This is a genomic window from Sulfitobacter sediminis (genome assembly GCF_040811725.1).
Lineage (GTDB): Bacteria > Pseudomonadota > Alphaproteobacteria > Rhodobacterales > Rhodobacteraceae > Sulfitobacter > Sulfitobacter sediminis.
Genome location: NZ_JBFNXX010000011.1, coordinates 54,472 through 111,031, shown reverse-complemented (window position 1 = coordinate 111,031; position 56,560 = coordinate 54,472). Strand labels below are relative to the sequence as shown.

The following is a 56,560-nucleotide window of genomic DNA, read 5'->3' as shown; positions in this document are numbered from 1 at the left end:
CCGCGTTGATGTCGTTTGCGGCGGTCAGAAAGGTGATCTTGGCAGTGTTGTTGAGATAGGTGTTCAGACTCGACGCCGACCCTTGAAGGGTCATCGACGTGGTGCCCGAATTCGCAACCGTCACGCCTGCGGTCGTTCCGTTCCCGTCGATGGACGCAATCGTTCCGCGGTTGACGGCCAGTGTCAGGGTGATCGTGTCCCCATCGGCATCCGAGATGTTGTAGGCCGAAAGGTCGATGGCGGTGGCGACGTCTTCTGTGGCGGTGTCATTCGGCGGCGTGCCGCCAAGAACCGGCGCGCTGTTCGGCAGAATCGGCGGTGTGACCGAGATCACCACGACTGCACCGTCGTCTTGCGTCAGCGACCCGCTGAAGGATCGTGTCGATGGATTGGATGTATTAAAGATGCCGATCTGTTCGAGAAAGGACTCGACATGCTCCGCATTCACCACGCCCGGAAAATTCGGATTGCGCGTGAGCACGTCCCGTTGGATCGTGATCGTGATCGTGATCGTGATCGTGATCGTGATCGTGATCGTGATCGTGATCGTGATCGTGATCGTGCCGATACCCCTGACCTGGAACCCGAGATCGGTGCCGGAGGTGAAGACCGGAACGGAGTTTCCACCAGCATCGGTTGCAGTGGTCTTGAAATACTCGACACCATTGAAAATCCACCGGTTGGGAGAGCTCAGCGCCGGGGGCGGGTCAAAAATCTGGTCGTTTCCGTCACTGCTGACCAAGGTGACAGTCGCAAGGCCCGTGCCGTCAGAGTCGACAAGGTTCACATCGGAGAAGGGATTCGGAAGCGGGAAATTGCCAGCAGAAACAAGATTTTGTGTTGCGGAATATGTTGGTATGGTTTCTTTTGGTCTCCAATTAATTACTCTCAGGCCGTACTGCCCGGTTTATCTTCAATTGCCCCGCCCGAACTTCATTCCTCATTGGAATAACTCAGTCGATATCGCGACCCCGCACAGATGTACCAGTTGGAGACCGTTGGATATGTCCAGCGTCGAGGAGGAGGCATCCTGGTCCTAGGCGACAATGATGTTACCGTTGGGAAGGACGGCCGCTGCCGGGTCGCGCTAACGTTCGTCACCAGCGTTCTCGGTTGTAACTTTGGTCTCTGGCATATCTTCTCCAGCGCTGTCTTTTTCCCGCATTCAAAAACGCAGTATGAACATGCACTTCCAAGAATGCTGACGGATGAGATGTACCAAGGCACCCCGCGCAGGCCTGGAAAGCGACAGGTTTGTAAGGAAAGGCACCATTTAAGAAGGCGAAGTCTGGCCCGCCGATTTCAGACCACTCTCCGATCTCGCACAAGAACGCCCGACGCCAATGCGAATCCATTGAAAATCAATGACGAAAGACCCCAAATCCCAGCTTGTTACCTTTTGCGATTTTGGGAAGCATCATTTGGGCCTTTCCTGAATTCAACGCTGTCGGCGTGATCAGGATTTCTGAACCCCGGAGCATTCTTGGCTCAGTGAACCGTTCGAGAGCGAAGATGAGCCAGGAAACGCGTACTGCAGGACGCCGTTGATCTTTTTGTGACGGGATGCAGCGAAAGAGCCCTCAGAGTTGCCGGGCTGATGAGACAACAAGGATCGTCGCGGCTGGTTAGGGAAGGGAGGAGAATACCTCGTCCTTATTGCAAAGCTTCATAGAAATGTCGTGTTGGTGGTTCACGGCAATTTCGCCTGCAAGAGCCGTCAGCAGTTACATGTCTTTTGAACGAGCCGCTCGGTACCAGAGGCAACGAAAGACTAGCGAATCGAGTCGTTCCATATTATTAACTAACTGATGGTTATTAATGATGCACACAGCTCCACCCCCGCAAGCCTTCGCCGCGCGCATCGAGGGATGGCTCTTTCCATGATTGAAAGAGTACCGGGCACATCCCGATCCGACCTCGCCTCAGCACTCGGTTTTTCGGAGATGGCCGCAACGCGGATTGTGCGCGAGCTATTGGCGGCAGGCCTTGTCGAGGAGTTCGAAAGCCCCGGGAAGACGCGAAAAAAGAAGCGATCGGTCGGGCGCCCGAAGACCGGCCTCCGGATCGTTCCGGCGCGTATCTTTGCCGTCGGTATTACCGTTTCGGCCTATCACTCGGAGGTTTCCATTTGCGATGCAGCGGGGGAGATCAGGGCCAACCGGATGGTTCTCAACCCGCCGTTCGAAACACCTGAGAGTGCGGCACGCGTCTACGCAGAGGCGGTACGGCTGCTGATCGAGGAAGCCGACGTGGACCTTGAACGCATCATCGGCATCGGTATCGCGCTTTCCGCGCGGACGGACCCTGACCGGTGTGAAATCCTAAGGTCGGAGTACTTTGGCTGGGCCAATGACGGCGGCCGCTTCTGCAGCGAGATACGCAAGTTCATCGACCTGCCGATCGAGATCGAGAACATCGCGAATGCCCTGGCCATCGCCGAAATGCGCTTTGGCGCGGCGCGCGAGGCAAGCGCCTTCGCGCTGGTGCATGCCGCGACCTTCGTCGGCGCCAGCATCGTGTCGGAGAACAGGATCGTGCGCGGGGCGACGGGGGTTTCGGGCCTTATCGGTCATTTCCGGTCGACACCCACTGAGCTGACCTGCGTCTGCGGTCGGTCGGACTGTCTTAACCTCAATGCAACCGGATTTGGGGTGCTGGGGCGCCTTGGTCTGCTCGATGAACCGAGTTTCGATAATGCGCATCTTTCCTACTACGCCGGTACCCTTCTGGAGGTGCTCAGCAACCAGACGGCGACCGGGCTCGTTTCCGAGGCGGGCGCATGCCTTGCGCCAGCGATCGACAACATCGGAAAGCTGCTCGGTCCGGAAATGGTGATCGTCAGCGGCCAACTCGGGAGCGACGCCATCTATTTTGACGGAGTGAAGCGCGCCTTGGAAACGCACTACGATCTGGGGTCCGACGCAGCCTTCCGGCTTGTCCGAGGCACCATTCGCCCTGAAAGGTCAGCGGCACTGCTCGCGCTTCACACGTTCTGTTATTCGGACCGACTTGACTATGACCGGCTGGTTGACACGGCCGCACCGCGGAGTTCGGCACGTGGCTGAGGCCGGGATACGCCGCATCCTGAATGCGGTTCTGGCGATCACGGCGCTCGCTCTCATCGGATTGACGCTCTACAGTGCCTTCTTCGGGGTGTTTCCCGACGGCATCCAGCGGAGCGCGCATCTGTTGCTCATCATGATCCTCGTCGCCGGGTACACGCTTCAAGACAGCTACGACCCGGACCGTCTGCCGGGCCGCCACGCCAACCTGCGGCGGCTGATCATGCTCCTCGTGATGGCTGGCGGGTTGATTGCGACGGGTCATCAGCTCTTCAACTTCGAGGCCATCAACAACCGCTACGGGGCGATCACCGACTACGAAGTTATTCTGGGGTGCCTGCTGATCGTGGCACTCTTCGATGCCTGCCGCCGGACCATTGGCTGGCCGATCGTGCTGCTGGCCAGCGGATTCATCCTCTACGGGCTCTTCGGCAACTATCTTCCCTCGCCTTTCGGACATCGCGGCTATTCGGTCGAACGGGTGATGTCGCAGATCTATCTCGGGGGCGGCGGTGTCTTCGGCACGCCCCTCGGTGTCAGCGCGACCTTTGTGACAGGCGTGGTTGTGCTTGGCGCGCTTCTCGAAAAAACCGGTGCAGGCCAGGTCCTGATGGACTTTGCGACCGCCCTGACCGGGCGTCTGCGCGGTGGGCCCGCCAAGGCTGCCGTTGTCGGTTCAAGCCTGATGGGCATGATCTCGGGCACCGCAGTCGCCAACGTCCTGACCACGGGGCCGATCTCGATCCCGCTGATGCGAAAGAGCGGCTACCGCAAGGAAGCGGCAGGTGCCATCGAAGCCGTCGCATCGACTGGGGGTCAGTTGATGCCGCCCGTGATGGGCGCGGCTGCCTTCATCATGGCCGAGTTCACCGAGACCTCTTATCTGACGATCGCCAAGGCCGCGTTCCTGCCCGCGGTGATCTTCTATGCGGTGCTGCTGGCCATGGTGCATTTCGAGGCGGTCAAACGGAAGATCCCCGTGCTGCGCGATGCGGACTCGGTCACCGATTGGGCATCCATTCTGCGCCGTTCCTATCTGCTTGTCCCGCTTCCCGTGTTCGTCAGCATGTTGCTGAACGGCTATTCGATCATGCTGTCGTCTTTCTGGGCAATCGTTGCGTCGGTGCTCGTCAGCTACCTGTCACGGGAAACCGCGCTGACGCTGCCCCGCATGATCGAGACAGCAAAGGCCGCGGCAAGCGCTGTCATTCCCGTGGCCCTTGCCTGCGCGGCCGCCGGTGTGATCATCGGGATCATCACGCTGACCGGTATCGGCCTGAAGTTCTCCACGCTGGTGGTGTTGCTGTCCGGTGGCTCCCTGCCTGCCGCACTTGTCCTGACGATGTTGACCTGCCTTGTGCTGGGCATGGGCCTGCCCACGGCGGCAGCCTACATTCTCGTCGCGACGCTTGTCGCGCCTGCATTGGTCGATCTTGGTGTCGGGCTGCTGCCTGCGCACCTCTTCGTTCTCTACTCGGCCATGTTGTCCTCGATCACGCCGCCCGTGGCCCTTGCGGCCTATGCCGCCGCCTCCATCGCGCAGGGCAATCCGCTCAAGATCGCTGTGCTGGCCTGCCAGTTCGGCATGGCGGCCTTCGCGGTCCCCTATTTCTTTGTCTATGACCCGGCCATCCTGGGGATCGATGTCGGTGCGGGCCGGATCGTGTTGTCGTTCGTCACGGCGATTGCTGGGGGTATCTGCGCCAGCGCCGCGATGCTCGGGCAATTCTCGATTCGTCTGACCTTCATCGAGCGGCTTGGTTTTGCCGCGGCGGCGATCCTCTTCATGAGTTCCGACTGGCTCTTCGATCTTGCCGCCTTTGTCATCTTTGCAGCGCTCGCCGCCGTTCAGTCGCGGCTTTCCAAACGATCAACAACAGAATCCGGACTGCAACCGGAACAGCTCACACCCAAGGGAGACACCCAATGAAGATTGACCTGAAGATAGGCCTTTTGGCCGCCGTTCTCGCTCTGCCTGCCACTGCAAAGGCGCAGGAGTACATTTCGATCGGTTCCTGCCCGGTCACCTGCACCGCCTACACCTGGTCGGCGGGCATCGCCGACGTGATCAACAAGAACGTCGACGGCGTGGAAGCGACTGCGGAGGAGACGAAGGGCTATGTCGCCAACATCGCCCTCATGCAGAACGGAGAGCTGGAAGCATCCATGGCCACCTCGCTGTCGGCCTATGAGGCATGGGCCGGCACGGGCAACTACGCAGGGTCGGAGCCGGGCAGGATCCTTGCCTGGATGTCCATCGCACCTGTCGCCATGCATATCATCGCGCTTCAGGACGGTCCCGTGAACTCGGTCGCCGATCTCAAGGGCAAGCGTATCGGCATGGGGCAGCCCGGTGGTGTTTCGATGCTGGACGCCAACGTGCTGATGGCAAAGGTGGCCGGAGAGGATTTCGAACCCTTCCGCGTGCGTCTGGGTGACATGGTCGACATGCTGAGTGACGGGAACATCGATGCAGCACTGTGGAACGGGTCCTTTCCCCTCGCACCGGTCATCAAGCTTGCGGCCACCCGCGACCTCAAGCTGATCCCGGTTGAGGACAGCTTCTTCGAAGAGCTGCGCGCCGACTACCCGCCGTATTTCCGCCTCTCCATTCCGGGCGGGACCTACGAGGATGTCGCGGAAGACACGCCGACCTATGGTCTTGCCAACGGGCTCGTGATCTCGGCCGACGTTCCGGAGGAGCGGGTCTACGAGATGACCAAGGCCGTCTTTGAGAACCTCGAGGCGCTTGCGGGCGTTCACCCTGCCTTTGGAAAGATGTCCAAGGAAACCGTCCTGAACGGCTTCGGCTCGCCCCTGCATCCGGGCGCACTGCGCTACTACCGAGAGATCGGCGTGCCGGGCATCGAGGACTTCGTTGCGAGAACCGGTGGCTGACCTTTCTCCCGTCGCCATCGCCCGGACCGGTTTCCAGCCGGTCCGGGACACAGAACGCCAGTTAGCCTGAGGGATACCCATGACGCGCCCGAACATCCTTGTTATCCAGGCGGATCAGTTGACCGCGCTTTGTCTTGGTGCCTACGGCAAGCCCTACGCGATCACGCCCAACATCGACCGGATCGCCGAGCGCGGCACGACCTTCGCCAACAGCTACTGCAACAATCCCGTCTGCGGACCATCGCGGGCGTCGATGATGACGGGGCGTCTGCCCTCCGGCGTGGGCGTATTTGATAATGGCGCCGAGTTCCTCGCCTCCGAGCCGACCTTTGCCCATTACCTGCGGACACTGGGGTACAAGACGGTGCTGGCAGGCAAGATGCATTTCGTGGGACCCGACCAGTTGCACGGGTTCGAAGAGCGGCTGACAACAGATATCTACCCGTCGGATTTCGCCTGGACCGCGGACTGGGATCAGACGGACGAGCCCTATGCGCCTTCGGTGATGAGCCTTCTGAGCGTGGTGGAGGCCGGGCCTTGCGAACGCAACCTCCAGATCGACTATGACGAGGAGGTCTTTCACGCGGCAAAGCAGGAGCTCTACAACCACGCGCGGTCGACCGATGACCGGCCCTTCATGCTGCATGTCTCCTTCACGCAACCGCACAACCCGTTCGTTGCGGGGCGCAAGTACTGGGACATGTACGAGGGCGTCGATATCCCGGACCCGGAAGTACCGTATATCCCATACGAGGAAAGGGACCCCTGGGCGCAGCGGTACTACCTTACGATCCGGCAGGACGAATTCGACATCACACCCGAGCAACTGAGAAACGCGCGCCGTGGGTACATGGCGATGGTCACCCACATAGACGAGCTGATCGGCGGGCTGATCGAGACGCTGGAAAGCATCGGGCAGCTTGAGAACACCTATGTGATCATCACCTCCGACCATGGTGAGATGCTGGGCGAGCGGGGGATGTGGTACAAATTCAACCCGTTCGAGGCCTCGGTGCGGGTGCCGCTGATCATGCAGGGGCCCGGCGTGCGGGCCGGGCACCGCGAGCAGGCGCTGGCCTCCCTCGTGGATCTGCTGCCGACCTTCACCGACATCGCCAGCGAGGGGACGTTTGACGGCTATGCCGCGCCGGTCGATGGCCGCAGCCTTTTGCACCTGCCGGAACGGGACGGCCCTGAGGACAGGATATTCATCGAGTTCAATGGCGAGGGCCTTTATGCCCCCGCGCTCATCATGATCCGGGGCCGCTACAAGCTTGTCCACAGCCGGACCGATCCGAAGATGCTTTTTAATCTTCGTGCCGATCCGCTTGAGTTGAACAACCTGGCGGAAGACCCGGCCCATGCCGATCTGGTCGCCGAGATGTTCGCCGAAATGCAAACCCGTTGGGACGAGGACGATCTTGATCGCCGCATCCGGGCCTCGCAGAAAAAGCGGCTTTTTGTGCAGGATGCCATGAAGCACGGTCGTTTCCCCTATTGGGACTATGGACCGCCCTATGATCCGTCCAAGGTCTACGTACGGGGCGGCACCGACCCCAGCACGACGGCCACAAAGCAGCGCGGCCGCTTTCCTTACGTGCCGGTGACACCGCCGCAACACCCGCGTGGCACGCGCTGAGCCCCGGCTGAAGACGCTGGACCTCAGCGAAACTGCATGCACCATGGGCCGATCCGAAAGGCCGAGTGATCAGATGAAGACGTGCTGCACGCCCCCGCGCCCTGCGCCAGCGCCGCAGGGAACACAGAGACCGGCGCAAGGGGCGGCGACAGGAGCCTGCATTGCGAAAGATGCCGTACCCATTCCCGGCGGTCTGGCGCTGGTCGGAACGGCCCATTCCATCTTCGACGCTGACGGCGAAGGACCGCTTCGCCGCAAAAAGCTGTCGGAATTCCGGATGGCCTCAACGACTGTGACGAACACGCAGTTCCGGTCGTTCGTCAAGGCCACGGGATACCAGACGGATGCGGAGCGCATCGGGGACTCGCTCGTGTTCCAAGGCCTGCTGCCAGAGGGGACGCCGCCCACCCGTGCCGTCTCTGCGGCGCCCTGGTGGCGCGTCTTGCCCGGAGCAAGCTGGCGTCGCCCTACGGGGCCTGACGGTCCCGCGGCTCTGCCCGATCATCCCGTCGTGCATATCTCCTGGAGCGATGCCACTGCATTTGCCGCCTGGGCAGGGGGGCGGCTTCCTAGCGAAGCGGAATGGGAACACGCCGCCCGCGGTGGTCTTGGCGATGTCCGCTTTCCGTGGGGAGACGATGAACCCGACGACGCGGCCTTCCAGCCCTGCAATATCTGGCAGGGCCGGTTCCCCCATCAGGACCTCGGCCTCGACGGGTATCGCGGTACGGCGCCGGCGCGCTCCTTCGAACCGAATGGCTACGGGCTCTACAATATGGTCGGCAACGTCTGGGAATGGACATCCCAGCCGTTCAAGGTTCGGTCGCTGAAGAAATCCGTCAAGGCCGCACATGAAGGCAAGACGGGCTTCAAGCTCTGCAAGGGCGGATCGTTCCTCTGCCACAAGAGCTATTGCTTTCGCTACCGGATCGCGGCCCGCAACAGCAGCAGTCAGGACTCCTCGACCTCGCACATCGGATTTCGTCTGGTGTTCGATGGTGTCTCGGACATCCAGCGGCCGCAGTAGGAAATTAACTCCGGCACCTCGAAGATCAGCCTGGCCCTTCCGCCGGTCTGCATCCGTTCGCCATCCAGGGCTTGCGACCGCAATACCATCATCCGCCTCGACCGAAATGCGCCTCCATCCGGTCAAAGGCGAGGTTGATGACGTCGTCTTCCACACAGTAGGCCATACGGACATGGTTCTGGCCGGAAGGGCCGAAGGCGCTGCCCGGCGTGACGGTGACGCGCGCTTCTCGCAAAAGATCATGGGCGAATTTCACGTCGTCCGTTGTCCCGACGCGCAGCCTCGGGAACACGTAATAGGCGCCTTCGGGGCGCTGATAGTCAAAGACATGCTGCATCGCATCCAGACGGTCGCAAATCAGCCGCCGCCTGCGGTCGAGGATGGTTTCGAATTCTGTCAAATGCGACGGCTCCGTCCTCAGCGCCGCAAGTGCCGCGATCTGCGAGATCCGGGGCGTGCAGATCATTGTCAGATCATGCACCTTGACGATCTCTTTGCGGATTTGCTCGGGTGCGATCGTGTAGCCGACCCGCCAGCCGCTCATGGCATAGGCTTTGGAAAAGGTGAAAAGATAGACAAGGTTCTGGGAATACTCTGGAGCTGACGCAAGGTTGAAGAACTTGTCGAGGTTGTCATAGGTGAAATGGCTGTAGGGGTCGTCGATCACCAGCAGAACCCCGTGCCTGACCGCGATCTCCGCGACCCCACGCAGTGTGGTCTCGTCCATGATGCGGCCGGTGGGATTGGAGGGCGACACCAGCACGATGGCCTTTGTCCGGGGGCTGATCAGCCGCTCCAGCGCCGCGAGATCGAGTTGCCAGCCCTGATCCTCCTGCATGGGCCAGAAAACCGGACGCCCGCCACAGAACGTAATCTGGCTGATATGGGAAACAAAGCCCGGGTCCGTGACGATCACCTCGTCACCGGGGTCGACCAGCACCTGAAACAGGCTGTTCAGCCCCTCCATATTGCCCGCAGTGATCGTGACGTTCCGCTCGGGATCGACGGACATGCCGGTGCGGCGGGCGTGTTCTTCCGCCACGGCCTCGCAGAGGTCGGGCAGCCCTCCGGGCAGGGCGTACATGCCGATTTTCGGGTCAGCCTCCAACGCTGCCGACACCGCCTCCCGGATCGGCGCCGGTGTCCGGAACGAGGGCAGCCCCCAGGCAAGGGACGCCGCGCCGGGAACCTTGGCGCTGAGGATGGACATCTCCTTGATAGCCGACATCTGCAGCTGCCGCGATCTTGAAGCGATGTGTCCTTTTGGCTCCTGTTTCATCTGCATGAGCTTTCCTTCGGCTTCAGTCTTTTCCTTCCGGCTCTGGTGCCAGCGGGCAGGCGGATGACCCCGGCTTTTGCCACCTCCGCGGGTGCGGCTTGCACATGCGTTTGCTCCGTGCATCCCGGGTGCCAGCCTTTCGGTTACTTTGCGCCATGCCGTCCCTGGCTTCATGATCTCGATCAAGGGCCGTGGATTTGTGCCGGGCGGAAGCATGCGTGGCGCGGCCCCATGAAGCCGGCGCGCCCGATGGTGGCGGTTTGCCAATTGCTTGATGCAAGTCAATCTGCCGATGCCGGAAATGCGACATCCTGTTGTCGGGAGGCGAAACGATGGCAAAACCCGCTGTTTCCGAACGAACCAACCGACCTGTGCCCTGGGCCGATGCAGACGGAATAATCGACGCGCCAGAGGGCTCGGTCAACATCGCCTACGAGGCCGTGGACCGTCATGTCCTACACGGCAACGGTGCTGAGCGCGCGCTGCTCTGGCTGGGCAAGGAAGGGGAAAGGCGGGACTTCACCTATGCGGATCTCGCCGATGCCTCGGCGCGTTTCGCCAATGTGCTTACCGCGCATGGGCTGAAGCCCGGCGACGGTGTTTTCAGCCTGATGGGCCGGGTGCCGGAACTCTATTTCGCCGCCTTGGGCACACTGAAGGCCGGGCTGGTCTTCACGCCTTTGTTCTCGGCCTTTGGGCCCGAACCGATCCGCACGCGCATGGAAATCGGGGACGCAGCAGTGCTGGTGACCACCGCGCAGCTTTACAAGCGCAAAATCGCCGCCTGGCGTGATCAGATCCCGACACTCAGGCTGATCCTGATTGTCGGCGATGAAGCGCCTGAGGGATGCGTGGCGTTCGGTCCCGCGATGGCAGGCGCGTCGGCGGAATTCGAGACGCGGCGCACGGGGCCGGACGACCCGGCGCTGGTGCATTTCACCTCTGGCACGACGGGCAAACCAAAGGGGGTTGTCCACGTCCACAACGCGGTCCTCTATCATGCGTTTTCGGGGCGCGTGGCGCTCGATCTGACACCCGGCACGATCTACTGGTGCACCGCCGATCCCGGCTGGGTCACGGGCACCTGCTATGGTATCGTCTCACCTCTGGTGAACAGGGTCACGATGATCGTGGATGAGGCGGAGTTCGACCTTGATCGGTGGTACGCCACGGTCCAACGGGAGAAGGTCGAGGTCTGGTACTCCGCGCCGACGGCCATCCGGATGATGATGCGTGCCGGTGCGGCGGCTGCGGCGCCCTATGATTTCTCGTCTCTGCGCTTTCTCGCCAGTGTCGGTGAGCCACTGAACCCCGAGGCGGTGATCTGGAGCGCGCAGGTTTTCGGCCAGCCGTTTCACGACAACTGGTGGCAGACGGAGACCGGGGGCATCATGATCGCGAATTGCCCCGGTGATGAGGTCAAGCCCGGGTCGATGGGCAAGGCGATGCCGGGCATCGAGGCCGGGATCGTGGAAAGGTCCGGCGACACCTTGCGGCAGCTTGACGACGGCGAGGTGGGCGAGCTGGTACTGCGGCCCGGTTGGCCGTCGATGATGCGCGCCTACCTGCATGAACAGGCGCGCTACAACAAATGCTTCGTCGATGATTGGTACCTCTCTGGCGATCTGGCGATGCGGGATGCAGACGGGTATTTCTGGTTCGTGGGTCGGGCCGACGACCTCATCAAGACATCCGGTCATCTGGTGGGGCCCTTCGAGGTGGAAAGCGCACTGATCGAACACCCGGCGGTCGCCGAGGCCGGTGTGATCGGCATTCCGGACGAAACCGCAGGCGAGATCGTCAAAGCCTACGTTACGCTGAACCCTGATTTCACGCCGGATGAGGCGCTGGAACGCGACATCCGTGGCCACGCACGCAAGAAGCTGGGCCCAGCCGTCGCGCCGCGTGAGGTGGTCTTTCGCAATACCCTGCCCAAGACGCGGTCGGGCAAGATCATGCGGCGACTGCTCAAGGCGCGGGAACTCGGTCTGCCCGAAGGCGACATTTCCACACTGGAGACGGATGAGACATGAGCACCACTGACAAACCCAAGCTCGACCGCGCCCATGTCCGGTCGCTGCTGCGCGACATGATCCGCGTTCGGAAATTCGAAGACAAATGCGCCGAGCTTTACACCCAGGAGAAAATTCGCGGCTTCCTGCACCTCTACGACGGGGAAGAGGCGATTGCCTCCGGCGTGATCCCGGTGCTGGAAGCGCGTGACCGCATCGTGGCGACCTACCGCGAGCACGGGCACGCGCTGGTCCGGGGCGTGCCCATGACGACGATCATGGCCGAGATGTATGGCAAGGCTGAAGGATGTTCAGGCGGGCGCGGGGGCTCGATGCATCTGTTCGATGCCGAGAACCTCTTCTATGGCGGCAACGCGATTGTCGGTGGCGGGCTGCCGCTCGCGGCCGGGCTGGCCCTTGCCGACCGGATGCGCGGAGACGACACCGTGACCGCCTGTTTCTTCGGAGAAGGTGCGGTGGCCGAAGGCGAGTTCCACGAGGCGATGAACCTTGCCTCGCTTTGGGAACTCCCGGTTCTCTTCGTATGTGAGAACAACGGCTATGCCATGGGCAGCGCGCTTTCGCGTACCGAATCCGAGACTAACATCCACGCCAAGGCGGCCTCTTACGACATGGAAACACGCGAGGTCGACGGGATGGATGTTGTCGCCGTCGAGGCCGCCGCCAGACGGGCGATCCACAGCATCCGCGACACCGGCAAGCCCTATTTTCTTGAATGCAAGACCTACCGCTTCCGGGCCCACTCGATGTTCGACGCCCAACTCTATCGCGACAAGGCCGAGGTCGAAGAGTGGCGGCGGCGCGGGCCCATCGTCAGATTTCAGGGTTGGTTGCTGGAAAACGGCCTTATCCACAAAAAGGAAATCTCCGAGATCGAGGCGGCGATCGACACCGAGATTGCCGAAGCGGTAGCCTTTGCGGAGGCCGGCACATGGGAACCTATTGACCAGCTTTACGTCAACACGCTTGGTCCCCAGCCGGAGCCGCCCGATGCGCCGACCCCTTCGGGCGAAACGGTCGAGATTACCTATCGCGACGCCGTGCGTGAGGCGCTGCGCGATGCGATGACCCGGGATGATCGGGTCTTTCTGATGGGCGAGGACGTGGGCGCCTACGGCGGATGCTATGCAGTCTCCAAAGGGCTGATGCAGGAATTCGGCGAGGCCCGCATCCGGGACACGCCGCTGTCGGAAAGCGGGTTCACCGGGGCGGGCATCGGGGCCGCAGCGGCCGGGCTTCGCCCGATTGTCGAACTGATGACGGTGAACTTCTCTTTGCTGGCGCTCGACCAGATCATGAACACTGCGGCAACCGTGCGCCATATGTCCGGAGGGCAATTCGGCGTGCCGCTGGTGATCCGCATGGCGACCGGCGCGGGCAAGCAGCTTGCCGCGCAGCACTCGCACAGCCTTGAAGGCTGGTATGCCCATATCCCCGGCCTCAAGGTGCTTGCCCCGGCCACGCTGGAAGACGCGCGCGGAATGCTCTGGACGGCGCTGCAGGACCCCGATCCGGTTCTGATCTTCGAGAACGTGATGCTCTACAACCGCTCAGGTCACCTCGATACAAATGCGGGCGCAGTCGACATTGCCAAGGCAGCCATCCGAAGGGAGGGCAGGGATCTCAGCCTTATCACATACGGTGGATCGCTCTTCAAAACGCTGGATGCAGCAGAGGAACTCTCAAAGGAGGGCATCGAGGCCGAAGTTGTTGACCTGCGCACGCTCCGCCCGCTCGATGATACAACGATCATGGCCTCGGTGGGCAAGACACGCCGCGCGGTGATCGTCGACGAAGGCTGGCGAAGCGGTTCGCTCGCCGCCGAAATCTCGGCCAGGATCATGGAGCAGGTCTTCTGGACGCTCGATGCACCGGTCGGCCGGGTCTGTTCCGAGGAGGTGCCGATCCCTTACCCAAAACACCTTGAAGAAGCATCCATCCCGCAGGTCGGCAAGATCGTCGCGGCGGCGAAAGCCGTTCTGGGGAAGGGCTGATGGGCGTTTTCACCCTTCCTTCTCTTGGGTCGGACATGGAGGCCGGAACGCTGGTCGAATGGCTGATTGCCCCGGGCGATACCGTGCACCGGGGCGACATCGTGGCGGTGATCGAAACCCAGAAGGGCGCAATCGAGATCGAGTGTTTCGAGGAAGGAACGGTAGAGAACCTGCTGGCCGAAACCGGCGCGAAGCTTCCCGTTGGCGCGCCGCTGGCACAGATACGCGCGCCGGGCGAAGCCGCTTTTGAACCCGTTGCAGAAACGGAACCGGCAGCCCCCGCAGCGGTGCCTGTCCCACCCGAGCCTGCGAAGAAGCCTTCTGTGACCGTTCCGACTACCGGCGAGGTGCGGGCGTCACCCGCGGCACGCCGCAGGGCGCAGGAATTGAACGTCGATCTGGCCACGCTAGACGGCAGCTTTCCCGACAGTGGAATCGTGCTTGCGGATGTGGAAGCGGCCGCCGGGAAGGCAGCGGCGAAACCTGCCAAGACACCTTTGGTCATGGAGGAAATGCGCAGGGCCATCGGTGCGGCCATGTCCCGGTCCAAACGCACCATTCCACATTTCTATCTGTCCCAGACCATCGACATTGAGCCGGCCAAGGACTGGCTGGCAGCGCATAACGCAAAGGTACCACCGGCCGAACGCGTGCTGATGGGCGCGCTCCTTGTGCGTGCGGTCGTGCGCGCAGCCACAAAGGTCCGCGTGATGAACGGTCACTACACCGACGACGCATTTCATCCCTCGGAACGTGTCAATGCGGGCGTTGCCGTGGCCCTGCGCGGCGGGGGCCTCGTGGCACCCGCGCTGATCGACGCGGATCGGATGAGCCTTGCGGAAACGATGGTGGCCATGCGCGATCTGGTAAGCCGCGCCCGCGCAGGACGGCTGCGCAATTCGGAGATGACCGAGGGCACCATCACGATTTCAAGTCTCGGCGAGACCGGCGCCGAAGAAATGACCGGCGTGATTTTCCCACCGCAGGTCGCGCTGGTCTGCCTTGGCACGCCGCAGGTACGGCCCTGGGTGGTCAGGCAGGAGGTTGTCCCGCGCACGGTCGTGACACTCAGCCTGTCCGCGGATCATCGCGTCAGCGATGGCCGTCAGGGCGCGGAATTCATCGCGGCTTTCATGGCCGCAATTTCGGATCCGGAGAACCTATGACCCCAGACGAAATCCGCACTGTTTTCATCGAGGAATTGACCAATGTCGCGCCCGACATCGCGGCGGAGGACGTGAGAGAGAGCGATCATATCCAGGAGGATCTGGGCCTCGACTCCATGGATATCCTGAACCTGGTCACGGCGCTGCATCGTAGGCTTGGGGTTGATATTCCAGAACCGGACTACCCGCAGATCGCCACACTGGCACAGGCTGTCGATTACATCGGGTCGAAGCTTGAATGACGATCCAATCGTTATCTCGGAGAAGCGCGAATTCCTGATCGCTTCGTTCAGTTTGGAACTCTTTTTGCTGCGCTGCTGATTTGCTGCTTTGACTGGCGCCCAAAAGTCAGTCGGGAAATCTCCTTGCCGGCTGCGCTAAATCTGCGTTGAGCCGCACGATGAGGCGTGAGGCGAAGAACGCGCCTCCCAATGATTTCAGACCGATGCCGCGTCGTACCCTGCGGCCTTGATCGCATCGATCACTGCCGTGTCTGGCTGGCCTGTCTTGACCTCGACGATGCGTGCCACAAGGTCGGCCGCGACCTCAGCTGTTGGATCGAGGGATGCGATTTCCTTTGTGATTGCGGCGGTGCAATGGCCGCAGCTCATGTCCGGGACGTGGAATTTCATGTGCGATCCTCAGTGACTTGGGTTCAGGATAATGAATCCAGCAAGTGGAAGGTCAAGTGCAATACGGAGCCAGGACAAATCAAAAAAATCGTTCTCCCCTCTTGAGCTTCCAGTCACTGGAAGCCCTATATCACATCTGTATTAGGATGAGGGGAACCACCATGACCCAAAACACGCAAGCCACTCTTAATATCGAAGGCATGTCATGCGCCTCTTGCGTGGGCCGCGTTGAAAAGACGCTGGCAGCGCTGGAAGGCGTCTCCGACGTCTCGGTAAACCTCGCTTCGGAATCGGCGCGACTGTCGGTTGATGGTCCCACCCGTCTGCAGGACGCCGCCCAGGCGCTCGACAAGCTGGGGTATCCGGTACGCACAGCCCGGATCACGCTGAACATCGCTTCGATGTCCTGCGCGTCCTGCGTCGGACGTGTCGACAAGGCACTTGCGGACGTGCCCGGGGTCATGTCGGTCACCGTGAACCTTGCCGCGGAAACGGCCGTGGTCGAATATTTTGAAGGTGCCGTCACTCCCGCCGACCTTTTGGCTGCGACAGCGGCGATCGGCTATCCGGCCGAGGTCGCCGAAGCCAACGCCAGCCAGTCGCGCGTGGAGCGCAAGGCGGAGGAAGCGGACAATTTGCGCCGGAATGTCCTTCTTGCGGCGGCACTGGCGCTGCCGGTTTTCATTCTGGAAATGGGCGCCCATCTGGTGCCCGGTTTCCATCATCTGATCGCCAACACCATCGGGACGCAAACATCCTGGGTCATCCAGTTCGTCCTGGCGACCATCGTTCTCTTCGGCCCCGGCAGGCATTTCTTCATCAAGGGCATCCCGGCCCTGCTGCGCGCTGCACCCGACATGAACAGCCTTGTCGCTGTCGGAACAGGGGCCGCGTGGAGCTACTCGGTGATCGCCACCTTCGTGCCCGGCCTGCTGCCCGAAGGCGTGCGGGCGGTCTATTTCGAAGCTGCGGCGGTCATCGTGGTGCTCATTCTCATCGGACGCTGGCTCGAGGCGCGGGCCAAGGGTAGAACCGGTGCGGCCATTCAGGCGCTTCTGGGGCTTCAGGTGCGCACAGCGCGCGTGTTGAAAGGGGACCAGACTGTCGAAGTGGACGTAGATGCGCTTGGTGTCGGCGACACGATTCTTGTGCGCCCGGGCGAGCGCATCCCGGTCGATGGACAGGTCGTGGATGGCACCAGCAACGTCGACGAGAGCATGATCACGGGGGAGCCCGTGCCTGTCGCGAAAGCTACGGGTGCGACCGTCACCGGCGGCACGGTCAACGGCACCGGCAGTCTTACCTTCCGGGCGTCGCGCGTCGGCTCTGACACGACACTCGCGCAGATCATCCGCATGGTCGAAGAAGCGCAGGGCGCCAAGCTGCCGATCCAGGGGCTGGTAGACCGGGTAACGCTCTGGTTCGTGCCAGCCGTCATGGCCCTGGCCGCGCTGACAGTTGTCGTTTGGCTAGCGGTTGGGCCCGACCCAGCGCTGACCCTTGCACTGGTGGCTGGTGTTTCCGTGCTGATCATTGCCTGCCCTTGTGCCATGGGATTGGCCACGCCGACGTCAATCATGGTGGGGACAGGCCGGGCGGCTGAGATGGGGGTTCTCTTCCGCAAGGGGGACGCGCTGCAGGAGCTGTCAAACGTCGATGTCATCGCGCTCGACAAGACCGGGACAGTGACGGAGGGGAAGCCGACCCTAACGGATGTTGTTGTCACCGAAGGTTTTGACCGCGATACGGTTCTCGGTCTGATTGCCGCCGTCGAGGACCAGTCGGAGCACCCCATCGCCGAAGCCATCGTCCGGGGAGCGCGACGTGAAGGCATCGCGGTTCAGACTGCCGCCGGTTTCCGGTCTGTCACAGGATACGGGGTCGCGGCGATGGTCGAGGGCCAGGAGATCATGGTGGGCGCGGACCGATACATGATCCGCGAGAACGTCGACATCGCGCCCCTCATCGACACGGAACGGGATCTGGCAAGTCGCGGTCGCACCGCGCTTTATGCGGCGGTCGACGGCAGGCTGGCTGCGGTCATTGCCGTTGCCGACCCGGTGAAGCCCGCAAGCCGGGCTGCGATCTCCGCCTTGCATGAACGTGGCTTCAAGATCGCGATGATCACCGGCGACAAGCAGGAGACGGCGGAAGCCATCGCCCGCGAGACCGGGATCGACCATGTCATCGCCGGCGTGTTGCCGGACGGAAAGGTCGCGGCACTCGATGACCTCAGGACAGGGGGCCGCAAGGTGGCCTTTGTGGGCGACGGCATCAACGACGCGCCGGCGCTTGCACATGCGGACGTTGGCATCGCCATCGGTACGGGCACCGACGTCGCCATCGAGAGCGCTGACGTGGTTCTGATGTCGGGCGACCTGCGCGGCGTGGTCAACGCCGTCGAGGTGTCAAGGCGGACAATGTCGAATATCCGCCAGAACCTTGCCTGGGCTTTCGGCTACAACGTCGCGCTTATCCCAGTTGCCGCAGGCGTGCTTTACCCCGCCTTCGGACTGCTCTTGTCGCCGGTCTTTGCCGCGGGCGCGATGGCTCTGTCGTCGGTGTCGGTCCTGACGAACGCTCTGCGTCTGCGCCGCATTGCTCCTGCGATGCGCGAAGAGGCAAGGCCCAAGGCGCCTTTGTCACAGACCCGCATGCAACCGGCAGAATAGGAGACCGGATACGATGAACATTGGAGAAGTCGCAGAACGCTCCGGCCTGCCGCCCAAAACCATCCGCTACTATGAGGATATCGGCCTGGTGCGCCCGCAACGCAGCGAGAACGGTTACCGGGCATTCCGGGAAACCGATCTGCACAAGCTCGCTTTTCTGGGGCGTGCCCGCGCGCTGGGGTTCTCCATCGAGGACTGCCGGACCCTTCTTGGGCTCTATGAGGACGAGAGCCGGGAAAGCGCGCAGGTGAAAGCGGTTGCCGAGGAGCATTTGAAGGCAATCGACGACAAGATCGCGCAGCTTCAATCCATGCGTGAGACACTCTCGCACCTGGTCAAGTCGTGCCACGGCGACCATCGGCCGGACTGTCCGATCCTCAGCGATCTGGCTGGGGGGAGCCGATCTAAGCCGCTTTAACTCTGAAAACGCATGAAGGTACCCGCCAGAATCGTCAGGCAGACTGCTCCGGCGGCAAAGATGAGCAACGCGATTGTGATTGGCCCAACCCCTTTGGGAAGGTGCACAACAACCGGTCGGAAGCGCGACGAGCGTCTGATCGCTGAGACATACAAGGGGATAGCGCTGACCAAAGTCGCGTAAAGGTAGACGCCCGAGATGTTCTCAAAGAGCGCGGAACGCGCAAGTGTAGGCGCGACAACGCGCCAGGCCGTCGCACGGCTCCCTCCGAAAGATCCGAACCAGTCGGCGGAAACCACGTAAATCAGGACATGAATGCCGTAGAAGAGCCCAAGTCTGGCAACGAAATCCACGGCTATCAGGGCCGCCGGATCGCGCTCTTCATCAGGGCGCTGGCGCGAAAGCGCGTAGAGAAAGAAACCGACATAGTTGACAACGAAGACCACGGGCAGGCCATTGGACAGAACCTGTCTCAGGAAACGCTGCAGGGAAGGCCCCCCGCCCGCCAGGGCGGATGCAAAGCCGGGCGTAAGCAGAACGTAGAGTGCCAGGATCGGCAACATTCCCACCAGACTGAAGAGCAGGACGTTTCGCAGAAACAGCACCCCGCTCATATGGGTTGAAAAATACCGATCCAAACGACCACACCCAAATTCTTATTCAGATGTAGCTTAGGCTCAATCGAAGCTGGTTGGCCACGCAGTACTCAACAATCAGTTGGTTCAATCACGCCTCTGAACAATCGGGTTTGATGTCCTTCCTTCTTGTCACTCCGCCCGCACATTCAGGCGGCTTCGCCCGCAAGGTCGCGCCAGGCCAGTCAGGCAAGAGGCGGCACGACCGCCGCCTCCTCGGAGAGCACGTCACAAAACGCCAGCATTTCTGGGAGCATCACGCCGCGAGGGCCTCCACGGTGTCCGTCCAGACGAGCCCGGGGAGATATCGGGCATCGACCTTGCCGTCTTTCAACGTAAAGAGATGGAGCCAGCCGTTGTCGAAAAGATCGCGCACCCCCGGATGGCGTTCGAGAACGTCCGTGATCGCCTCGCGCGGGGCCTCGATCATCACCGACAGACGCAGCGGTTCGTGCATCAGCTTGTCGCCATCGTGAACGGCCTGCCATGGCAAGCCCGGCCTGAGACGACCGGAGTTGCCCTCGATCACACCGATGCCACCCACGACGTTATGGATAAGCTTGTTGCCGCCACCGAATACCTCGGGCATCACGGACGACCCGTAATACTGCATGCTGATCCAGCTTGCGACAACGACGGGTGCAGTAAGGATCAGCTCCAGCGTGCCAAAGCCGTCGTCGGCCTCCCAGTCGTAGCTGTGCAGGAAGGCGCGCCCGCCAAGGTCCTTGCCCGCGGTCGCAGAGCGCGGTGCCGCGATGAAGGCGGCGCAGCCTGCGAGGCCCCACTCCGGGCGCACCTCGGCCCAGTTGAGCGCACGGTCGGCGATGGTCCATGGGGTGGCCCCGGGCAAGGTTGAAACACGTTCAGCACGCGCGATCCGCCCGGCCTGCTTCAGCCAGCCCTTCGTCCGCCGGATGTCGTCCCCACGGTCAGAGGGCAATCCGTCGTCATAGATCATGATCTCGTCCGTCGTGGTATCGTGGAGCCCGGCGATGAACAATGTGTCCTCCGGAATGACGATGCCGCGCTCGACAAGACCCGCTCTGGTCTCGGGATCATTCAGGAGCGCCGCCAGAAGCCTTGCAGAGACCTCGCCGGTGTAGCCGCCGCAAGCGCCGCAGTGATAGGCGCTTTCGTGCGGATTGTTGGTCACCTGGCCGCCGTGTCCGAGCAGCAGAACGATTTCCCCATGGCCCTTGGTCAGGCTCATGGCTCCCAGCACGGCAGCTGCGGTATCCGCTTTTGCCTTCGCATCGAGACCGCCGACAACTTGCGGTGCCGGGGCAGGCTTCGCCGATTTGCGCTGCAGCCCCAAGGCATCCCGCACCAGCTTTCCGGCATAGAACGGTCCTGCCGCCTCGACAAAGGCGAAAGACGAGACGGCGGCCTGACGGAACCGGCCCCAGGCGCGGGCGCTGCGCGCCGCGATCCGGGTGTCCTTTTCCCCCTTCGCATCAACGTGGCTTGCGGTTTCCACGGCCGGGTTCAGAAGCACCGGCAGATGTGCCTCGACGACATCCGAACCATGCGCCTTGTGCGCCAGCGGCAGGCCGAAGAAGCCCGCAAAACCGATCGTCTCGATCGCCGGGTCGACGCTTTCCAGCGCCCGGCGAAACACCTCGGACCGGACGTCGATGCAGAAGGCCGCCTGAAGCGCGGGGCGATCCTTGGATCCGGTCTCTCCGTCCAACGCGGCGATGAGACTGCGTTGATGCGCCCGCTCGCACGCCTCTTGTGCAATCGCAAGGGCCACATCCTGCTCCGTGGGTTCCAGCGGTGCACCATGCGCCAGAACGGTTTCGGCCCATTTTGCCCCGACAGTCGGCACATGCCTGAGCAAGGCTTCCTCCCAGATCAGCCGGATCGCAAGCAGATCGGCCAGTGTCCTGTCCGTCCCTCCGGCCAGTTCCGCTTGCCACAGCAGCCAGCGCGCATGCTGGGACCAGCCCCCGAGGTCCATGTTGAGACGGTGAAAGGCAGTCTCGGCGGCGTGCACCTTGAGGCCCAGGGCATCCGCTGCCCTGAGGATTGCGCGGTCAGCGGTGTCGGGGGCTGCCGCGACATGGGCGCAGAAGCCGGAAAGGCCCGCGATTTCTGGCGTCAGGTCGTGGGTTGCCCAGGCCCGCCAAGAGGCGAAAGCGTCCGTGCCGGGCGTCGGCGACCAGAGTGCCTGGCCCCGGTCGAATTCTCCCGCCGCCCAGATGCCAACGGTCTTTTCGATGATCGACGGCCAGTCCACGCCCGTGACGTCGGCGGCGAGGTCGGCCACCGTCGGCAGGGCAGTCGGCGCCTGCAAGCCAGCCTTGCCAAGGATCGCCTTCAGCGCCCTGCCTCCCCTGGGCTTGAGCAACGACGTCGATGCCGCCACTGCCTCTTCCAGGTCCGCGTCCGTCAAATGACCCTCTTCCAACATCTCCGCATAGGCCGCAGCAGGCTGGGTTGCCCGGACACCGGCGACCCTTTGCAAACGTGCCGAGGCGGTTGCGAGGTCTTCACCGGTCTGCCCAAGGAAGGGGTTCACGGCAACCGTTGCTTCCAGAGGAAACGCGGGCGGGATTCGCCGGGCGGCGTCTTCGACGGCTTTGAGGATCGCCGATGTCAGCGAAGGGGCAATCTGGGGGTGTGTCTGAAACATGTCGCTCTCCACGATCTCAGTTCGATTTTGCGTTCTTGAAGCCGCCAATCGCGCGGTCAAGCAGGGCATTCAGGTAAAAGCCATTGGCGAGGTGAACCCTCAGCCCGGCAGTGGAAGGGTGGTGAGCCCAGAGCGGAAAGAGCGCCTGCGCGAAGGCGACAAGACCGAACGAGACCAGCGCAAGGACGATAAGCGCCCATTCCAGAGGGCCGGGCGTGGGCGCTGCCGGCAGGGCCGGTCCCCATGTGGCCTGCGCGGCGGCCTGGAAGGCGAAGTAGGCCACTGCCGCGCCCAGCGACGCCCGCGCCGTCCGCTTGGTCAGTTCGCTCGGCGCCAGATCGGCGAGCCCCTGTGCGACCAGGTAGGCCACGCCGAAAATCAGGATCGCCCCGAGAGCCAGCGCCTGCGCCGTCTTCGGTCCCAGCATCATCGTAAAGGCGGTGGCGATCACAGCGTATATCGCAAGCGCAAGGGCGAAGGACCTGAGGACAGCGCCAAGACTAGGGACCGCAATCGGCCCCGGGCGACGCAGGTTCGCCACGGCCTGCACGGCGCCGCCCGACGAGAGGAAGGCGTGCGCCTTGTAGAGCGAGTGCGCAACGATATGCAGAAGCGCGAGGGCCCAGAGACCGAGGCCGCATTGCAGCAACAGGAACCCCATCTGTGACACGGTGGACCAGGCCAGCGACGTCTTGACAGCACTCTGTGTCAGCATGACGGCCGCACCGAAGAGCGCGGTGAACCCGCCGATGATGACCAGCGTTGCCATGGCACCGGGGCTGAGTTGCACAAGCCCCGCGAGCGAAATCAGGATAACGCCGCCCGAGTTGATGATGCCCGCGTGCAGCAAGGCCGAGACCGGGGTCGGCGCTTCCATGACTTCGGTCAGCCATCCGTGCAGCGGAAAGGCCGCCGTTTTCAGCGCTGCCGCAAGAACGACCAGTGCGACACCAAGCGATGCGGCCCAGGTGAGGCCCGTTTCGGAAGCAGTTGTCGCGATCCCATTGAGGTCGCCGGTGCCGTAGCTTCCGACCAGCAACACCGCCGCAAGAACCAGGGCCGCGTCTGCGCCGTGCCAGACCAGCGCGAACTTCGTCGCCGCCCGGCGGGCTTCGGGGCGGTCTTCATAGAACAGAAGGAGGCGTTTCAACCCCAACCCGACCAGCGCTGAGAAAAGGATGAGCGCCGCCAGGCTGCCGGACTGAACAAAGAGCAGCACCGCCGCCAGTGTCGCGAGCATGAGCGCGTGGAACCGACTCTCTTGTGACTCACCGTCGAGATAGGTGCGGCTGTAGCGGATCACGACCCAGCCGATAAAGGCGACGAGCAGCACCAGAGTGGACGTCACGAGATTGGCTTTCAGCGAAAGGGACGCGGGGCCTTCGAGAAGAGAAAGCTTCGCAGGACCGGAGACCACGTACTGGACGAGACCGAACACGGCGAGTGCAAGGGTCGCAAGCGCTGCGAATTCCGCGCGTTGCGCCAAACCGGTCGGCCTGCGGCCGGGCTGGCGCCATGCAAGCATCGCAAGCACAATCAGAACGCAGGGCGCGAGGAACGAGGGCGAGAATTCCATGAGCATACTCCGTGGCAGGTTAGAGCGTCAGATAGGTCATGGCGTACTTGAAGAAAAATTCATATTCTGTCAGCAATCCTTCCATTTGATAGAACTATGTCGACACTCAACCTGCATCACCTGCGCTTGTTTCGGGCTGTCGCGAGGGACGGAACCCTTACCGGAGCCGCCCGCGCGCTCAACATTTCGCAATCGGCGGTATCCACGCAGATCAAGGCGCTGGAAGCCGCCCTTGGCCACGATCTGTTCGAACGGCGCGGGCGAAATCTCCATTTGTCAGAGGCTGGCCGGATCGCGCTCGACCACGCGGACGAGATTTTCCGAGCTGCCGAGAACCTGACCGCGACCCTGAAACGGGCCGAAGCGAAGCGCCGTGTTTTGCGGATCGGGGCGCTCGCCACCCTGTCGCGGAATTTCCAGATCGCGTTTCTCGATCCCCTGATCGGGCGCGATGACGTCGAGGTGGTCTTGAGATCGGGAACACAGGAGCTGCTCTTGCGCGCCCTCGAGGCGCAATCGCTCGACATCGTGTTGACCAATCTCATTCCGGCGCGGGACGGCTCCAGCCCTTACCTTGTACACACGCTGGCCGATCAACAGGTCAGCCTCGTCGGTTCGCCGGACAGGCTGCCAGCGGGGAAGGTCGATGTCGCCAGTATTCTGGCGTCGGAGCCGCTTGTTCTGCCAACCCCGGAGACCTCGATCCGCGCCGGGTTCGACGCCCTTCTCGAACGGGTCGGTATCGTCCCACGCATCGCGGCGGAAGCCGATGACATGGCGATGCTCCGCCTGCTTGCGCGCGCCGATGCCGGCATTGCCGTCATTCCCCCCATCGTGGTGCAAGACGAATTGACGGTTGGACGACTGAAGGAATACGCGCGTCTCGACGACGTCCGCGAGGTCTTTGCGGCCGTCACGATCAGCCGCAAGTTTCCGAACCCGCTCGTTCACGAGGTGCTGCACGCCAAGCGCATCCCGCCTGGATGGTCCGAGATCGGGAAAGCGAAAGGATAAGTTGAGAAGGTGGGGCTGAGGATCATGGTGGACGCGGACATGGTGCCGTTTTCTCAAGCATAGGGTGGGTTGACCAGAGCTGCTTGAAGGACTCGGCCGCCTTGACGCGCCGGCGCTTTGCTGGGTTGATCGACAGGGCGGACAGGTAGGCGGTCTGGGTGGAGGAGGCGGAGGATCGACGGCAGTCGCTGGTGGATATTGATTTCCAGGATCGGAGAAATCTTAACGGGCGGTTTGACGGCTGTATGAACCGGAGCGGCGGAAGTCTCCAGTGGACCGAAGACCGGGCCTTTGCCGCTCCCTGCCCATGCGCTAGATATTGATGCGGGGTTGACCTAGCCCCCGCTGGAACCCTTAGAGGGCGGCAGAGAGAGAACGCGGAGGATACCGGATTGCAGGACGACACAATCACTAGGCGCGGGATGCTGGCTTCGGCGGCGGCGCTGCTGGCAATACCATCGGGGCTGCATGCGGGCGCCGGGCCTGTCATTCACGTACTCAAAGACCCCAACTGCGGCTGCTGCAGCGCATGGATGGATATCCTGCAGCAGGCGGGGTTTTCCGTCACCAGTGAGCCAAGTGCCGGTGTCGCGCTCTACCGCGCGAAGGCCGCGCGGGGCATCCCACCCGATATGGCCTCGTGCCATACGGCGGATGTGGAAGGTTACGTGATCGAGGGCCACGTGCCGGTGGCCGACATCCGGCGCCTGCTGGCCGAGCGGCCCGACGCCATCGGTCTGGCCGTGCCGGGCATGCCCTACGGATCTCCGGGCATGGGGCCCGAGGAGAAGCGGGAGGCCTATGACGTGTTACTGATCCGGCGGGACGGGACGACAGAGGTGTTTACATCATATGCGGCGGCTTGAGATGGGTGGATGGATGCGCAAAGGCCTGGTTGTGGCGCTGGGACTGAGTTTCGCGGCCTCGGTGGCGCTGGCCCATACGGGTGTGAAGAACATGACGGTGATGAAGCGGATGGAGGCGATGCAGTCCATGGGTGACAGCACCAAGGTCCTGGGCCAGATGGCCAAGGGGGAGCGGACGTTTAACGCCGAGACCGCGCGCGCGGCAGCGCTGGCGATTGCCCGGCACGCGGCGGAGACACCTGTGCTTTTCGAGGAGCGGGCGGAGGACCCAAAAGACGAGGCAAAACCGGTGATCTGGGAGCAGTTCGAGGATTTCGCGACGAAGTCGGAGAAGCTGGAGAAGGTCGCGATGCGGCTGGCCGGGTCTGTCGAGAGTGTCGACGATGTGCGGGCCGGGCTGGGGGAGATTGGGGCGGCGTGCAAGGCGTGCCATGAGGTGTATCGGGAGTAGGGTTGGCTGGCGGGGCTGACCGCAAGTTTATTTTCGTGCGCCCTTGCCGCGCCATTGCGGAACCACCACGGCCTTACCAGATTCAATGTGCTGAAACATTGGAGGCCATCATGGTCCGCTTCGCCCTTCCCCTTGCATTCCTCACCGTCGCCGTTGTGCCCGCTCTCGCGGATGAAGTGACGGGCACCGTCCTTGCCTTCGACCGCGTGGACCGTGTCATCGTGCTGGACGACAAGTCCGTCTTCAACGTGGCCAACGTGGAGATCGTCCCCGAAGGCCTGAAGGCCGGGGATACCATCACAATCGACTATCAGAGCGATGGCGAAAACGGCGTGAAGGCGATCAGGAGTATCACCAAAAACTGATGAGGATGAGGCCTGCTCCCGATGGAAGCGGGCCTTGTGGATTTCGGGCCAGCGGATGGTCCGACGTTACCCCGATGAGCGCCGTTCGTGAGTTGCCCAAACGCTCGACAGGAGCGTTTGGCGGGCGAAGCCCGGAGCGATGCTCACCCCTGTAACGCCTTCACCCCGATCTCGTCCTCCGCCTGCGCCTTGATCGCCAGCGCTGCCGCATAGCTGCCCGCAGCGGTCGTGAAGTAGGGGATCTTGTCGTAGAGCGCGATGCTGCGGATCGACTTGCTGTCCTCGACCGCTTGCGCGCCTTCGGTGGTGTTCATCACCAGTTGCACGCCGCCGTCCTTCATCAGGTCGGTGACGTCGGGGCGGCCTTCGTAGACCTTGTTGACGATTTCCGCCGCGATGCCGTTTTCCACCAGCCAGGCGGCGGTGCCGCGGGTGGCGACGATGGTGAAGCCCTGACCGGTCAGGATGCGGGCGGCCTTGAGCATGTCGGCGGTCTTGTCCATGTCCTTGATGGACAGGAACGCGCAGCCTTCGGAGGGCAGCATCGTGCCCGCGCCCATCTGCGCCTTGAGGAAGGCGCGGGGGAAGTCGCGGTCCCAGCCCATGACCTCGCCGGTCGAGCGCATTTCGGGGCCGAGGAGCGTGTCGACGCCGGGGAAGCGGGCGAAGGGCATGACGGCCTCTTTGACCGAGAACCAGGGCATGTTGGGGTCGGCCAGCGTCATGGGATCGCCTAGGGGCAGGACGTCGGCGTAGGAGGTCTGCTCGGGGTAGGGTTCGCGCATGGGGAAGGCAGAGAGCTTTTCGCCGGCCATGATGCGGGCGGCGATGCTTGCGATGGCGGAGTCGGTGGCCTTGGCAACGAAGGGGACGGTGCGGGAGGCGCGGGGGTTGACCTCGATGAGGTAGACCTCGCCCTCCTTGATGGCGAACTGGATGTTCATGAGGCCGACGACGTTGAGGGCCTTTGCCAGCGCGTGGGTCTGGCGGGTGACTTCCTCGATGATATCTTCGGACAGGGAGTAGGGTGGCAGCGAGCAGGCGCTGTCGCCGGAGTGGACGCCGGCCTCTTCGATGTGCTGCATGATGCCTGCGACGTGGACGTCTGTCCCGTCGCAGAGCGCGTCGACGTCGAGTTCCACGGCGCCGGAGAGGTAGCTGTCGAGAAGCACCGGGCTGTCGCCCGAGACGACGACGGCGTCGCGGATGTAGCGTTCGAGGGAGGGGAGATCGCGGACGATTTCCATGGCGCGGCCGCCCAAGACGTAGGAGGGGCGGATCACGAGCGGGAAGCCGATGTCTTCGGCGATTTCCATGGCCTCGGCGTCGGAATGGGCGATGCCGTTCTTGGGTTGCTTGAGGCCCAGTTTCTGGACGAGTTGCTGGAAGCGTTCGCGGTCTTCGGCGAGGTCGATGGCATCAGGCGTGGTCCCGAGGATCGGGATGCCTGCGTCGTTGAGCGCATTGGCGAGTTTCAGCGGCGTCTGGCCGCCGAACTGGACGATGACGCCGTGGAGCGTGCCGTTTTCCTGCTCGACCCGCAGGATTTCCATGACGTGTTCGAAGGTCAGCGGCTCGAAATAGAGGCGGTCGGAGGTGTCGTAGTCGGTCGAGACGGTCTCGGGGTTGCAATTGACCATGATGGTCTCGTAGCCCGCGTCGGTGAGCGCGTAGCAGGCGTGGCAGCAGCAGTAGTCGAACTCGATGCCCTGGCCGATGCGGTTGGGTCCGCCGCCGAGGATGACGACCTTCTTGCGGTCCGAAGGACGCGCCTCGCATTCGACCTCGCCCATCATGGGGGCTTCGTAGGTGGAGTACATGTAGGGGGTCTGCGCCTCGAATTCGGCGGCGCAGGTGTCGATACGTTTGAAGACGGCGACAACACCGAGGTTGAGGCGGGCACGGCGGACATTGTCCTCGTCCCGGCCGGTCAGCTTGGCGAGGCGGGCGTCGGTGAAGCCCATCATCTTGAGTTGGCGGAGGCCTTTTTCGTCGAGGGGGAGGCCGTTCTTTTTCACCTCGGCCTCGGCCTCGACGATCTCGCGGATGCGGTCGAGGAACCAGGGGTCGAACATGGTGACGCCGTGGATATCGTCGTTGGACATCCCGTGACGCATCGCTTGCGCGATGGTGCGCAGACGGTCGGGGGTCTGCTTGGAGAGGGCGGCGATCAGGGCGGCCTTGTCCGGCGCGCCGGGGATGTCGATGTCGTCGAAACCCGTGAGGCCCGATTCCATGGAGGCCAGCGCCTTTTGCATGGACTCGTGGATGGTGCGGCCGATGGACATGGCCTCGCCCACGCTCTTCATGGCCGTGGTGAGGGTGGGTTCGGCGCCGGGGAATTTCTCGAAGGCGAATTTCGGGATCTTGGTGACGACATAGTCGATGGTGGGCTCGAAGCTGGCAGGCGTAACGCCGGTGATGTCGTTGTCGAGTTCGTCGAGGGTGAAGCCGACCGCCAGCTTGGCGGCGATCTTGGCGATGGGGAAGCCGGTGGCCTTGGACGCGAGTGCCGAAGAGCGGGACACGCGGGGGTTCATCTCGATCACCACCATACGGCCGTCGACGGGGTTCACCGCCCATTGCACGTTGGAGCCGCCGGTTTCCACGCCGATCTCGCGCAGCACGGCGATCGAGTGGTTGCGCATGATCTGGTATTCTTTGTCGGTCAGCGTCAGCGCCGGGGCGACGGTGATGGAATCGCCGGTATGCACGCCCATCGGGTCCACGTTTTCGATGGAACAGACGATGATGGCGTTATCGGCGGTGTCGCGCACCACCTCCATCTCGTATTCCTTCCAGCCCAGCAGCGACTCGTCGATCAGGATCTGGCCCATGGGCGAGGCGTCCATGCCGGAGCGGCAGATGCGTTCGTAGTCGTCGCGGTTATAGGCCACGCCGCCGCCTGTGCCGCCCATGGTAAAGGCGGGGCGGATGATGGCGGGCAGGCCGACTTCCTCCAGCGCCTCAAGCGCCAGTTTCACGCCTGCGGCAAGGTCCTTCTTGCCATCAGCGCGTTTGGGCGCGGTGCAGATCGTGGCGCGCGGGTTCTCGATGCCCAGCCGGTCCATCGCCTCGCGGAAGAGCTTGCGGTCCTCGGCCATTTCGATGGCGGCGCGCTTGGCGCCGATCATCTCGACGCCGAATTTGTCGAGCACGCCCATCTCTTCCAGCGCCAGCGAGGTGTTGAGACCGGTCTGCCCGCCCATGGTGGGCAAAAGCGCGTCGGGGCGTTCCTTTTCGATGATCTTGGCGACGATCTCGGGGGTGATCGGCTCGATATAGGTGGCGTCCGCGAGGCCGGGGTCTGTCATGATCGTCGCGGGGTTCGAGTTGACGAGGATGACGCGGTAGCCTTCCTCTTTCAGCGCCTTGCAGGCCTGTGCGCCGGAGTAGTCGAATTCGCAGGCCTGCCCGATGACGATGGGGCCCGCGCCGATGATCATGATCGACTGGATGTCGGTGCGCTTTGGCATGGGAGCCCCCCGGATGTCTGCAAATTGTCTGCGTTATAGGGATGGCGGCGCGGGGCGCAAGAGCCGGATTGGCGCTCTGGCGGGAAGGAGCGGGATTTATTGGGGCTCTGCCCCAAACCCCGGGACTTTATGTGGCCAGAAAGAGGGGCAAGTTGGCGCGCTGCCCTGAACGCGGCTCAGTTGCCGCCCTGCGCGTTGCCGGCGTAGAGGTAGTTCCGGGTCAGTGGCACGGTCTTGCGGTCGTGGGCCAGCTGGAAGTGGTAGACCGCCTGCATCTGGTGTTCGAAGGCGATGATGCAGACGGTGAAGTAGTACTGGAACATGCGGACGAAGCGTTCGTCGTACATCTGCTGGATGCGCTCGCGGTGGGTGTCGAAGCGGCTGCGCCAGTGGCGCAGGGTGCGGGCGTAATGCAGGCGCCAGACTTCGATGTCGGATTGCCAGAGGTTTGCCTGTTCAAGGGGGGCGGCGAGTTCGGAGAGGGAAGGCACGTAGCCGCCGGGGAAGATGTACTTGTTGATCCAGGGATCATGGGGCATGGGCGGGGCGGAGCGGCCGATGGTGTGGATGAGGGCGATGCCGTCGGGGGCGAGCAGGTCGGAGACGCGGGCGAAGTAGGTGCCGTAGTTCGGCACGCCCACGTGTTCGAGCATGCCGACGCTGACGATGCGGTCGAATTTCCCTTTTGTATGGCGGTAGTCCTGCAGCGCGAAGGTGACGCGGTCGGAGAGGCCCTCGGCCTCGGCGCGCTTTCGGGCGGTGGCGAGTTGGTTTTCCGACAGCGTGATGCCGGTCACCCGTGCGCCGAAATCGCGCGCCAGCGTGAGCGCCATACCGCCCCAGCCGCAGCCGATGTCGAGCACATGGCAGCCCGGCTCGATCCTGAGCTTGCGGCCGATATGGGCCTTCTTGGCCTCCTGCGCGGCCTCCAGCGACATGTCGGGGTCCGTGAAATAGGCGCAGGAGTACTGCATGTCGGTGTCGAGGAAGAGCCGGTAAAGGTCGTCCGAGATGTCGTAGTGATGCGCGACGTTCCGGCGCGATGTCATCGGGTTGTTGTGCTGGATGAAGTTCCGGGCGTGGTAGCGCAGCCTGTGCGCCGCGCGCAGCCAGCCGGGCAGCTGGCCGGCCTCGCGGTTCTTCAGCAGGATCACCAGCGTGTCCTCAAGCCCGCGCATGCGGAAGGTGACCGTGCCGTCCATGAAGCCTTCGCCCAGCCCCAGAGAGGGATTGAGGCAAAGCTTGCGCAGTGCGGCGTCGGTCGTGATCTCGAGCGAGGCGGTCTCGCCCGTGGTGGGGCCGTAGCTGCGCGTGTGGCCATCGGGGAAGCGGACCTGCAGCCGATCGCGTACCATCAGCTGGCTGAGGATCCTATCGAGCGGCTTGTCCCACATTGGTTTTGCGTCCGTGCTTGCACGGCGGTCGCGGAGGCGCAACCGGCGTGGCAGGTTGACGCATTAACAATCTGTTAACTACGTCTCTGCGTCAAGAAAGGCGCGCAGTGTCTCTTCGAATGGGCGGGGTTTTTCCGCGTGCAGCCAGTGGCCGGCGCCCGGAATTTTGGCAAAACGGGCGTTGGGGAAGAGGTTCTTGATCTTGTCGCGGTGTTCGGGGCGGACGTAGTCGGAGGCGCCGCCGGAGAGAAAGAGGGTGGGGCCGTCGAATGGGCCTGTGAGGTCTTCGGGCCAGCCGATGATCTTGTTCATCTCGGCTTCCAGCACGTCGAGGTTGAGCCGCCAGCGCTTGTTTGGCACGTCGAGGGATTGGGTGAAGAAGCTTTGCAGCGCCTTCTCGATGCCTGCGGCGGCGAGTTGTTCCTCGGCGTCCGAGCGGCGGGTGAGGGTGGCAAGGTCGACGGTGCGCATGGCGTCGATCATGCCTTGCTGGCTGTGGCCATAGGTGACAGGGGCTATGTCGGCGACGACGAGGCGGCGGACGAGGTCCGGCTGGGTGAGGGCGAGCGCCATTGCCGCCTTGCCGCCCATGGAATGGCCGCAGAGGTCGACGGGGGGGCCGATGTGGGCGATCAGTTCGGCGAGGTCGGCGGCCATGTCGGGGTAGCTTTGCGTCGCTTCGCGGGGGCTCTGGCCGTGGTTGCGCATGTCGGGGGTGATGACGTGGCGCGTGTCGGAGAGGCGTTTGGCGATCACGCCCCAGTTGCGGCCCGAGCCGTAAAGGCCGTGGACGATCACGAGGGGCGGGTAGGCGCGGTTGTCGGTGCCGTATTCGAGGATGTTCAGCATGGCACAGGCCTAGCGCCATTGCGGGGCGGGGGCCAGTGGGTTTAGAAGGTCGGCCATGGTTCAGATGCCCGACATAGAGAGCAAGGTGGCCGCCGTTCAGGACCTGCTGAGCGAGAAATTCGGCGTCCGAAAGCGGCCCCTGCCCAAGATGTTGCAGCGCACCGGGCGGCGCCTGCCGCGGCGGATGCACGCGCGGGCGCAGGTTCTGGTCGAGGCGCAGCGGCTTTCGGCGAACCCCAAGCTGGCGCAGATGGTGGATCAGGCGGGTGTTGCGCGGGCCTTTGACGATCTGACGGCGCATCTTGACGCGATCGACGTGGCGGACCGGCGCAAGGGGGCGATCCTGAGCGTCGCGGCGGCGGTGGCGTTCAACATCCTGGTGGTCGCGGGCGGGTTTATCTTCTGGCTTTGGTGGGCGGGCTACGTCTGAGGCTCAGCTTTCGCCCGAATATTGAGCATCGCTGACTGGTTCCAGCCAATCCGCCGTGATGCCGTCCTTTTCCTGTTGCAGCGCGATGTGGGTCATAGCGCAATCGGAGGCGGCGCCATGCCAGTGTTTTTCGCCCGGGGGGAAGGTGATGACGTCGCCGGGGAAGATTTTCTGGATGGGCTCGCCCTCTTTCTGGGCAAGGCCCGCGCCCGCGGTGACGATCAGGGTCTGACCAAGCGGATGGGTGTGCCAGTTGGTGCGCGCGCCGGGCTCGAAAGTGACGGCGATGCCGCGCAGGTCGGTGAACTCGGGCGCGCCGACAAGCGGGTCCATGCGGACGGTGCCGGTGAAATAATCAGGGCTGGGACGGGTCGAGGGGCGGGAACCTGCGCGGTGGATGATCATAATCTTGCCTTCTGCCAGTGGGTTGGGGAACGCGGGGTTGAAATGAGCGTTCAGCGTACAACACTTGAGACAAACAGAAAGAGGAAGATGAGATGAGCAATACGGCGTTGGTCACGGGTGCCTCGGCGGGGATCGGGCAGGAATTCGCGCGCTATCACGCGGAGAAGGGCGGCGATCTGATCATCACCGCGCGGCGCGAGGAGGCGCTGAATGCGCTGAAGGCGGAGTTGGAGAAGGAGCACGGGGTCAAGGTCCATGTCTTTGCGCAGAATCTTGCATCGGCGGAACATGCGCAGGCGCTTTATGACAGGATCAGGAAGGCCGGGCTGTCTGTGGACGTGCTGATCAACAACGCGGGCTTTGGGGGACAGGGCAAGCATATCGAGCGGCCGCTGGAGGATGAGCTGGCGATGATCGACCTCAATGTCTCGGCGCTGGTGACGCTGACGCATCTGGTGGCGCGGGACATGGTGGACGCGGGCGACGGGAAGATCCTGAACGTCGCCTCGACGGCGGGCTTCATGCCGGGGCCGAACCAGGCGGTCTATTTCGCAACGAAGGCTTTTGTGAAGTCCTATTCGGATGCTTTGGCGCAGGAGTTGGATGGAACGGGGGTGAGTGTCACGGTGCTGGCCCCCGGATATGTCGAGACGGAATTCGCGGACCGCAGCGGGCGGACGGGCACGAAACTGGTTTCTGGCGGTGGCAAGACGGCGCGGTCAGTGGCCAAGCACGGCTATGACGCGATGCGCCGAAAGGAACTGGTGACGGTGAATGAGCCGCTCTTGGGGTTCATGGTGAACTGGGTCGTTCCGCTCTTGCCGCGCAAGATGATGCTTAAGATGATCGAGCGGATGCAGGCGAAGTAAGGGTTGCGGCAGTGCCCGCACACTAAGATGCCCGGTTGCCTGAACGGGTCAGGGCAGTACCACCCCTTCCTTTTCGCCGTGGTTGGTCTTCTTGTCGTAGGCGTCCTGCTTGTCCTGGCTGGCTGAAAACAGGTCGTACATCTTGCCGCCTACGTCCTCTTTGGGAAACGGGTCTTCCTTGACCATGGATTTCTTGAAGGCCTTGGCATCATCCTCGAAGATCTTGTGGTGCTTGGCCTCGTGCTTGCGCAGGGCGGCCAGCATCGCGGTCCAGTGTTTCTTTTCATCCCCCTTGAGCTTGCTCGCACCGTTCCATGTCGGGATCGTGATGGTGGGTTTGGCGGTGACGATGATTTCGTAGGTGTTGCCGTCGTTGTCGTGTTTCTCGGTGTAGTCGGGGTTGGCCTTGTAGCAGGCGGCGAAGGGCTTGGAGAGCAGGAAATCGCGTGCCTCGTCGTAGGTCTTGCCCTTGACGGCGTAGGGGATTTCCCGGGGCGACGGAATTCTGAGCGTGACTTTCATGGGACCCTCCCGGCAGGGAATGTGCCAAGAGAGTAGCATGAAAGGGGCTTACGGACTACCGGGTCGGCGCTCAGGCGCGCATGCGTGGGACGTCGTTCGGATCCAGCAGCAGTTCGATCAGCGTGGGGCCTTTGCGGTCTTTGAGGGCGGCAACGGCGGATTCCAGTTCCTCCATGGAGCTTGCCACGTGACCCTGCCCACCGAGGGACGTCGCAATGTCGGCGAAGCTGGGCCATTGGAATTCGGAGAGCCCTGGGTCCATCTTGCGGTCGAGGAACTGGATGTGCTCGGCCCCGTAGGCTGAATCGTTGGCGATGATGACGATGAGGTCGAGGCCGAGGCGGACGGCGGTGTTGAATTCGTTGATGCCGCCCATCATGAAGCCACCGTCGCCGGAGAAGAGCACAACCGGCTGATCCGGGCGGGCGATGCCTGCGCCGATGGCTTCCTGAAGGCCGAGGCCGATAGAGCCAAAGCTGACCGTGGCGACGAAGCTTTGCGGGTCGGGAACCGAGAGGCGGCACCAGACCTCGGTCATGAAGCGGCCGCCGTCGGTGACGAGGATGCGGTCCTTGGGCAGCGCTGTTTCGAGATATTCCAGGGCGCGGACGTAGTTCACGCGGCCCTCGGCGGTCTTGTCGGCAGGCAGGGGGTGAGCGGTGAGCGCGGCGATGTCGAGATCGCGGGTGACGCCGCTGGGGGGCACCTCGGCCTCGTCCAGCCAGTAGAGGATCGTTTTTGCCGTCAGCCCCGCGTCGGCGATCAGCGCCGCATCGGGGTGCAGGCCGCCGCCGATGGCGGTGGGTTCGGTGTCGATCTGGATGATCCGCTTGCCCTTCATCAGCTTGCCGCGGTCAGTGGTGAAATCATGCAGGCGGGTGCCAAAGCAGAGGATGCAGTCGGATTTGTCGATCAGCTCATAGGCGGCAGGGGTCGAGAGGGTGCCGAAGATGTCGATGTTGTTGGGGTGATCGTTAAAGAGCCCCTTGGCCATGAGGGTAGTGGCAAGCGGGGCTTCCATCCGGTCAGCAAGTGCGATGATCTCGTCCCGCGCCCTGATCGCGCCGCCCCCGGCGAGGATCAGGGGCCGCCGGGCCGAGGCGATCATGCCGATGGCCTGATCGAGGCTGTCGCCCTCGGCCACGCCGCCGGGGGTGGAGAAGACGCTGAGCACCTTGGGCTCGAACGCCGCCTGCTGCCACATGTAATCGGCGGGCATGTTCAGGACGATGGGCCGCCGTTCGACCTGCGCGCGGTAGAAGGCGCGGGCGACGTCCATGGCGGCGGTGTCGGGGGTGCGCAGTTGTTCAAAGCCCGCGCCGGTGGTCTTGACCAGTTCGCGCTGGTCAATGCTTTGCAAATGGCGGGGGTTGTCGGCGGGGGTGTCGCCCGCGAGCAGAACGATGGGAAGCTTGGCGCGCGCGCCTTCGGTCAGCGCGGTGATGCAGTTGGTCAGTGCGGGGCCATGGGTGACGGTGGCCACGCCGACCTTGCCGCTGGTGCGGGTAAAGGCCAGCGCCATGAGCACCGCACCGCCCTCGTAGGCGGCGGGAATGAAGCGGCCCGCGCAGTCGCGCACGAAGCTGTCGACCATGAAGAGATTGGCGTCGCCCATGAGGCCAAACATCGTGTCGACGTTATGCGCCGCAACGGCACGGGCGAGGGATTGGTAGACGTAGGGGGTGTGGGGCATGGGGCGGCTCTTATCGCTGGATTCTGGCCGACATTATCCACCCGACGACGCGCAAGGGGCGCATCGTTTCTACGGGAATTGCGATTTTTTGCGTTCGGTACGCGTTGACAGGGAAAAACCTGCGGGAAAACCGCACGTCTTTGCGCTGCTGGCAAAGCATAAGGCCCCGCGCATCGCTGCCGGGGCCTCTGCGTGATCCTGTGGAGGGGATCAGAGGTTCGGGTAGATCGGGAATTTCTTGCACATGGCTTCGACCTCGGCCTTCACCTTGGCTTCGACCTCGGCATTGCCGTCCTCGCCATTGGCGGCAAGGCCGTCGACCACTTCGATGATCCAGTCGGCGATCTGGCGGAACTCGGGCTCGCCGAAGCCGCGCGTCGTGCCTGCGGGCGAGCCGAGGCGGATGCCGGAGGTGATCGTCGGCTTTTCGGGGTCGAAGGGCACGCCGTTCTTGTTGCAGGTGATATGGGCGCGGCCCAGGGCCTTTTCAGTGGCGTTGCCTTTCACGCCCTTGGGGCGCAGGTCGACGAGCACAACGTGGGTGTCGGTGCCGTGGGTCACCGTGTCGAGACCGCCCTTGATCAGCTGATCCGACAGCGCCTGCGCGTTCTTGACCACGTTCTGGATGTAGGTCTTGAACTCGGGCTGGAGCGCCTCGCGGAAGGCGACGGCCTTGGCCGCGATCACGTGCATCAGGGGGCCGCCCTGGATGCCGGGGAAAATGGCGGAGTTGAACTTCTTGGCCAGATCCTCGTCATTGGTGAGGATCATGCCGCCGCGCGGGCCGCGCAAGGTTTTGTGCGTCGTGGTCGTCGCCACATGGGCGTGCGGGAAGGGCGAGGGGTGTTCGCCCGCGGCCACGAGGCCTGCGAAATGGGCCATGTCCACGTGCAGGTAGGCGCCGACCATATCCGCGATCTCGCGCATGCGCTTGAAGTCGATCTGGCGCGGCACGGCGGAGCCGCCTGCGATGATCAGCTTGGGATTGTGTTCCTTGGCGAGAGCCTCGACCTGGTCGTAATCGAGCAGGTTGTCCTGCTTGCGCACGCCGTACTGGATGGCGTTGAACCACTTGCCCGACTGGTTGGGCTTGGCCCCGTGCGTGAGGTGGCCACCGGCGTCGAGCGACATGCCGAGGATCGTGTCGCCCGGTTGCAGGAGTGCGGTGAACACGCCCTGGTTGGCCTGTGAGCCGGAGTTCGGCTGCACGTTGGCAAAGCCGCAGTCGAAAAGCTTGCAGGCGCGTTCGATGGCGAGGTTCTCGGCCACGTCTACCCATTCGCAGCCACCGTAATAGCGGCGGCCCGGATAACCTTCGGCGTATTTGTTCGTCATCACCGAACCTTGCGCCTCGAGCACGGCGGCGGAGACGATGTTCTCGGAGGCGATCAGTTCGATCTCGTCGCGCTGGCGGCCCAGTTCGCCCTCGATGGCACCCATGATTTCGGGGTCGGTTTCGGCAAGCGCGGTGGTGAAAAAATCTCTCATGGTGCGATTCCTCTGTGGAAGCGGGGTTGTTGCTACCTAACGGAAAGGCGTCCACGCGGGAAGGCGCGAAAGCGACGCAGCCAAAGATATTGGCGGCAGCGCTGGCGGCATCGGAATTAATGTGCTTGTCTGGCGGCATATTGCGGCCCATCGGAAACTCATGCCCTCAAAGATGAAAATCGCCTTCGTGGCCAGCCGGGCCACCGTCGCGCAGACCGCGCGTGCCGCGCTGATCGGGCGCTACGGGAATGTGCCGGTGGAAGAGGCGGAGGTGATCGTCGCGCTGGGCGGTGACGGGTTCATGCTGCAGACGCTGCACGAGACGCAACATTTGCCTGCGCCGGTTTACGGGATGAACCGAGGGACCATCGGTTTTTTGATGAACACCTACAGCGAGAGCAACCTTCTGGAGCGGCTGGAGGCGGCGGAGCGCGAGGTGATCAATCCGCTCAGGATGCGGGCGACCCACGTGGACGGGAGCGTATCGGAGGCTTTGGCGATCAACGAGGTGTCGCTCTTGCGCGCAGGGCCGCAGGCGGCGAAGTTGCAGATCACCGTGGACGGGCGGCTGCGCATGCAGGAGCTTGTCTGCGACGGGGCGCTGGTGTCGACGCCTGCGGGGTCGACCGCCTACAACTATTCCGCCCACGGGCCGATCCTGCCCATCGGGGCGGATGTGCTGGCGCTGACCGCGATGGCGGCCTTCCGGCCCCGGCGCTGGCGCGGGGCGCTCTTGCCGAAGTCGGCCAAGGTGCGGTTCGACGTGCTGGAGCAGGACAAGCGGCCGGTGATGGCGGATGCGGATGGCACCAGCTATCGCGACGTGGTGACGGTGGAGATCATGTCGGAGCCGTCGATCGAACACGCGATCCTCTTCGATTCGGGGCACGGTTTGGAAGAGCGGCTGATCTCGGAGCAGTTTACCTGAGGCGTTTGCTCTTCCGGCCAAGGGCGCGAGGCCGCAGGTCAATTTCTTGCCCGATTCAAGGTGTATCCCACCCGCGATTGGATCGGCAGGAGCGCGTCGGAATGGATAAACCTGATCTCGAATGGGTCGGATGGGCGATGGTCGTCTCCGTCTGGGGCGGGATCGGTTGGCACCTCTGGAGCCGCCACGTGCGCGACAAGGCGCTGCAGAAGACGCGAACGCCGCGGGGGGTGCCGGTCTATACCTGGAAGACCCCCTTCGGTGTCGTCAAGACCGCGCGGGCGCATCCCGGTTTGCAGGATGGGCGCGGGGATGGCGGGTTTGCGGGTGGCGACTGGGGGGATTGCGGCGACGGCGGTGATTAGGGGGTAGGATGGGTGCTTGCACCCATCATTTCGGGGTTTTGTGGGTGATGGGTGCAAGCACCCATCCTACGAGGTGCCGATGTATTTCTTTGCGATTTTGGTGGCCTTCGCCGCATCCATCACCGGCGGGAAGAGCGTGAGCACGTCGCCTGCGCTGTCCAGCAGATAGATGAAGGAGCCGTGGCTGTAGACCGGGCCGTAGGCCGGGTCTTCGTATGCAAGGCTGTGGTCGACCGAGAAGGCCGCGTAGGCGGTGGCAAGCGCCTCCGGCGCGCCGGTGAGCCCCACGAAACGCGCATGGTGGTTGGCTAGGGGCGCACCTATAGTCTCGACGGTGTCGCGGGCGGGATCGACGGTGATCATCACCGGGCGCAGCGCGATGCCGTCGCGGGCGAGCATGTCAGTGACATCGGCCATGAGCGGCAGGGCGGCGGTGCAGATGCCGGGGCAATTGGCGTAGCCGAAGAACAGCAGTTGCGGATGGCCGTCCGGGTCGGCCTCGGTCCGGGTCTGACCGTGCTGGTCGGTCAGCGCAAAGGGGCCGCCGACGTCGAAGGGCAGCGGCGATTGCGCCATGGCCGGTGCCGCGACCAGCAGTGCGAGCAGTGCCTGCCGGATCATTCGAAGTAATATTCGATGAAGGCCTTGTCGATCTCCTGCCCGAGGCCGAGATAGCCGTGTTTCTCGATCTCGCCCAGCACGCGCGGGTCGCGGCGGAACCACGGGCCCTTGCCGCCCGCATCGGGGTTGTTTTTGGCCCAGACCTTGGTGAATTCGCTGGCCTTGACCCAGTCGCCATCGCCCACTTTCACCCGCTGGACGAGATAGATGTTGTTGATCGGGAAATCCTCGTCGTTGATCATCAGACCGTCGACGGTCACGTCCTGGCCGCAGTAGGGCAAGAGGTCCACCACCGCGCCGGTAAAGGCGGGCTGGTTGTTCTTGAGCACCATGGTCATCACCCCGTCAGCGGCGCGCAACAGGCCCAGCTGGCGGTCGCCATCGCCGCAGTTGGCGGGGCAGTCGCCGGTGATCTCGCACATGACGTCGACGACTTTCGCGTCAAAAAGCGCGGGCTGTTCGGCGTAGAGGTTCCACGTCTTGGCCTCCGAGCCTTCCGAGAAGTCCTGCGCGGCGAGGGGTGTCGCCAGCAGGGCGAGGGCGGCGGAAATCAGGCGCTTCATTCTTTCGGCTCCGGAATGGCGAAGGGGGGTACGACGTCGTAATCCTCGTGCGTGTGGTTCTCGATGCCCTTGTCCTCGAGAATGGTCTCGACGACGATGTAGTTGATACCGTCACGCTCGTAGGCCATGCCATCGGCGGTGATCGTATGGGAGGCGAGTGTCAGCGCGGTGTCGCCGCCCGTGGCGTTGTCCTGCGGCCCAAGCTTGAGCACCATGCAGACGGTTCCGTCCTCGGTCAGCAGGCCGATGGGAATGCCGTCCGCCGCGCACCAGAGCGCGCAGGTGTGGTGGGCCGAGCCGACGACGGCATCGGGGCCGCCCATGACGCCGGAGTAGTAGCACCAGGTGTCGATCATCTCTCCGGTGACGGTGATCCGCTCGCCCTCGGCGGCGAGAGCGGGGGCAGCGAGGAGCCCCGTAAATCCGGTTAAAAGTGCGCGAATTGATCCCCCATAGGTTGTTACGGTCACGGTAGGTCGCGGGTTTCGACTCAGGCAAGTCACAATTGCGCGAAACCGCGTGAGGGCGGTTTGCCGCCGGAAAAGTTGGAACAATCAGGCCCTCTCCTTTGTTGAGGAGCTAAGAAGGGCGGCCACCGGGCCGCATTACAGAGAACAAAGGAGCGCCACAATGAATTGGGACGAGATCAAAGGTAACTGGAAGCAGATGACCGGCCAGATCAAGGAAGAATGGGGCAAGCTGACCGATGACGAGGTGCAGCAGGCCGAAGGCAACCGTGACCAGCTGGTCGGCAAGATCCAGGAGAAATACGGCATCGCGAAGGATGAGGCTGAAAAGCAGGTCGACAACTTCCTTGCCAAGCACTGACGATTATCGCCAACACGACAGAAAAGCGGCCCCGCGCGGGGCCGCTTTTTGTTTCGGGAGATATGTCCTGCCGATCGGTGACTGGCGCTTTTTTGACAGCGTCCCGATGGCAATGACTTTGTCCTAGTCCAGGGTAAAGAGCTCCTGGCGGTCTTTCACGCCGCGCAGCCGGTAGGCACCGAGCGAGACGAGATCGGGACGGCTGTCGAGCAGGGGCCGTGCCACGGCGGAGGAGATCACGATGTCCTGCCCCACCGGCCCCGACATGCCGAGGATGCGGGCAGTGGTGTTCACGGCGGGGCCGATCACGGTAAAATCGAGCCGGGTTTTGCCCCCGATATTGCCGTAAAGCACGTCGCCCGCATGCAGCCCGAGGGTGAAGCCGGTGGTCGGATGACCCCCTTTCTCGCGGGTGCGGTTCATCTCGGCAAAGGCCTCGCGCAGGGCGCAGGCGGCCTCGATCGCTTTCAGGCGCGCTTCGGGGACGTCCTTGAGATCGAAGATCGCGAGCATCCCGTCGCCCATGAATTTCAGGACGTTGCCGCCGTATTCTTCGACAACGTCGACGGCGAGGGCGAAGTAGTCATTCAGAAGACCGATGATCGCCTCGGCGCCGAGCGTCTCGGAAAGCGAGGTGAAGCCGCGCAGGTCGAAGTACCAGATCACCGCCGATATCGTCTCGGACGAGCCTCGCATGATGTCGCCGGACAGGACGCGGCGGCTGGCGTCCGTTCCGAGATAGGCGGCGGTAATGTCCTCGGCCATCTTGCGGTTCGCGCCGCTTTTGAGCGTGAGGCTGATCGGGGCCAACAGCGCGCGCAGACCGTCAAGCTGTGCCTCGGTGAAACCGCCGGGGACGTCGGTCACCATGGAGATGGTCATGCCTTCCTCAAGCGCGAAGGGGTCGGAGGGCCGATCCTGGTTCTTGTGTAAAAAGAAGCGCTTGGCGGCGTAGTAGTCGGTTGCGCCGCGCTCTCGCAATTCCTCGAAAATGGGGAAGTCCAGCTCGGGATCGGGCACATCGAGCCGTTGACGAAGTTCCGAGGAATGCGACATCATCAGGTGATAGAGCGGGCTGCGCCTGTATTCTTCGACCACATCGTTGCTGTCGACGCTGCGCCTGTATTCGAATTGCTCGCTTTCCTGGTCGCGGTGCCAACGAAAGGCCACGGCACCGATTTCGGGATGGTGGGCGCGAGTGCTGAGATTGACGCGGGTGATCGGGATGCCGGCATCGTTGATGCGGTGGCACATCTGTTCAAGCCAGGCGTCGATGGGCGTGTTCTCAAGCCCCTGCTGGATCAGCCAGCCGGTGAGGTCCGACAGGGCCGCGGTCATCTCAAACTTGCCGAGTGTCGGCGCGGCCATGTCGGGCTCCTCTATCTCAGCGGCAGCTAGCCCTTAGCATAGCCGATTCCCTGCAGGGCTGTCTTGATTTCGTCGAGGATCGCCGGATCGTCGATGGTCGCGGGCATCTTGAAGGGCTCGTTATCGGCGATTTTCACCATGGTCGCGCGCAGGATCTTGCCCGACCGCGTCTTGGGCAGACGGTCCACCACAACGGCGTTCTTGAAGGCCGCCACGGGGCCGATCTGGTCGCGGATGCGCTGGACACATTCCTTTGTGATCTCGTCATGCGGGCGGTTGACGCCTTTCGAAAGGCACACGAAACCGATGGGCGACTGGCCCTTGAGCTGGTCCGAGACGCCGATCACCGCGCATTCGGCCACATCCGGGTGACCGGCAAGCACTTCTTCCATGGCCCCCGTGGACAGGCGGTGCCCCGCGACGTTGATGACGTCATCGGTGCGCGCCATGATATAAAGGTATCCGTCCTCGTCCATCATGCCCGCGTCGCCTGTCTCGTAGCAGCCGGGGAAGGTGGTGAGGTACGACTTGATAAACCGGTCCGTGGCGTTCCAGAGCGTCGGCAGCGTGCCGGGGGGCAGGGGCAGTTTGACCGCGATAGCACCCAGTTCGCCAGGTTTCTGCGGATGGCCTGCCTCGTCGAGGATTTGCACGTCATAGCCCGGCATCGCCACGGTGGGCGAGCCGATCTTCACGGGCAACGCCTCGAGCCCTGCGGGGTTGCCCGCGATGGTCCAGCCGGTTTCGGTCTGCCACCAGTGGTCGTAGACGGGTTTGCCCAGCTTTTCCTGCGCCCATTCGATGGTGTCGGGATCGGCGCGTTCGCCCGCAAGATAAAGCGCGCGCAGGCACGACAGGTCGTATTTCTTGATGAATTCGCCCTTGGGGTCCTCGCGTTTCACCGCCCGGATCGCGGTCGGCGCGGTGAAGAAGCTTCGTACGTTGTGCTCTTCGATCACGCGCCAGAAGGTGCCGGCGTCGGGCGTGCCGATGGGTTTGCCCTCGAAGACGATGGTGGTGTTGCCGTGTATGAGCGGCCCGTAGCAGATGTAGGAGTGCCCCACGACCCAGCCGACGTCGGACGCGGCCCAGAACACGTCGCCGGGGTCGACGTTGTAGATGTTCTTCATCGTCCAGTTCAGCGCCACCAGATGCCCCCCGGTGGGACGCACGACGCCCTTGGGTGCGCCGGTAGTGCCGGAGGTGTAGAGGATATAGGCGGGCCAGTTGCCTTCGACGGGCACGTAGGGCGCAGGCAGGGCAGCCTTGACAATGGCCTCCCAGTCCAGATCGCGCCCCTCGACCATGTCGCAACGGTGCTGCTCGCGCTGGAAGACAACGCAGAAATCGGGCTTGTGGCTGGCCTGTTCGATGGCCCCGTCGAGGAGCGGCTTGTATTCCACCGTCCGGCCCGGCTCCAGCCCGCAGGAGGCGGCGATGATGGCGCGCGGCTTGCAATCGTCGATGCGCACCGCAAGCTCGTTCGCGGCGAAGCCGCCAAAGACGACGGAATGGATGGCGCCAAGGCGTGCGCAGGCCAGCATGGCGACCAGCGCCTCGGGGATCATCGGCATGTAGATGATCACGGTGACACCCTTGCGGATGCCACGTTCGGCCAGCGCACCGGCAAGGAAGGCCACGCGCTGCTGAAGTTCGGCATAGGTGATCTTTTGCTGCGTGCCGGTGATCGGGCTGTCGTGGATGATCGCGACCTGATCACCCCGGCCCTGTTCAACGTGCCGGTCCACGGCGTTGTAGCAGGTGTTGACCATCCCATCCTCGAACCACTCATAAAGGTTGTCGCCATGGTCAGTCAGCGCCTTGGTGGGAGGCACCTGCCAGTCGATGGCCTTGGCCTGCTCAAGCCAGAAGGCTTCCGGATCCTGTTTCCAGCTCTCGTATACGTCGCGATATCCCATGAAATCCTCCCTCTACTTGTTCTTTTGTTAGGCAGCGGGCCGCGCCGGGGCAAGCCCGCATGCGGCCCCCAGGGCTGGCCCAGATACAAAGTTTGCAGGATTTACCGCCTGGCGGTGGAAAAGTTTACAAAAAGCATTTGGCGACTCATCTGTTCAAATCGCTCAAAGGTGCTATGTCGTGCCGCAACTGCCACACCAGCCGGAGTGTTTCTCGCCATGCGCACCCCGACCGTCCTTGCCCTTGCCTTCACGACCGCGCTGGCCGCGACACTTCCCGCCACGGCGCAGGAACGGTCCCTGAACTTCTCCCTGCGCGGCGGCGTGGCGGCGGTACCATCCTATCCGGGCGCGGACGATTACGAGGCTGCCCCCGATATCGGCTTTACCTTCGGCGCGCTCAAATGGGGCGGTCGCAGCTATGGCAACGGCATCGGCAATATCCCGGACAACGGTCTCGCATTCCGGGGCGCGTTCAAGTTCATCGGGGAACGGGACGACGACGATTATCCCGAACTTGCCGGTCTTGAGGATATCGACCCGGCGGTCGAACTGGGTTTTGGCCTGATCTACCGCGAAACCAACTGGCAGGCCTTCGGCGAGGTGCGCCGTGGCTTTGGCGGGCACGAGGGTGTCACCGGCACGCTGGGCGCGGACCTGATCTTTCGCCCGACCGACCGCTGGACGATCACTGCAGGCCCGCGTGTGAATCTTGGCAATACGGAATATGCCTCGACCTATTTCGGCGTGAGTGCGGCGGAGGCTGCTGCGTCGAGCTTTGGCGCATTTGAGGCCGATGGCGGCGTGCTGGGGGCGGGCTTCGAGGTCGAAGGCATCTACCGGCTGAACGATCTCTGGGCCGTGGAAAGCACGCTGAGCTACGAAAGGCTGCAAAACAGCGCGGCGGACAGCCCGATCACCCAGGCGGGATCGGAAGATCAGTGGCGGATTTCCATCGGTCTGAGCCGCGCTTTCACTCTGAATTTCTGAACGGGCGGCGCAAATCGGCACAATTCGTGTCGCAAATCTGCCGCCCCGTCGAATCTGTATCAGCGCCCCGGCCGGAACCCTGCGAAAAGTAGAACGAGGCCGGGCATTCCGCCCCGCCAGTCCTGACAAGGTTCACGACAATGGGTGACAAGCTCGCCAACAAGAAGAAAAAAGCAAAACGCTCCGCAAAGGTGTCGCTGAAGGCACCGATGGCGGTGGCCGAGATCCAGCCGACGCAACCGAGGGCGCCGCGCAAGTAAGCGTCCGGCAATTCGGGATCACGCCGCTCCGCAGGTCACGGGGCGGCGTTCTCGTTTCTAGCCGTAATGCGCCACGGGCGTGCCCGCGATGGCGCCGACGTTCAGCAGCCCGCGCGCGGTGATCGAGGGCGACACGATATGCGCGCGGTTGCCCATGCCCATGAGGATCGGTCCGACCTCGAGGCCGCCACCCTTCATCTTGAGAATGTTCCGCACGCCCGAGGCCGCGTCGGCATGGGCAAAGATCAGCACATTCGCGGCCCCCTGCATCCGGTTGCCGGGCAGCAGCCTTTCGCGCAGGTCGTGGTCGAGCGCGGTGTCAATGTTCATCTCGCCCTCGTAGCAGAAGTCGACCTCCTGGTCGTCCAGCAGCCGGATCGCGGCGCGCAACCGGCCGCCGGTGCCCTCGCCCTGGTTGCCGAACTGCGATTGCGAGCAGAAGGCGATCTTGGGCTCGATCCCGAAGCGGCGGACGTGCCGCGCGGCACCGCGCGCGATCTCGGCGATCTGCTCGGGGTTCGGGTGCAGATGCACCTGCGTGTCGGCGATGAAAAGCGGCCCGTCCTCGAGGATCATCAGCGACAGCGCGCCATGCGGGCGGAAGCCGTCGCGGCCCAGCACCTGCGTGACGTAATTCAGGTGCCAGCCAAACTCGCCGAAGGTGCCGCAGATCAGGCTGTCGGCCTCGCCCCGGTGGACCATGACGGCACCAATGGCGGTGGTATTCGTGCGCATGACCGCCTTGGCGATGTCCGGCGATACGCCGCGTCGGCACATCAGCTTGTGATAGGTTTCCCAGTAGTCGCGGTAACGGGGGTCGTTCTCGGGGTTCACCAGATCGACGTTGTCGCCCAGCCGCAGGTTCAGCCCCGCGCTTTCGATGCGGCGCTGGATCACCTCGGGACGGCCGATAAGGATCGGACTTTCGACCGTTTCCTCGATGATCGCCTGTGCCGCGCGCAGCACGCGCTCGTCCTCGCCCTCGGCAAAGACGAGGCGGCGGGGGGAGGCGCGGGCGGCTTCAAACACCGGGCGCATCAGAAGGGCGGATTTGAAGACCGAACCGTCGAGCTTGCGCTTGTAGGCGACAAGGTCATCGAGGGGGCGGGTGGCCACGCCGGTTTCCATCGCGGCCTTGGCCACGGCAGAGGAGACGACGCCGATGAGGCGTGGATCGAAGGGTTTGGGGATCAGGTAGTCGGGGCCGAAATTCATCTGCTCGCCCTGGTAGGCCGCGGCGGCCTCGGCGCTGGTGGTGGCGCGGGCCAGGGCGGCGATACCGTCGATGCAGGCCAGCTGCATCTCGTCGTTGATCGTCGTGGCACCGACGTCCAGCGCACCCCGGAAGATGAAGGGAAAGCACAGGACGTTGTTGACCTGGTTCGGGAAATCGCTGCGGCCGGTGGCGATGATCGCGTCGGGGGCCACGGCGCGGGCGAGGTCGGGCAGGATTTCGGGTGTCGGGTTGGCGAGCGCAAAGATGATCGGGCGCTTGGCCATCTTGCCCACCATCTCGGGCGTCAGCACGCCGGGGCCGGAGAGGCCGAGAAAGAGGTCGGCATCGGGGATCACATCGTCGAGTGTGCGCAGGTCGGTTTTTTGGGCGTATTCCGATTTGATCGGGTTCATGTCCACTTCGCGGCCCTCGTAGACGAGGCCATGGATGTCGCAAAGCCAGACGTTCTCGCGCTTCACCCCCAGCTTCAGCAGCATGTTGAGGCAGGCGATACCGGCGGCACCGCCCCCCGTGGAGACGATCTTGATGTCCTCGAAATTCTTGCCGCTCACGTGCAGCGCGTTCTTGACGGCGGCACCGACGACAATGGCGGTGCCATGCTGGTCGTCGTGGAAAACGGGTATGTTCATCCGCTCGCGGCAAAGTCGTTCAACGACAAAACAATCCGGCGCCTTGATGTCCTCAAGGTTGATCGCACCAAAGGTAGGACCCAGCGCGCAGACGATATCGGCCAGCTTTTCGGGGTCGGATTCGTCGACTTCAATGTCGAAACAGTCGATGTTGGCGAATTTCTTGAAAAGCACCGCCTTGCCTTCCATCACCGGTTTGGACGCCAGCGCGCCGATATTGCCAAGCCCCAGCACCGCCGTACCGTTGCTGACCACACCCACAAGGTTGCCTCGCGTGGTATAGGTGGCTGCGGTAGCGGGGTCGGCCTTAATCTCAAGGCAGGCCTCGGCCACACCGGGGGAATAGGCGCGGGCAAGGTCGCGGCCGTTCGCCATGGGCTTGGTTGCCCTGATCTCGAGCTTTCCGGGCTTTGGAAACGCGTGATAATCGAGCGCGGCCTGACGCAGATTAGGCGTGTCGGACATGGTGTGGCACCTCCCCTGAAAATGTAGTTTAGCGTTAAACTACTTCCTATTCCCGCGCCATGCCCCTTGTCGCATCGCCTCCCCGACTGCGACGGCGGGCGCGTTCGCGCAGGTTAGGGCCAAACGCGGCGAAGGGGAAGAAGGGGCGTTTTTGACCCTCGATTCCGTTCCGGCCATTTCCTATAGTCCGGCGAACCAAGGGGGTGTTTATGGGCAGCGATCTGAGAGACAAAGCATTGGCGGTGCGCCTGCGGGCCTACGCGCCCTATTCGCATTTCAAGGTGGGCGCGGCGGTGCGCGGGGAATCCGGCACCGTCTACGTGGGCTGCAACGTCGAGAACGCGGCATACCCCGAGGGCACCTGCGCCGAAGCGGGGGCTATAGCGGCGATGGTCGCGGCGGGCGAGACGCGGCTGATCGAGGCCTATGTCGTCGCCGAAAGCGGCGAGCCGGTCTCGCCCTGCGGTGGCTGCCGTCAGAAGCTGGCGGAATTCGGATGGGGCGATGTGCCGGTGACCATGGCCACTGTGGCAGGCAAGGAAAAGCACACCACGCTGGCAGAGCTGTTGCCCGGCGCCTTTGCCAGCCACGCGATGACATCCGGGGAAACATGAACGCCCGCGCGATCCTGGCAAAGCTGCGGCACCGGCAGACGCCCACGCGGGAGGAACTGGCGTGGATGGCGCAGGCGCTGGCCGATGGCGGCGTGAGTGACGCGCAGGCCGGGGCCTTTGCCATGGGCGTTTGCCTCAACGGGCTGTCCGATGTGGGGCGCGTGGCACTGACGCTGGCGATGCGGGATTCGGGGCGCGTGTTGTCCTGGAACCTGAATGGCCCGGTGCTGGACAAGCATTCCACGGGCGGCGTGGGCGACTGCGTGAGCCTCGTGCTGGCCCCGGCGCTGGCGGCCTGCGGGGCTTACGTGCCGATGATCTCTGGGCGCGGTCTGGGGCATACGGGGGGGACGCTCGACAAGCTGGAGGCGGTGCCGGGGCTGACCACGCAGCTTGACGAGGGGCGGCTCCGGGATGTGGTTGCCAAGGTGGGCTGCGCCATCGTGGGCGCGACCGCGGATATCGCGCCCGCCGACCGTCGGCTTTACGCGGTGCGCGACGTGTCCTCGACCGTCGACTCGCTCGACCTGATCACCGCCTCGATCCTGTCCAAGAAGCTGGCGGCGGGCCTTGATGGGCTGGTGCTGGATGTGAAGGTCGGCAGCGGCGCTTTCATGAAGACACGGGCCGAGGCGCAGGCGTTGGCCGAGGCGCTGACCAAGACCGCTAATGCCGCGAAATGCCGGACCACGGCGATCATCAGCGACATGAGCCAGCCTTTGGTGCCGTCGCTGGGCAACGCGCTGGAGGTGGCCGAGGTCATGCGCGTGCTGAACGGGCAGGCGACGGGGCCGATCGTGGATATCTGCGCGGCCCTGGGCGGGGTGCTTCTGACAAATGCAGGATTGGCGGGGGACGTGCAGGACGGGGCCGATGCCATCGTGCGCGCGATCCGGCAGGGCCATGCGGCCGAGCGTTTTGGCCGGATGCTGGCCGCACAGGGCGGGCCGGTGAGTTTCGTCGAAAACTGGCAGCGGTTCCTGCCCGAGGCCACGGTAATCCGCGAGGTGAAGGCGGAAGAGGACGGCTATGTCGCCCGGATCGACGGCGAGGCGCTGGGGCTGGCGGTCGTGGGCCTTGGCGGCGGCCGGGTGGTCGAGAGCGACCGGGTCGATCCTGCGGTGGGCCTGTCGGACGTCGCCCGTCTGGGCGCGCGGGTGGCGAAGGGGCAACCGCTGGCGGTGATCCACGCCAGCCGGTCGGACGAGGCGGAGGCCGCGCAGCGCGCGGTGCGCGATGCGATCACGCTGAGCGGATCATCCCCGCGCGTGCCGGACCTGATCCTTGAAAGGGTGGGCTGATGCCCCGCGCCTTTCTCGTGGTGATGGATTCGGTGGGCATCGGCGGGGCGCCGGATGCGGACCGGTTCTTTAACGGCACGGTGCCGGATACGGGGGCGAATACCTTCGGTCATATCGCGCAGGCCTGCGCGGCGGGGCGGGCCGAGGAAGGGCGCAGCGGGTCCTTGGACGTGCCGCATCTGGCAAAGCTTGGCATCGGCGGGGCCTTGCGGCTGGCGAGCGGAATGGAGGTCAATGGACTCGCGCCGGGATCAGAAGCCTGTTTCGCCGCCGCCACGGAGACCTCGAAAGGCAAGGACACGCCTTCGGGTCACTGGGAACTGGCCGGGTTGCCGGTACCCTGGGAATGGCATTTCTTTCCCGACACGCAGCCCGCCTTTCCGCCTGAGCTGACTGCCCATGTCGCCAAGATGGCCGGCACCGAAGGCATCCTTGGCGACCGCCATGCCCCCGGCACGGCGATCATCGAGGACCTGGGTGCCGAGCACATCCGGACCGGCTGGCCGATCTGCTATACCTCCGCCGACAGCGTTTTCCAGATCGCCGCGCATGAGGAACATTTCGGGCTGGAGCGGCTCTTGAAGCTGAGCAAGGACGTGGCCCCCTATCTGCATGGCATGAAAGTGGGCCGTGTGATCGCGCGGCCTTTCGTGGGATCGCCGGAGGAGGGGTTCACGCGCACCACGAACCGGCGCGACTTTGCCATCATGCCGCCCGCGCCGGTGCTGACCAACTGGGTGCAGGACGCGGGTCGTCGTGTCTACGCGGTGGGCAAGATCGGCGATATCTTTTCGATGCAGGGCATTGATGAGGTGCGCAAGGGCGATGACCGCGCGCTGATGGGGCACCTGGGGGATCTGGTGGAGAGTGCCAAGGACGGGTCGCTCACCTTCGCGAATTTCGTGGAATTCGACAGTGTCTACGGCCACCGCCGGGATGTGTCGGGCTACGCGCGGCACCTGGAGTGGTTCGATGCGGAGATCAGCAGGTTGCTGCCACGTTTGCGACCGGGCGACATGCTCGTGATCACGGCGGATCATGGCAATGATCCCACCTGGGTCGGGACGGACCACACGCGCGAACGGGTGCCGGTGCTGGTGGCGGGAGACGTGCCGGGGTCCATGGGCCTGATCGGGTTCAGTGACGTAGCCACGCTGGTCGCGGATCATCTTGGCGTGGCGCGGGGGTGAGAGCGCTGGGGCTCTGCCCCAGACCCCGGGACTTTATATGGCCAGAAAGAGGGGGCTGGCTTGCGCGGGGCGGCAAATCGGGCGACAAGGCCTGAGCAATTGAAGGAGCCGCCGCCATGTCCCTGAACCATGATCACCTCACCATCGTCGATCACCCGCTGGTGCAGCACAAGCTGACCATCATGCGCGACAAGCAGACGCCGACGGCGGTGTTCCGGCAGGTGCTGAAGGAAATCTCCCAGCTTCTGGCCTATGAGATCACGCGTGGGCTGCCGATGACCAGGAAAGCCATCGAGACGCCGATGCAGGAGATGGAGGCCCCGACGCTGGCGGGCAAGAAGCTGGCGCTGATCTCGATCCTGCGGGCGGGCAACGGATTGCTCGACGGGGTGCTGGAGTTGATCCCCTCGGCGCGGGTGGGTTTCGTGGGGCTTTACCGGGACGAGAAGACGCTGAAGCCGGTGCAGTATTATTTCAAGGTGCCGGAAGGGCTGGAGGACCGCATGGTAATCGTGGTCGATCCGATGCTGGCCACGGGCAATTCCTCGGTGGCGGCCATTGACCTGCTCAAGAAAGCCGGGGCGGATCATATCCGTTTTCTCTGCCTCTTGGCCGCACCCGAGGGCGTGGTGCGCATGAAGGAGGCGCACCCCGATGTGCCCATCGTGACGGCGGCGCTGGACGATGCGCTGAACGATGTGGGCTATATCACACCCGGCCTCGGGGATGCGGGCGACCGGATGTACGGGACGAAATAGCCCTGCGGCGAGTTATCCCCGGAAAAGCGCCCGGAGTGGGCGTTCAGACACTAGACTTGTGGTTGCACCTGGGGCATCCTGACTAAATCTGGTGTTTGGGGGCATGGGATGACATTGACGAGATTTCTGGCGATCCTGATAATGACGGCCAGCCTTGGCCTGGCGCTGAACACCGGGCGCGGTGAGGCGCAGATCCGCGAGCAGCAACCGGCGGAGTTCCCGCCCGCCTCCTACAAGGGCAAGCAATACGTCGACAGCGAGGGCTGCGTTTTCATCCGTGCGGGAATCGACGGCAACGTCACCTGGGTGCCGCGGGTGTCGCGGGACCGCAAGATCATCTGCGGGTTCCGCCCTTCGCTGGCCGGTGAGGCGCCCGCGGCGGAAGTCGTGCAGGCCCCCGCAACGGAGGCCCCCCAGATCACGCTGGATACACCCCAGCCCGCCGCACCCACGCAAAGCGTGAAGCCTGCCGCGCGCCAGGTCGCTGCAGCCCCGACGCCAACGCCCGCGCCCGCGTCGAAGCGCACCGCACCGAGGGTGGTGCGCCAGACCCCGCCCAAGCCCATGCCGCGCGCCGTGGTTCAGCCCCCCACACCGGTTCCGGCATCCCAGGTTCAGCCCACGGTCGGCGCGCCCACGGCCTGCCCCGGTGCCTCGGCCCTCTCGCGGCGCTACATGCGCGGGTCCGGCGTGCGTTGCGGCCCGCAGGGCGCGCCGGTGACGGGCTCCCGCGCCGTCGTCGCCTCTGCGGCGCCTCAGCCCGTGACGGTCCGGCGCAAGAGCGCGTCAGCCGCAGCCCCGACCGCACCCATGCAGGTCTCGCCCACCACGCGGATCGTGCCCAAACACGTGGCGATCAACCGCCAGAATACCACCAACGGCAAGGTGCCCGAAGGCTACGAGCTTGTCTGGGACGACGACCGTCTGAACCCGCACCGGACCGAGCAGAACCTCAAGGGCCGGTCCGAGATGCTGCTGGTCTGGACCCAGACCGTGCCGCGCCGCCTGATCAACCAGTCGAACGGGCGCGACGTGACCGCCTCGGTGCCGCTGGTCTATCCCTACACCAGCATTGCGCAGCAGCGCCGGGAGTTGGGCGAGGTGAAGATCGTGCAGCGGGACGGCAAGACGGTAAAGCGCGTGGTGCGCAACCCGACGGCCTATTCCTCGCGCTCGACCCCGAAGCAGCCCAAGGCGGCTCCGGTCGAGGCGTCTTTCGTCGGCAAGCGCTACGTGCAGATCGGGGCCTACCGCGACAAGGCCAATGCCGAACGCGCGGCGCGCAAGATCGCCCATATGGGAATGCGTGCCCGGATCAACCGGCACCGGCAGGGCGGCCAGACACTGATGATCGTGCAGGCGGGGCCCTTTGCCGAGCCCCAGATGGTCAAACAGGCGATGCTGAAACTGCGCGGGGCAGGGTACGGGCAGGCCGTCGCGCGCTGAGCGTTTCTTAGGTTTGGATTGAGGGCCAGTCGGCGCTGATCCGGCTGGCCATTTCCTCTGCCCAGAGGGTATAAAGCCGGGCGGAGGGGTGAAAGCCGTCGCTGGCCATGAGGGCGGGATCGAGCGGCAGTTCGAAGGGCACATGGGTGCAATCGGGCTGATCCGACAGGGCAGCGATGCGCGCGGTTTCAAGCTTGTCCGCGTGGCGGCCGAGGGTCCAGCGCAGCGGTTCGGGCAAAAGCGGGAAATACCGGATAGGCGGCATGCCGGAGAGGTAGATGCGCCTCGGTGCATGAAGCGCGCGCAGCCGGTCTAGCAGACGGTTCTGCTGCCGCACCCAGAGGGATGCGGGGACCAGCCGGGTTACGTCGTTCACACCAAGCGCCACGATCACCACGTCCATCGGTTGCGGCCTGGCCTCTGTCAGCCGTTCAAGCGTGCTGCGCGTCGTCGCCCCGGTCAGTGCGTCGAGGTGCCAATGGACCGTGTGGCGGTCGGAAAGCACCCTGGCAAGCTGGCCCGACAGCGCCTCGGCCTGATCGGCAACGCCGACCCCGGCGGCGGAACTGTCCCCGACGATAGCGAGCCGCAACGGTGGACCGTCGCCCATACGTCCGCTGCGCGGGCCTGCCGCTTCCGGCAGGCTCTGGGCGATGCGGCGCACCCGCAGGGCCTGCGCCACAAGCAGCGGCGAAAGGGCGAGGCGTGCGGCGGTATCGAGCATCCTCAGCTGCCGCAGATCGCCTGGAGCCGCAGCCAGTTCGCGTCGGAAATCAGCGGCTCGGTCAGCTTGCCGTTCATCGGGTCGCCCTCGATCAGCGACAGCGTGGTTTCGCCGGTGATATCACGGGCGTAGGCGTAGGGCGTGCTGCGCAGCGCCGCGCGCTCGAACCGGGCAAGCTGTGCGGCGAGGTCCGGCTTGGTGGCGGGTGCTGTCATCAGGTGCTCGGCATAAGCATCGAGCGCCGCCTCCGACAAGACCCCGGTGGTCAGCAGGCGAAAGTTTTCGCGCAGGCCCGCCACATTCAGCAGATCGCGCAGCGGGTCCGAGGCATCCCGGCGGCTGAGTTCGGTCACAATATAGCCCGCGGCCACGTCCGGCTCTTCGAAATCCTCCAGAACGCCCCGGTCGAGCAGGATCAGATCGCCCGGCAGATGCAGACTGTCCTGGGCCATGTCAGGCAGGACCGCAAGCCGCCCGGCTTGCAGGCGCGATGACAGAAGCGCGAGCGCGGCGAGGCCGCCGGTGTCTGAACAGACCGGCCCCGACACCCGCTCGATCCGCTTGAGAAGGGCGCGCCCGATCTCGACCCGTTTCACCTCGGGCACGACGCCAAGTGTGTGGTCCTGCAAAGCACCGGGCAGCCAGAAAACCGCCAGCCAGCCCACCAGCATCACCGAGGCCAGCACGCCCATCCAGCGCACCCGTCCCGGGCGGGGGCGCGATTTTTCGATGGCACGGCGCAGGGTTTCAATGGCCTCGATCATTTCGCCTTCGTTTTCGGGCAGTTCGACCGTTTCGGAGGGATCGCCGTCGGGATGAAAGATCGCTGGCGTCTTGCCGGGGTTCGCGCGTTCGACGGCCGCGAGGGACCAGTGGGTCAGGGCCTGGTCCTTGAGGTCGCTGATCACGAGTGTCGCGTCGCCGATGGAAACGATGACCTCGCGTCGCTGGGCATCGGGGCTGGCACGCCACAGGCCGGTTGCCTCAAGCCGCGCGTATTTCTTGAGCGCTGTCATGGGGTCTGCCGGTTGCCTCTCGTTTTATGCGTAGTTTAGCATCCGCCTGCGGCGGGGCAATGGGCGGGAGCATGAGGTGCAGATCGAAAAGGCGCAGGAAGCGGATTTGGAGGCGATTGCCGCGCTCTGGCACGCGGGGTGGCATCAGGCGCATGCGGAAGTCGTCTCGCCCGAACTCGTGGGGACGCGGACCCCTTCGGAATTCGCAGCGCGCACCGCGGCACATCTGGCGCAGACAAACGTGGCGCGCATAGACGGAGCCATGGCGGGGTTTTTCATGCTGGAGGGGGACGAGCTTTACCAGTTCTACGTGGACGCGGCCTTTCAGGGGCAGGGGGTGGCAGCGGCACTTATGGCCGAGGCCGAGGCAGCGCTCGCCGGACGGCTGGCATGGCTGGCCTGCAGCGTCGGGAATGACCGGGCGGCGGCGTTCTACGAAAAGGCGGGCTGGACGCGCGGTGCGGCGGAGGTCTATCCGGTCGAAACCGCAAGCGGGCCGCAGAGCGTGACCGCCTGGCGGTTCGAAAAGGATTTGCGGTAGCGGTTTGGAGCCTGCCGCCGCGCCCGTTGGCTCAGAGGTCTTTGGCGGCCTTCCTCAGCTCGAATTTCTGGATCTTGCCCGTCGACGTCTTGGGAAGCTCCTGAAACACCACCTTCTTCGGGGCCTTGAACCCCGCCAGTGTCTCGCGGGTGAAGGCGATCAGCCCGGCCTCGTCTGCCTCCGAACCGGGCTTCAGCTCGACAAAAGCGCAGGGCACCTCGCCCCATCTCTCGTCCGGTTTGGCCACCACGGCGGCAAGGTTTACGTCCGGATGCGCCATCAGCACGCCCTCGACCTCGACGGATGAGATGTTCTCGCCCCCCGAGATGATGATGTCCTTGGCGCGGTCGGCGATCTGGATGTAGCCGTCGGGGTGCTGCACTGCGATGTCGCCGGAGTGGAAATAGCCGCCTGCAAAGGATTCTTCGGTGGCCTTGGGGTTCTTGAGGTACCCTTTCATCACTGAATTGCCCCGGATCATGATTTCGCCCTGTGTCGTGCCGTCATGCGGCACTTCGTTCATTTCGGCGTCGGTGACGGTGATATGGTCCATCATCGGCATCGCCACGCCTTGCCGGGCCTTGATCGCCGCCTTGCCAGCCTGGTCGAGCCCATCCCACTCCCCGGCCTTCCAGATGCATTCGGTCACGTGGCCGTAGGTTTCGGTCAGCCCGTAGACCTGCGTGACGTTGAAGCCCAGTTTCTCGATCTTGGCGAGTGTCGCGGGGGCCGGGGGCGCGCCGGCGGTAAAGACCTCGACCGTGTGGTCGAAGGGGCGGCGTTCGGCGTCGGGGGCGTTGACGATCATGTTCAGCACGATGGGCGCGCCGCCGAAATGGGTGACACCTTCGTCCGCGATGGCATTGTAGATGTTGGACGCGGTAATGTCGCGGCAGCAGACCAGCGTGCCGCCAATCAACGGCATCATCCAGGTGTGGTTCCAGCCGTTGCAGTGAAAAAGCGGCACGATCTGCATGAAAACGGGATGCAGCACCATGCGCCAGCTGATCACCGTGCCCATGGTCATCAGGTAGGCCCCGCGATGGTGATAGACGACGCCCTTGGGCCGTCCGGTGGTGCCGGACGTGTAGTTGAGCGCGAGGCTTTCCCATTCGTCCTGCGGCATCTGCCATTCGTAGCCTTCGTCTCCCGTTTTTAGCAGGTCCTCGTAGGTCTGGTGGCGGCCCGAGGCAGGGAACTTCCCATCGGGCACCTCGATGATCGTCGGGGCCGCGCCCTCAATCTCGGCGCAGGCGGCTTCGGCGAGACCGAGAAATTCGGTATCGACCAGCACCACCTTCGCTCCGCCGTG

At 63.7% G+C, this 56,560-nt stretch carries 50 protein-coding genes (2 of these 50 running past the window's edge); 28 read left to right on the top strand and 22 right to left on the bottom strand.

Annotated elements, in window-relative coordinates; genetic code table 11:
• Positions 1-787, bottom strand: partial view of a DUF4214 domain-containing protein gene (locus AB2B41_RS14955; protein ID WP_367878616.1) — the start only. Its footprint begins 4,907 nt before the window's first position; the window shows 787 of its 5,694 coding nt (coding positions 1-787); it begins with the start codon at positions 785-787; its stop codon lies beyond the left edge, outside the window.
• A gap of 1,093 nt (positions 788-1,880) precedes the next feature.
• Between AB2B41_RS14955 and AB2B41_RS14950 the strand changes: the two genes are divergently transcribed.
• The 5 genes from AB2B41_RS14950 to AB2B41_RS14930 all read left to right on the top strand — a co-directional run bounded on the left by AB2B41_RS14950 (position 1,881) and on the right by AB2B41_RS14930 (position 8,626).
• Positions 1,881-3,065, top strand: coding sequence for an ROK family transcriptional regulator (locus tag AB2B41_RS14950; protein ID WP_367878615.1), 1,185 nt, complete (start codon positions 1,881-1,883; stop codon positions 3,063-3,065).
• Positions 3,058-4,992 (top strand): TRAP transporter permease, encoded by a 1,935-nt coding sequence (locus AB2B41_RS14945; RefSeq protein ID WP_367878614.1) that lies wholly within the window; start codon positions 3,058-3,060, stop codon positions 4,990-4,992. The genes AB2B41_RS14950 and AB2B41_RS14945 overlap by 8 nt, the downstream gene beginning before the upstream one ends.
• A complete protein-coding gene (locus AB2B41_RS14940) occupies positions 4,989-5,960 on the top strand; it encodes a TAXI family TRAP transporter solute-binding subunit (RefSeq protein ID WP_367878613.1) in 972 nt (323 codons plus the stop codon). The genes AB2B41_RS14945 and AB2B41_RS14940 overlap by 4 nt, the downstream gene beginning before the upstream one ends.
• A gap of 79 nt (positions 5,961-6,039) precedes the next feature.
• A complete protein-coding gene (betC, locus tag AB2B41_RS14935) occupies positions 6,040-7,599 on the top strand; it encodes a choline-sulfatase (RefSeq protein ID WP_367878612.1) in 1,560 nt (519 codons plus the stop codon).
• 73 nt (positions 7,600-7,672) lie between these two features.
• Positions 7,673-8,626 carry a formylglycine-generating enzyme family protein gene (locus AB2B41_RS14930; protein ID WP_367878611.1) on the top strand — a complete coding sequence of 318 codons (954 nt, stop codon included), beginning with the start codon at positions 7,673-7,675 and terminating at the stop codon, positions 8,624-8,626.
• An 88-nt stretch (positions 8,627-8,714) separates the two neighbouring features.
• Here AB2B41_RS14930 and AB2B41_RS14925 read toward each other — a convergent pair whose 3' ends face one another.
• The gene (locus AB2B41_RS14925) at positions 8,715-9,854 is read right to left on the bottom strand and encodes a pyridoxal phosphate-dependent aminotransferase (RefSeq protein ID WP_367878610.1); all 1,140 of its coding nucleotides are present in this window, start codon (positions 9,852-9,854) and stop codon (positions 8,715-8,717) included.
• Positions 9,855-10,237: 383 nt separating this feature from the next.
• Between AB2B41_RS14925 and acsA the strand changes: the two genes are divergently transcribed.
• From acsA to AB2B41_RS14905, 4 genes are read left to right on the top strand one after another with little or no spacing between them, the layout of a single operon-like run.
• Positions 10,238-11,938, top strand: a complete 1,701-nt coding sequence (gene acsA, locus AB2B41_RS14920; protein ID WP_367878609.1) for an acetate--CoA ligase — start codon at positions 10,238-10,240, stop codon at positions 11,936-11,938.
• A complete protein-coding gene (gene pdhA / locus AB2B41_RS14915) occupies positions 11,935-13,932 on the top strand; it encodes a pyruvate dehydrogenase (acetyl-transferring) E1 component subunit alpha (RefSeq protein ID WP_367878608.1) in 1,998 nt (665 codons plus the stop codon). Before acsA ends, pdhA begins: the two co-directional genes overlap by 4 nt.
• On the top strand, positions 13,932-15,098 hold the full coding sequence (locus AB2B41_RS14910; protein WP_367878607.1) for a dihydrolipoamide acetyltransferase family protein: 1,167 nt from the start codon (positions 13,932-13,934) through the stop codon (positions 15,096-15,098). Before pdhA ends, AB2B41_RS14910 begins: the two co-directional genes overlap by 1 nt.
• Positions 15,095-15,340 (top strand): acyl carrier protein, encoded by a 246-nt coding sequence (locus AB2B41_RS14905; protein ID WP_367878606.1) that lies wholly within the window; start codon positions 15,095-15,097, stop codon positions 15,338-15,340. Before AB2B41_RS14910 ends, AB2B41_RS14905 begins: the two co-directional genes overlap by 4 nt.
• Before the next feature lie 195 nt (positions 15,341-15,535).
• On the opposite strand, the gene AB2B41_RS14900 is transcribed toward AB2B41_RS14905, so the two are convergent.
• Positions 15,536-15,730: a heavy-metal-associated domain-containing protein gene (locus AB2B41_RS14900; RefSeq protein ID WP_367878605.1), complete on the bottom strand. Its 195-nt coding sequence runs from the start codon at positions 15,728-15,730 to the stop codon at positions 15,536-15,538.
• Between the two features lie 161 nt (positions 15,731-15,891).
• Between AB2B41_RS14900 and AB2B41_RS14895 the strand changes: the two genes are divergently transcribed.
• Together AB2B41_RS14895 and cueR are read left to right on the top strand one after the other, a co-directional pair.
• Positions 15,892-18,402, top strand: coding sequence for a heavy metal translocating P-type ATPase (locus tag AB2B41_RS14895; protein ID WP_367878604.1), 2,511 nt, complete (start codon positions 15,892-15,894; stop codon positions 18,400-18,402).
• A gap of 13 nt (positions 18,403-18,415) precedes the next feature.
• The gene (gene cueR / locus AB2B41_RS14890; RefSeq protein ID WP_367878603.1) at positions 18,416-18,820 is read left to right on the top strand and encodes a Cu(I)-responsive transcriptional regulator; all 405 of its coding nucleotides are present in this window, start codon (positions 18,416-18,418) and stop codon (positions 18,818-18,820) included.
• Here cueR and AB2B41_RS14885 read toward each other — a convergent pair.
• The 3 genes from AB2B41_RS14885 to AB2B41_RS14875 form a co-directional block, all read right to left on the bottom strand.
• Entirely contained in the window at positions 18,817-19,434 is a 618-nt protein-coding gene (locus AB2B41_RS14885; RefSeq protein WP_367878602.1) for a hypothetical protein, read from the bottom strand. The genes cueR and AB2B41_RS14885 overlap by 4 nt on opposite strands.
• Before the next feature lie 277 nt (positions 19,435-19,711).
• Positions 19,712-22,090 (bottom strand): YbcC family protein, encoded by a 2,379-nt coding sequence (locus tag AB2B41_RS14880; RefSeq protein ID WP_367878601.1) that lies wholly within the window; start codon positions 22,088-22,090, stop codon positions 19,712-19,714.
• 16 nt (positions 22,091-22,106) lie between these two features.
• On the bottom strand, positions 22,107-23,666 hold the full coding sequence (locus tag AB2B41_RS14875) for a proton-conducting transporter transmembrane domain-containing protein (RefSeq protein ID WP_367878600.1): 1,560 nt from the start codon (positions 23,664-23,666) through the stop codon (positions 22,107-22,109).
• A 96-nt stretch (positions 23,667-23,762) separates the two neighbouring features.
• Between AB2B41_RS14875 and AB2B41_RS14870 the strand changes: the two genes are divergently transcribed.
• The 4 genes from AB2B41_RS14870 to AB2B41_RS14855 all read left to right on the top strand — a co-directional run bounded on the left by AB2B41_RS14870 (position 23,763) and on the right by AB2B41_RS14855 (position 26,362).
• Entirely contained in the window at positions 23,763-24,680 is a 918-nt protein-coding gene (locus tag AB2B41_RS14870; RefSeq protein WP_367878599.1) for a LysR family transcriptional regulator, read from the top strand.
• Between the two features lie 392 nt (positions 24,681-25,072).
• Positions 25,073-25,546 (top strand): DUF411 domain-containing protein, encoded by a 474-nt coding sequence (locus AB2B41_RS14865; protein WP_367878598.1) that lies wholly within the window; start codon positions 25,073-25,075, stop codon positions 25,544-25,546.
• A 13-nt stretch (positions 25,547-25,559) separates the two neighbouring features.
• Positions 25,560-25,997, top strand: a complete 438-nt coding sequence (locus AB2B41_RS14860) for a c-type cytochrome (RefSeq protein WP_367878597.1) — start codon at positions 25,560-25,562, stop codon at positions 25,995-25,997.
• Between the two features lie 110 nt (positions 25,998-26,107).
• Entirely contained in the window at positions 26,108-26,362 is a 255-nt protein-coding gene (locus AB2B41_RS14855; protein WP_367878596.1) for a hypothetical protein, read from the top strand.
• A gap of 143 nt (positions 26,363-26,505) precedes the next feature.
• On the opposite strand, the gene carB is transcribed toward AB2B41_RS14855, so the two are convergent.
• The 3 genes from carB to AB2B41_RS14840 all read right to left on the bottom strand — a co-directional run bounded on the left by carB (position 26,506) and on the right by AB2B41_RS14840 (position 32,081).
• A complete protein-coding gene (gene carB, locus AB2B41_RS14850; RefSeq protein WP_367878595.1) occupies positions 26,506-29,838 on the bottom strand; it encodes a carbamoyl-phosphate synthase large subunit in 3,333 nt (1,110 codons plus the stop codon).
• Positions 29,839-30,014: 176 nt separating this feature from the next.
• A complete protein-coding gene (locus AB2B41_RS14845) occupies positions 30,015-31,193 on the bottom strand; it encodes a class I SAM-dependent methyltransferase (RefSeq protein ID WP_367878594.1) in 1,179 nt (392 codons plus the stop codon).
• Positions 31,194-31,310: 117 nt separating this feature from the next.
• Complete coding sequence (locus tag AB2B41_RS14840) at positions 31,311-32,081, bottom strand: alpha/beta fold hydrolase (RefSeq protein ID WP_367878593.1); 771 nt, start codon at positions 32,079-32,081, stop codon at positions 31,311-31,313.
• A 55-nt stretch (positions 32,082-32,136) separates the two neighbouring features.
• On the opposite strand from AB2B41_RS14840, the gene AB2B41_RS14835 reads away from it, so the two are divergent.
• On the top strand, positions 32,137-32,511 hold the full coding sequence (locus AB2B41_RS14835; protein ID WP_367878592.1) for a hypothetical protein: 375 nt from the start codon (positions 32,137-32,139) through the stop codon (positions 32,509-32,511).
• Positions 32,512-32,514: 3 nt separating this feature from the next.
• Here AB2B41_RS14835 and AB2B41_RS14830 read toward each other — a convergent pair whose 3' ends face one another.
• The gene (locus tag AB2B41_RS14830; RefSeq protein WP_367878591.1) at positions 32,515-32,916 is read right to left on the bottom strand and encodes a (R)-mandelonitrile lyase; all 402 of its coding nucleotides are present in this window, start codon (positions 32,914-32,916) and stop codon (positions 32,515-32,517) included.
• Positions 32,917-33,008: 92 nt separating this feature from the next.
• Here AB2B41_RS14830 and AB2B41_RS14825 point away from each other — a divergent pair, with 92 nt between their 5' ends.
• Entirely contained in the window at positions 33,009-33,785 is a 777-nt protein-coding gene (locus AB2B41_RS14825; protein ID WP_367878590.1) for an SDR family NAD(P)-dependent oxidoreductase, read from the top strand.
• A gap of 48 nt (positions 33,786-33,833) precedes the next feature.
• Here AB2B41_RS14825 and AB2B41_RS14820 read toward each other — a convergent pair whose 3' ends face one another.
• The 3 genes from AB2B41_RS14820 to glyA all read right to left on the bottom strand — a co-directional run bounded on the left by AB2B41_RS14820 (position 33,834) and on the right by glyA (position 37,488).
• Positions 33,834-34,307: a DUF922 domain-containing protein gene (locus tag AB2B41_RS14820; protein WP_367878589.1), complete on the bottom strand. Its 474-nt coding sequence runs from the start codon at positions 34,305-34,307 to the stop codon at positions 33,834-33,836.
• Positions 34,308-34,377: 70 nt separating this feature from the next.
• A complete protein-coding gene (locus AB2B41_RS14815; protein ID WP_367878588.1) occupies positions 34,378-36,000 on the bottom strand; it encodes a thiamine pyrophosphate-binding protein in 1,623 nt (540 codons plus the stop codon).
• A gap of 210 nt (positions 36,001-36,210) precedes the next feature.
• Positions 36,211-37,488: a serine hydroxymethyltransferase gene (glyA, locus tag AB2B41_RS14810; protein ID WP_367878587.1), complete on the bottom strand. Its 1,278-nt coding sequence runs from the start codon at positions 37,486-37,488 to the stop codon at positions 36,211-36,213.
• Between the two features lie 172 nt (positions 37,489-37,660).
• Between glyA and AB2B41_RS14805 the strand changes: the two genes are divergently transcribed.
• Positions 37,661-38,416, top strand: a complete 756-nt coding sequence (locus AB2B41_RS14805; RefSeq protein ID WP_367878586.1) for an NAD kinase — start codon at positions 37,661-37,663, stop codon at positions 38,414-38,416.
• Positions 38,417-38,517: 101 nt separating this feature from the next.
• Positions 38,518-38,781, top strand: coding sequence for a hypothetical protein (locus AB2B41_RS14800; protein WP_367878585.1), 264 nt, complete (start codon positions 38,518-38,520; stop codon positions 38,779-38,781).
• 66 nt (positions 38,782-38,847) lie between these two features.
• Here the strand turns inward: AB2B41_RS14800 and AB2B41_RS14795 are convergent, their stop codons facing one another.
• Genes AB2B41_RS14795 through AB2B41_RS14785 form a run of 3 tightly spaced genes read right to left on the bottom strand, consistent with a single transcriptional unit; the run spans position 38,848 to position 40,435 of the window.
• Positions 38,848-39,402 (bottom strand): SCO family protein, encoded by a 555-nt coding sequence (locus AB2B41_RS14795; protein ID WP_367878584.1) that lies wholly within the window; start codon positions 39,400-39,402, stop codon positions 38,848-38,850.
• Complete coding sequence (locus AB2B41_RS14790) at positions 39,399-39,965, bottom strand: hypothetical protein (RefSeq protein ID WP_367878583.1); 567 nt, start codon at positions 39,963-39,965, stop codon at positions 39,399-39,401. Before AB2B41_RS14790 ends, AB2B41_RS14795 begins: the two co-directional genes overlap by 4 nt.
• Positions 39,962-40,435: a hypothetical protein gene (locus AB2B41_RS14785; protein WP_367878582.1), complete on the bottom strand. Its 474-nt coding sequence runs from the start codon at positions 40,433-40,435 to the stop codon at positions 39,962-39,964. The genes AB2B41_RS14790 and AB2B41_RS14785 overlap by 4 nt, the downstream gene beginning before the upstream one ends.
• A 160-nt stretch (positions 40,436-40,595) precedes the next feature.
• Between AB2B41_RS14785 and AB2B41_RS14780 the strand changes: the two genes are divergently transcribed.
• Positions 40,596-40,793, top strand: a complete 198-nt coding sequence (locus AB2B41_RS14780; RefSeq protein WP_367878581.1) for a CsbD family protein — start codon at positions 40,596-40,598, stop codon at positions 40,791-40,793.
• Positions 40,794-40,916: 123 nt separating this feature from the next.
• Here the strand turns inward: AB2B41_RS14780 and AB2B41_RS14775 are convergent, their stop codons facing one another.
• Positions 40,917-42,161 (bottom strand): adenylate/guanylate cyclase domain-containing protein, encoded by a 1,245-nt coding sequence (locus AB2B41_RS14775; protein WP_367878580.1) that lies wholly within the window; start codon positions 42,159-42,161, stop codon positions 40,917-40,919.
• Between the two features lie 26 nt (positions 42,162-42,187).
• Positions 42,188-44,080, bottom strand: a complete 1,893-nt coding sequence (locus AB2B41_RS14770) for a propionyl-CoA synthetase (protein ID WP_367878579.1) — start codon at positions 44,078-44,080, stop codon at positions 42,188-42,190.
• Between the two features lie 216 nt (positions 44,081-44,296).
• On the opposite strand from AB2B41_RS14770, the gene AB2B41_RS14765 reads away from it, so the two are divergent.
• On the top strand, positions 44,297-45,067 hold the full coding sequence (locus tag AB2B41_RS14765; protein WP_367878578.1) for a MipA/OmpV family protein: 771 nt from the start codon (positions 44,297-44,299) through the stop codon (positions 45,065-45,067).
• Positions 45,068-45,207: 140 nt separating this feature from the next.
• Positions 45,208-45,327 carry a malic enzyme gene (locus AB2B41_RS14760; protein WP_367878577.1) on the top strand — a complete coding sequence of 40 codons (120 nt, stop codon included), beginning with the start codon at positions 45,208-45,210 and terminating at the stop codon, positions 45,325-45,327.
• A 57-nt stretch (positions 45,328-45,384) separates the two neighbouring features.
• On the opposite strand, the gene AB2B41_RS14755 is transcribed toward AB2B41_RS14760, so the two are convergent.
• Positions 45,385-47,658, bottom strand: coding sequence for an NADP-dependent malic enzyme (locus AB2B41_RS14755; protein ID WP_367878576.1), 2,274 nt, complete (start codon positions 47,656-47,658; stop codon positions 45,385-45,387).
• A 209-nt stretch (positions 47,659-47,867) separates the two neighbouring features.
• Between AB2B41_RS14755 and AB2B41_RS14750 the strand changes: the two genes are divergently transcribed.
• The 5 genes from AB2B41_RS14750 to AB2B41_RS14730 all read left to right on the top strand — a co-directional run bounded on the left by AB2B41_RS14750 (position 47,868) and on the right by AB2B41_RS14730 (position 52,967).
• On the top strand, positions 47,868-48,272 hold the full coding sequence (locus tag AB2B41_RS14750; protein ID WP_367878575.1) for a cytidine deaminase: 405 nt from the start codon (positions 47,868-47,870) through the stop codon (positions 48,270-48,272).
• Positions 48,269-49,573, top strand: coding sequence for a thymidine phosphorylase (locus tag AB2B41_RS14745; protein WP_367878574.1), 1,305 nt, complete (start codon positions 48,269-48,271; stop codon positions 49,571-49,573). The genes AB2B41_RS14750 and AB2B41_RS14745 overlap by 4 nt, the downstream gene beginning before the upstream one ends.
• Entirely contained in the window at positions 49,573-50,763 is a 1,191-nt protein-coding gene (locus AB2B41_RS14740; protein WP_367878573.1) for a phosphopentomutase, read from the top strand. The genes AB2B41_RS14745 and AB2B41_RS14740 overlap by 1 nt, the downstream gene beginning before the upstream one ends.
• A gap of 116 nt (positions 50,764-50,879) precedes the next feature.
• Positions 50,880-51,521, top strand: a complete 642-nt coding sequence (gene upp, locus AB2B41_RS14735; protein ID WP_367878572.1) for a uracil phosphoribosyltransferase — start codon at positions 50,880-50,882, stop codon at positions 51,519-51,521.
• A gap of 108 nt (positions 51,522-51,629) precedes the next feature.
• Entirely contained in the window at positions 51,630-52,967 is a 1,338-nt protein-coding gene (locus tag AB2B41_RS14730; protein WP_367878571.1) for an SPOR domain-containing protein, read from the top strand.
• Between the two features lie 7 nt (positions 52,968-52,974).
• Here the strand turns inward: AB2B41_RS14730 and AB2B41_RS14725 are convergent, their stop codons facing one another.
• Both AB2B41_RS14725 and AB2B41_RS14720 read right to left on the bottom strand, forming a co-directional pair.
• Positions 52,975-53,691 carry an SGNH/GDSL hydrolase family protein gene (locus AB2B41_RS14725; RefSeq protein ID WP_367878570.1) on the bottom strand — a complete coding sequence of 239 codons (717 nt, stop codon included), beginning with the start codon at positions 53,689-53,691 and terminating at the stop codon, positions 52,975-52,977.
• Between the two features lie 2 nt (positions 53,692-53,693).
• Entirely contained in the window at positions 53,694-54,707 is a 1,014-nt protein-coding gene (locus tag AB2B41_RS14720) for a hypothetical protein (protein WP_367878569.1), read from the bottom strand.
• Between the two features lie 76 nt (positions 54,708-54,783).
• Here AB2B41_RS14720 and AB2B41_RS14715 point away from each other — a divergent pair, with 76 nt between their 5' ends.
• A complete protein-coding gene (locus tag AB2B41_RS14715) occupies positions 54,784-55,248 on the top strand; it encodes a GNAT family N-acetyltransferase (RefSeq protein WP_367878568.1) in 465 nt (154 codons plus the stop codon).
• Between the two features lie 31 nt (positions 55,249-55,279).
• Here AB2B41_RS14715 and AB2B41_RS14710 read toward each other — a convergent pair whose 3' ends face one another.
• A protein-coding gene (locus AB2B41_RS14710; protein ID WP_367878567.1) for an AMP-binding protein crosses the window boundary here: on the bottom strand, positions 55,280-56,560 show its 3' portion. 342 nt of this gene lie beyond the right edge of the window; only the last 1,281 of its 1,623 coding nucleotides appear in the window; its start codon lies off the right edge, out of view; the stop codon is at positions 55,280-55,282.

Excerpts from the sequence above, each read along its gene's own strand:
- AB2B41_RS14950 (WP_367878615.1), top strand. The coding sequence starts at position 1,881 with ATGATTGAAAGAGTACCGGGCACATCCCGATCCGACCTCGCCTCAGCA.
- AB2B41_RS14940 (WP_367878613.1), top strand. The coding sequence starts at position 4,989 with ATGAAGATTGACCTGAAGATAGGCCTTTTGGCCGCCGTTCTCGCTCTG.
- betC (WP_367878612.1), top strand. The coding sequence starts at position 6,040 with ATGACGCGCCCGAACATCCTTGTTATCCAGGCGGATCAGTTGACCGCG.
- AB2B41_RS14930 (WP_367878611.1), top strand. The coding sequence starts at position 7,673 with ATGAAGACGTGCTGCACGCCCCCGCGCCCTGCGCCAGCGCCGCAGGGA.
- AB2B41_RS14925 (WP_367878610.1), bottom strand. The coding sequence starts at position 9,854 with ATGTCGGCTATCAAGGAGATGTCCATCCTCAGCGCCAAGGTTCCCGGC.
- acsA (WP_367878609.1), top strand. The coding sequence starts at position 10,238 with ATGGCAAAACCCGCTGTTTCCGAACGAACCAACCGACCTGTGCCCTGG.
- pdhA (WP_367878608.1), top strand. The coding sequence starts at position 11,935 with ATGAGCACCACTGACAAACCCAAGCTCGACCGCGCCCATGTCCGGTCG.
- AB2B41_RS14910 (WP_367878607.1), top strand. The coding sequence starts at position 13,932 with ATGGGCGTTTTCACCCTTCCTTCTCTTGGGTCGGACATGGAGGCCGGA.
- AB2B41_RS14905 (WP_367878606.1), top strand. The coding sequence starts at position 15,095 with ATGACCCCAGACGAAATCCGCACTGTTTTCATCGAGGAATTGACCAAT.
- AB2B41_RS14900 (WP_367878605.1), bottom strand. The coding sequence starts at position 15,730 with ATGAAATTCCACGTCCCGGACATGAGCTGCGGCCATTGCACCGCCGCA.
- AB2B41_RS14895 (WP_367878604.1), top strand. The coding sequence starts at position 15,892 with ATGACCCAAAACACGCAAGCCACTCTTAATATCGAAGGCATGTCATGC.
- cueR (WP_367878603.1), top strand. The coding sequence starts at position 18,416 with ATGAACATTGGAGAAGTCGCAGAACGCTCCGGCCTGCCGCCCAAAACC.
- AB2B41_RS14885 (WP_367878602.1), bottom strand. The coding sequence starts at position 19,434 with ATGAGCGGGGTGCTGTTTCTGCGAAACGTCCTGCTCTTCAGTCTGGTG.
- AB2B41_RS14880 (WP_367878601.1), bottom strand. The coding sequence starts at position 22,090 with ATGTTTCAGACACACCCCCAGATTGCCCCTTCGCTGACATCGGCGATC.
- AB2B41_RS14875 (WP_367878600.1), bottom strand. The coding sequence starts at position 23,666 with ATGGAATTCTCGCCCTCGTTCCTCGCGCCCTGCGTTCTGATTGTGCTT.
- AB2B41_RS14870 (WP_367878599.1), top strand. The coding sequence starts at position 23,763 with ATGTCGACACTCAACCTGCATCACCTGCGCTTGTTTCGGGCTGTCGCG.
- AB2B41_RS14860 (WP_367878597.1), top strand. The coding sequence starts at position 25,560 with ATGCGCAAAGGCCTGGTTGTGGCGCTGGGACTGAGTTTCGCGGCCTCG.
- AB2B41_RS14855 (WP_367878596.1), top strand. The coding sequence starts at position 26,108 with ATGGTCCGCTTCGCCCTTCCCCTTGCATTCCTCACCGTCGCCGTTGTG.
- carB (WP_367878595.1), bottom strand. The coding sequence starts at position 29,838 with ATGCCAAAGCGCACCGACATCCAGTCGATCATGATCATCGGCGCGGGC.
- AB2B41_RS14845 (WP_367878594.1), bottom strand. The coding sequence starts at position 31,193 with ATGGTACGCGATCGGCTGCAGGTCCGCTTCCCCGATGGCCACACGCGC.
- AB2B41_RS14840 (WP_367878593.1), bottom strand. The coding sequence starts at position 32,081 with ATGCTGAACATCCTCGAATACGGCACCGACAACCGCGCCTACCCGCCC.
- AB2B41_RS14835 (WP_367878592.1), top strand. The coding sequence starts at position 32,137 with ATGGTTCAGATGCCCGACATAGAGAGCAAGGTGGCCGCCGTTCAGGAC.
- AB2B41_RS14830 (WP_367878591.1), bottom strand. The coding sequence starts at position 32,916 with ATGATCATCCACCGCGCAGGTTCCCGCCCCTCGACCCGTCCCAGCCCT.
- AB2B41_RS14825 (WP_367878590.1), top strand. The coding sequence starts at position 33,009 with ATGAGCAATACGGCGTTGGTCACGGGTGCCTCGGCGGGGATCGGGCAG.
- AB2B41_RS14820 (WP_367878589.1), bottom strand. The coding sequence starts at position 34,307 with ATGAAAGTCACGCTCAGAATTCCGTCGCCCCGGGAAATCCCCTACGCC.
- AB2B41_RS14815 (WP_367878588.1), bottom strand. The coding sequence starts at position 36,000 with ATGCCCCACACCCCCTACGTCTACCAATCCCTCGCCCGTGCCGTTGCG.
- glyA (WP_367878587.1), bottom strand. The coding sequence starts at position 37,488 with ATGAGAGATTTTTTCACCACCGCGCTTGCCGAAACCGACCCCGAAATC.
- AB2B41_RS14805 (WP_367878586.1), top strand. The coding sequence starts at position 37,661 with ATGAAAATCGCCTTCGTGGCCAGCCGGGCCACCGTCGCGCAGACCGCG.
- AB2B41_RS14800 (WP_367878585.1), top strand. The coding sequence starts at position 38,518 with ATGGATAAACCTGATCTCGAATGGGTCGGATGGGCGATGGTCGTCTCC.
- AB2B41_RS14795 (WP_367878584.1), bottom strand. The coding sequence starts at position 39,402 with ATGATCCGGCAGGCACTGCTCGCACTGCTGGTCGCGGCACCGGCCATG.
- AB2B41_RS14790 (WP_367878583.1), bottom strand. The coding sequence starts at position 39,965 with ATGAAGCGCCTGATTTCCGCCGCCCTCGCCCTGCTGGCGACACCCCTC.
- AB2B41_RS14780 (WP_367878581.1), top strand. The coding sequence starts at position 40,596 with ATGAATTGGGACGAGATCAAAGGTAACTGGAAGCAGATGACCGGCCAG.
- AB2B41_RS14775 (WP_367878580.1), bottom strand. The coding sequence starts at position 42,161 with ATGGCCGCGCCGACACTCGGCAAGTTTGAGATGACCGCGGCCCTGTCG.
- AB2B41_RS14770 (WP_367878579.1), bottom strand. The coding sequence starts at position 44,080 with ATGGGATATCGCGACGTATACGAGAGCTGGAAACAGGATCCGGAAGCC.
- AB2B41_RS14765 (WP_367878578.1), top strand. The coding sequence starts at position 44,297 with ATGCGCACCCCGACCGTCCTTGCCCTTGCCTTCACGACCGCGCTGGCC.
- AB2B41_RS14760 (WP_367878577.1), top strand. The coding sequence starts at position 45,208 with ATGGGTGACAAGCTCGCCAACAAGAAGAAAAAAGCAAAACGCTCCGCA.
- AB2B41_RS14755 (WP_367878576.1), bottom strand. The coding sequence starts at position 47,658 with ATGTCCGACACGCCTAATCTGCGTCAGGCCGCGCTCGATTATCACGCG.
- AB2B41_RS14750 (WP_367878575.1), top strand. The coding sequence starts at position 47,868 with ATGGGCAGCGATCTGAGAGACAAAGCATTGGCGGTGCGCCTGCGGGCC.
- AB2B41_RS14745 (WP_367878574.1), top strand. The coding sequence starts at position 48,269 with ATGAACGCCCGCGCGATCCTGGCAAAGCTGCGGCACCGGCAGACGCCC.
- AB2B41_RS14740 (WP_367878573.1), top strand. The coding sequence starts at position 49,573 with ATGCCCCGCGCCTTTCTCGTGGTGATGGATTCGGTGGGCATCGGCGGG.
- upp (WP_367878572.1), top strand. The coding sequence starts at position 50,880 with ATGTCCCTGAACCATGATCACCTCACCATCGTCGATCACCCGCTGGTG.
- AB2B41_RS14730 (WP_367878571.1), top strand. The coding sequence starts at position 51,630 with ATGACATTGACGAGATTTCTGGCGATCCTGATAATGACGGCCAGCCTT.
- AB2B41_RS14725 (WP_367878570.1), bottom strand. The coding sequence starts at position 53,691 with ATGCTCGATACCGCCGCACGCCTCGCCCTTTCGCCGCTGCTTGTGGCG.
- AB2B41_RS14720 (WP_367878569.1), bottom strand. The coding sequence starts at position 54,707 with ATGACAGCGCTCAAGAAATACGCGCGGCTTGAGGCAACCGGCCTGTGG.